The 57,671-nt window shown below is 72.6% G+C and carries 50 protein-coding genes (1 of these 50 running past the window's edge); 34 read left to right on the top strand and 16 right to left on the bottom strand.

The annotated features are described in order from the left end of the window. Positions 1-241 precede the first annotated feature (241 nt). The 6 genes from DEJ00_RS15905 (at position 242) to DEJ00_RS15930 (ending at position 9,027) form a co-directional block, all read left to right on the top strand. Positions 242-1,102 carry a sulfurtransferase gene (locus DEJ00_RS15905; protein ID WP_181440210.1) on the top strand — a complete coding sequence of 287 codons (861 nt, stop codon included), beginning with the start codon at positions 242-244 and terminating at the stop codon, positions 1,100-1,102. A gap of 119 nt (positions 1,103-1,221) precedes the next feature. After that, positions 1,222-2,289, top strand: a complete 1,068-nt coding sequence (locus tag DEJ00_RS15910; RefSeq protein WP_111058021.1) for an NAD(P)-dependent oxidoreductase — start codon at positions 1,222-1,224, stop codon at positions 2,287-2,289. Positions 2,290-2,293: 4 nt separating this feature from the next. Beyond that, the gene (locus DEJ00_RS15915; RefSeq protein WP_111058022.1) at positions 2,294-2,824 is read left to right on the top strand and encodes an ATPase; all 531 of its coding nucleotides are present in this window, start codon (positions 2,294-2,296) and stop codon (positions 2,822-2,824) included. A gap of 91 nt (positions 2,825-2,915) precedes the next feature. Beyond that, positions 2,916-4,748, top strand: coding sequence for a thioredoxin domain-containing protein (locus DEJ00_RS15920; RefSeq protein ID WP_111058023.1), 1,833 nt, complete (start codon positions 2,916-2,918; stop codon positions 4,746-4,748). A gap of 39 nt (positions 4,749-4,787) precedes the next feature. Then, complete coding sequence (gene hrpA, locus DEJ00_RS15925; RefSeq protein ID WP_111058024.1) at positions 4,788-8,639, top strand: ATP-dependent RNA helicase HrpA; 3,852 nt, start codon at positions 4,788-4,790, stop codon at positions 8,637-8,639. A gap of 19 nt (positions 8,640-8,658) precedes the next feature. Next, on the top strand, positions 8,659-9,027 hold the full coding sequence (locus DEJ00_RS15930) for a VOC family protein (RefSeq protein WP_181440211.1): 369 nt from the start codon (positions 8,659-8,661) through the stop codon (positions 9,025-9,027). Here DEJ00_RS15930 and DEJ00_RS15935 read toward each other — a convergent pair. Beyond that, positions 9,008-9,565, bottom strand: coding sequence for a YbaK/EbsC family protein (locus tag DEJ00_RS15935; protein ID WP_111058026.1), 558 nt, complete (start codon positions 9,563-9,565; stop codon positions 9,008-9,010). The genes DEJ00_RS15930 and DEJ00_RS15935 overlap by 20 nt on opposite strands. Before the next feature lie 41 nt (positions 9,566-9,606). Between DEJ00_RS15935 and DEJ00_RS15940 the strand changes: the two genes are divergently transcribed. From DEJ00_RS15940 to DEJ00_RS15960, 6 genes are all read left to right on the top strand, one after another. Beyond that, positions 9,607-10,260: a CatA-like O-acetyltransferase gene (locus tag DEJ00_RS15940; protein ID WP_111058027.1), complete on the top strand. Its 654-nt coding sequence runs from the start codon at positions 9,607-9,609 to the stop codon at positions 10,258-10,260. 39 nt (positions 10,261-10,299) lie between these two features. Further along, positions 10,300-11,322: a Gfo/Idh/MocA family protein gene (locus tag DEJ00_RS15945; protein ID WP_111058028.1), complete on the top strand. Its 1,023-nt coding sequence runs from the start codon at positions 10,300-10,302 to the stop codon at positions 11,320-11,322. Further along, positions 11,319-12,344, top strand: coding sequence for a Gfo/Idh/MocA family protein (locus tag DEJ00_RS15950; protein ID WP_111058029.1), 1,026 nt, complete (start codon positions 11,319-11,321; stop codon positions 12,342-12,344). Before DEJ00_RS15945 ends, DEJ00_RS15950 begins: the two co-directional genes overlap by 4 nt. A gap of 71 nt (positions 12,345-12,415) precedes the next feature. Beyond that, positions 12,416-12,559, top strand: a complete 144-nt coding sequence (locus DEJ00_RS18640) for a hypothetical protein (RefSeq protein WP_181440212.1) — start codon at positions 12,416-12,418, stop codon at positions 12,557-12,559. 15 nt (positions 12,560-12,574) lie between these two features. Then, entirely contained in the window at positions 12,575-14,770 is a 2,196-nt protein-coding gene (locus DEJ00_RS15955) for an acyltransferase family protein (RefSeq protein ID WP_111058030.1), read from the top strand. 105 nt (positions 14,771-14,875) lie between these two features. Further along, the gene (locus DEJ00_RS15960) at positions 14,876-15,889 is read left to right on the top strand and encodes a LacI family DNA-binding transcriptional regulator (RefSeq protein ID WP_111058031.1); all 1,014 of its coding nucleotides are present in this window, start codon (positions 14,876-14,878) and stop codon (positions 15,887-15,889) included. Between the two features lie 81 nt (positions 15,890-15,970). Here DEJ00_RS15960 and DEJ00_RS15965 read toward each other — a convergent pair whose 3' ends face one another. Both DEJ00_RS15965 and DEJ00_RS15970 read right to left on the bottom strand, forming a co-directional pair. Further along, the gene (locus DEJ00_RS15965) at positions 15,971-16,681 is read right to left on the bottom strand and encodes a triacylglycerol lipase (protein ID WP_111058032.1); all 711 of its coding nucleotides are present in this window, start codon (positions 16,679-16,681) and stop codon (positions 15,971-15,973) included. 71 nt (positions 16,682-16,752) lie between these two features. Beyond that, positions 16,753-17,526, bottom strand: coding sequence for an alpha/beta fold hydrolase (locus DEJ00_RS15970; protein WP_146247994.1), 774 nt, complete (start codon positions 17,524-17,526; stop codon positions 16,753-16,755). Between the two features lie 82 nt (positions 17,527-17,608). Here DEJ00_RS15970 and DEJ00_RS15975 point away from each other — a divergent pair, with 82 nt between their 5' ends. From DEJ00_RS15975 to DEJ00_RS15995, 5 genes are all read left to right on the top strand, one after another. After that, a complete protein-coding gene (locus DEJ00_RS15975; protein WP_111058034.1) occupies positions 17,609-18,139 on the top strand; it encodes a hypothetical protein in 531 nt (176 codons plus the stop codon). Positions 18,140-18,160: 21 nt separating this feature from the next. Continuing rightward, a complete protein-coding gene (locus DEJ00_RS15980) occupies positions 18,161-18,709 on the top strand; it encodes a dihydrofolate reductase family protein (protein WP_111038318.1) in 549 nt (182 codons plus the stop codon). 102 nt (positions 18,710-18,811) lie between these two features. Continuing rightward, positions 18,812-20,110: an NAD(P)/FAD-dependent oxidoreductase gene (locus DEJ00_RS15985; protein ID WP_071406544.1), complete on the top strand. Its 1,299-nt coding sequence runs from the start codon at positions 18,812-18,814 to the stop codon at positions 20,108-20,110. Positions 20,111-20,534: 424 nt separating this feature from the next. Then, complete coding sequence (locus DEJ00_RS15990) at positions 20,535-21,776, top strand: acyltransferase (protein WP_111058035.1); 1,242 nt, start codon at positions 20,535-20,537, stop codon at positions 21,774-21,776. An 85-nt stretch (positions 21,777-21,861) separates the two neighbouring features. After that, complete coding sequence (locus DEJ00_RS15995; protein WP_258373713.1) at positions 21,862-23,055, top strand: NAD(P)/FAD-dependent oxidoreductase; 1,194 nt, start codon at positions 21,862-21,864, stop codon at positions 23,053-23,055. Positions 23,056-23,122: 67 nt separating this feature from the next. Here the strand turns inward: DEJ00_RS15995 and DEJ00_RS16000 are convergent, their stop codons facing one another. The 3 genes from DEJ00_RS16000 to DEJ00_RS16010 form a co-directional block, all read right to left on the bottom strand. Further along, on the bottom strand, positions 23,123-23,992 hold the full coding sequence (locus DEJ00_RS16000) for a UbiA family prenyltransferase (RefSeq protein ID WP_111058036.1): 870 nt from the start codon (positions 23,990-23,992) through the stop codon (positions 23,123-23,125). A 42-nt stretch (positions 23,993-24,034) separates the two neighbouring features. Next, on the bottom strand, positions 24,035-25,621 hold the full coding sequence (locus DEJ00_RS16005; protein WP_111058066.1) for a long-chain fatty acid--CoA ligase: 1,587 nt from the start codon (positions 25,619-25,621) through the stop codon (positions 24,035-24,037). A gap of 98 nt (positions 25,622-25,719) precedes the next feature. Further along, positions 25,720-26,625, bottom strand: coding sequence for a DMT family transporter (locus tag DEJ00_RS16010; RefSeq protein ID WP_111058037.1), 906 nt, complete (start codon positions 26,623-26,625; stop codon positions 25,720-25,722). Between the two features lie 71 nt (positions 26,626-26,696). On the opposite strand from DEJ00_RS16010, the gene DEJ00_RS16015 reads away from it, so the two are divergent. From DEJ00_RS16015 to DEJ00_RS16055, 9 genes are all read left to right on the top strand, one after another. Continuing rightward, positions 26,697-27,545 carry a LysR family transcriptional regulator gene (locus DEJ00_RS16015; RefSeq protein ID WP_111058038.1) on the top strand — a complete coding sequence of 283 codons (849 nt, stop codon included), beginning with the start codon at positions 26,697-26,699 and terminating at the stop codon, positions 27,543-27,545. 85 nt (positions 27,546-27,630) lie between these two features. After that, a complete protein-coding gene (locus DEJ00_RS16020) occupies positions 27,631-28,845 on the top strand; it encodes a sensor histidine kinase (protein WP_111058039.1) in 1,215 nt (404 codons plus the stop codon). After that, positions 28,833-29,567, top strand: a complete 735-nt coding sequence (locus tag DEJ00_RS16025; RefSeq protein ID WP_111058040.1) for a response regulator transcription factor — start codon at positions 28,833-28,835, stop codon at positions 29,565-29,567. The genes DEJ00_RS16020 and DEJ00_RS16025 overlap by 13 nt, the downstream gene beginning before the upstream one ends. A 76-nt stretch (positions 29,568-29,643) precedes the next feature. Beyond that, positions 29,644-30,456: a fructosamine kinase family protein gene (locus DEJ00_RS16030; RefSeq protein WP_111058041.1), complete on the top strand. Its 813-nt coding sequence runs from the start codon at positions 29,644-29,646 to the stop codon at positions 30,454-30,456. Between the two features lie 204 nt (positions 30,457-30,660). Then, complete coding sequence (locus DEJ00_RS16035; protein WP_258373714.1) at positions 30,661-32,835, top strand: glycosyltransferase family 39 protein; 2,175 nt, start codon at positions 30,661-30,663, stop codon at positions 32,833-32,835. 35 nt (positions 32,836-32,870) lie between these two features. Then, positions 32,871-33,593, top strand: coding sequence for a response regulator transcription factor (locus DEJ00_RS16040; protein ID WP_111058042.1), 723 nt, complete (start codon positions 32,871-32,873; stop codon positions 33,591-33,593). Beyond that, on the top strand, positions 33,590-35,269 hold the full coding sequence (locus DEJ00_RS18910; RefSeq protein WP_181440214.1) for a cell wall metabolism sensor histidine kinase WalK: 1,680 nt from the start codon (positions 33,590-33,592) through the stop codon (positions 35,267-35,269). Before DEJ00_RS16040 ends, DEJ00_RS18910 begins: the two co-directional genes overlap by 4 nt. 109 nt (positions 35,270-35,378) lie before the next feature. Further along, positions 35,379-35,648, top strand: a complete 270-nt coding sequence (locus DEJ00_RS16050; protein WP_027466025.1) for a hypothetical protein — start codon at positions 35,379-35,381, stop codon at positions 35,646-35,648. A gap of 234 nt (positions 35,649-35,882) precedes the next feature. Then, on the top strand, positions 35,883-36,389 hold the full coding sequence (locus DEJ00_RS16055; RefSeq protein ID WP_231495687.1) for a hypothetical protein: 507 nt from the start codon (positions 35,883-35,885) through the stop codon (positions 36,387-36,389). 68 nt (positions 36,390-36,457) lie between these two features. Here the strand turns inward: DEJ00_RS16055 and DEJ00_RS16060 are convergent, their stop codons facing one another. Continuing rightward, positions 36,458-37,276 (bottom strand): helix-turn-helix transcriptional regulator, encoded by an 819-nt coding sequence (locus tag DEJ00_RS16060; protein WP_027466023.1) that lies wholly within the window; start codon positions 37,274-37,276, stop codon positions 36,458-36,460. A 113-nt stretch (positions 37,277-37,389) separates the two neighbouring features. On the opposite strand from DEJ00_RS16060, the gene DEJ00_RS16065 reads away from it, so the two are divergent. The 3 genes from DEJ00_RS16065 (at position 37,390) to DEJ00_RS16075 (ending at position 46,331) form a co-directional block, all read left to right on the top strand. Further along, a complete protein-coding gene (locus DEJ00_RS16065; RefSeq protein WP_111058044.1) occupies positions 37,390-38,682 on the top strand; it encodes a bifunctional glycosyltransferase family 2/GtrA family protein in 1,293 nt (430 codons plus the stop codon). Between the two features lie 291 nt (positions 38,683-38,973). Then, a complete protein-coding gene (locus DEJ00_RS16070; RefSeq protein ID WP_111058068.1) occupies positions 38,974-44,544 on the top strand; it encodes a glutamate synthase-related protein in 5,571 nt (1,856 codons plus the stop codon). Further along, complete coding sequence (locus DEJ00_RS16075; protein WP_111058045.1) at positions 44,541-46,331, top strand: sulfite reductase subunit alpha; 1,791 nt, start codon at positions 44,541-44,543, stop codon at positions 46,329-46,331. The genes DEJ00_RS16070 and DEJ00_RS16075 overlap by 4 nt, the downstream gene beginning before the upstream one ends. Positions 46,332-46,757: 426 nt before the next feature. Here the strand turns inward: DEJ00_RS16075 and DEJ00_RS16080 are convergent, their stop codons facing one another. The 4 genes from DEJ00_RS16080 to DEJ00_RS16095 are packed head-to-tail and all read right to left on the bottom strand — an operon-like array spanning position 46,758 to position 49,729. Then, on the bottom strand, positions 46,758-47,153 hold the full coding sequence (locus tag DEJ00_RS16080) for an ATP-dependent DNA ligase (protein ID WP_071247046.1): 396 nt from the start codon (positions 47,151-47,153) through the stop codon (positions 46,758-46,760). An 8-nt stretch (positions 47,154-47,161) separates the two neighbouring features. Then, positions 47,162-48,352: a S9 family peptidase gene (locus tag DEJ00_RS16085; RefSeq protein WP_111058046.1), complete on the bottom strand. Its 1,191-nt coding sequence runs from the start codon at positions 48,350-48,352 to the stop codon at positions 47,162-47,164. Positions 48,353-48,356: 4 nt separating this feature from the next. Next, positions 48,357-49,262 carry a hypothetical protein gene (locus DEJ00_RS16090; RefSeq protein ID WP_111058047.1) on the bottom strand — a complete coding sequence of 302 codons (906 nt, stop codon included), beginning with the start codon at positions 49,260-49,262 and terminating at the stop codon, positions 48,357-48,359. Then, on the bottom strand, positions 49,262-49,729 hold the full coding sequence (locus tag DEJ00_RS16095) for a hypothetical protein (RefSeq protein WP_111058048.1): 468 nt from the start codon (positions 49,727-49,729) through the stop codon (positions 49,262-49,264). The genes DEJ00_RS16090 and DEJ00_RS16095 overlap by 1 nt, the downstream gene beginning before the upstream one ends. 79 nt (positions 49,730-49,808) lie before the next feature. On the opposite strand from DEJ00_RS16095, the gene DEJ00_RS16100 reads away from it, so the two are divergent. After that, the gene (locus DEJ00_RS16100; RefSeq protein WP_111058049.1) at positions 49,809-50,192 is read left to right on the top strand and encodes a helix-turn-helix transcriptional regulator; all 384 of its coding nucleotides are present in this window, start codon (positions 49,809-49,811) and stop codon (positions 50,190-50,192) included. Further along, a complete protein-coding gene (locus DEJ00_RS16105; RefSeq protein ID WP_111058050.1) occupies positions 50,192-51,175 on the top strand; it encodes an SRPBCC family protein in 984 nt (327 codons plus the stop codon). Before DEJ00_RS16100 ends, DEJ00_RS16105 begins: the two co-directional genes overlap by 1 nt. An 85-nt stretch (positions 51,176-51,260) precedes the next feature. Here DEJ00_RS16105 and DEJ00_RS16110 read toward each other — a convergent pair whose 3' ends face one another. The 5 genes from DEJ00_RS16110 to mvk are packed head-to-tail and all read right to left on the bottom strand — an operon-like array spanning position 51,261 to position 56,523. Continuing rightward, positions 51,261-52,412, bottom strand: a complete 1,152-nt coding sequence (locus DEJ00_RS16110) for a hydroxymethylglutaryl-CoA synthase (RefSeq protein ID WP_111058051.1) — start codon at positions 52,410-52,412, stop codon at positions 51,261-51,263. Then, positions 52,409-53,473, bottom strand: a complete 1,065-nt coding sequence (locus DEJ00_RS16115) for a hydroxymethylglutaryl-CoA reductase (RefSeq protein ID WP_111058052.1) — start codon at positions 53,471-53,473, stop codon at positions 52,409-52,411. Before DEJ00_RS16115 ends, DEJ00_RS16110 begins: the two co-directional genes overlap by 4 nt. Beyond that, complete coding sequence (locus tag DEJ00_RS16120) at positions 53,466-54,548, bottom strand: phosphomevalonate kinase (RefSeq protein WP_071247060.1); 1,083 nt, start codon at positions 54,546-54,548, stop codon at positions 53,466-53,468. The genes DEJ00_RS16115 and DEJ00_RS16120 overlap by 8 nt, the downstream gene beginning before the upstream one ends. Beyond that, positions 54,545-55,546 (bottom strand): diphosphomevalonate decarboxylase, encoded by a 1,002-nt coding sequence (gene mvaD, locus DEJ00_RS16125; protein WP_071247062.1) that lies wholly within the window; start codon positions 55,544-55,546, stop codon positions 54,545-54,547. Before mvaD ends, DEJ00_RS16120 begins: the two co-directional genes overlap by 4 nt. After that, positions 55,540-56,523, bottom strand: coding sequence for a mevalonate kinase (mvk, locus tag DEJ00_RS16130; RefSeq protein WP_111058053.1), 984 nt, complete (start codon positions 56,521-56,523; stop codon positions 55,540-55,542). Before mvk ends, mvaD begins: the two co-directional genes overlap by 7 nt. A 104-nt stretch (positions 56,524-56,627) precedes the next feature. Between mvk and DEJ00_RS16135 the strand changes: the two genes are divergently transcribed. The 3 genes from DEJ00_RS16135 to DEJ00_RS16145 form a co-directional block, all read left to right on the top strand. Further along, positions 56,628-57,080, top strand: a complete 453-nt coding sequence (locus tag DEJ00_RS16135) for a MarR family winged helix-turn-helix transcriptional regulator (RefSeq protein ID WP_181440215.1) — start codon at positions 56,628-56,630, stop codon at positions 57,078-57,080. A gap of 101 nt (positions 57,081-57,181) precedes the next feature. After that, positions 57,182-57,604 carry an organic hydroperoxide resistance protein gene (locus tag DEJ00_RS16140; RefSeq protein ID WP_027466009.1) on the top strand — a complete coding sequence of 141 codons (423 nt, stop codon included), beginning with the start codon at positions 57,182-57,184 and terminating at the stop codon, positions 57,602-57,604. Positions 57,605-57,631: 27 nt separating this feature from the next. Beyond that, a protein-coding gene (locus tag DEJ00_RS16145; protein ID WP_071247110.1) for a zinc-binding dehydrogenase crosses the window boundary here: on the top strand, positions 57,632-57,671 show its 5' end (the start). Its footprint extends 935 nt past the window's final position; only the first 40 of its 975 coding nucleotides appear in the window; it begins with the start codon at positions 57,632-57,634; its stop codon lies beyond the right edge, outside the window.

Consider the following 57,671-nt stretch of genomic DNA (forward strand, 5'->3'; position numbering starts at 1 on the left):
GGCGTCGGCGGGGGTCCCGACGCCGAACGACATCGTCGACGTCGTACGACGACGACATAGTCGCTCCGTGCACGCGCCGACAGTTGCACACGCGCGGATGCGACGGAGTCGATGTCGTACGACGACGACATCGTCGTTCCGCGTCAGCAGCGCCACCCCGCCCGCCACCCCGCCCCACCCCGGTTGCGCCGTGTGTCCACGACTCTGGCCCACGTCAGGGGTGCGGATTATGGTGTGCGGCATGGCCCCCGTCCTGACCTCACCACTCGTGTCGACGCAGTGGCTCGCAGACCACCTCGGTGCTGACGAGCTCGTCGTGCTCGACGCCTCGGTGCACACGGTCGGGGCCGGGTTCGACACCAGCTGGCTCCCCGGGCGGGACGCCCACGAGCAGCGCGGCCACGTGCCCGGCGCCCGCTTCGCCGACCTGATCGACGACTTCTCCGACGCCGACGCCGACGTCCCGTTCACCCGCCCCGGCGCCGAGCGCTTCGAGGTCGCCGCGGCACAGCTCGGCGTGACGAACACCTCGACCGTCGTGGTCTACGACGACAGCGTCGGTGAGTGGTCGGCACGCCTGTGGTGGATCTTCCGTTCGTTCGGCTTCGACTCGGTCGCGGTGCTCGACGGTGGCTTCACGAAGTGGCGCGACGAGGGCCGCCCGGTCCGCGTGGGCGCACTCCACACGCCCGCGACGCCGTCCGACCCCGATGCCGGCGCGTTCCTGGCCGGCGAAGAACGTGCGCTCTGGGCCGACCACGACCGTGTCACCCGAGCGGTCTCCGGCGAAGAGCCGGCGTCCCTGGTGTTCGCCGCGCCCTGGGCCGCCCTCGGCGACGACCACCCGCCGATCGTGCCGGGCAGCACCCCGATCACGGCGGACACACTGGTGGACCCCGAGACGAACGCGTACCTGCGCGGTGCCGAACTCGAGCGGGCCTTCGCCGCGGTGATCGGTGCCGACGAGATCGTCACGTACTGCGGGGTGGGCAGCGCCGCGTGCGTCGACGCCCTCGCCCTGACAGTGCTCGGGCACGACCGGGTGAAGGTCTACGACGGTTCGCTCGCCGACTGGTGGCGGCACGAGCAGCTCGCCTCCTGACGGAACCGATCGCGGAACGACGGCCACGTCTGGCCGACGGCCGCGGACCGAGGCCCGAGGCCCGGCAGCCGAGGACCGACGGCAGCGGAACGACGGCCCCGCCGCACTACCGTTGCACCATGAGCACCAGACGCGCGGTCATCCTCGGCGGCACCGGCGGGATCGGCTCGGCCGTCGCACGTGCGCTCCTCGACGCCTCCGGCCGAGGCCGCGACGACTGGCAGGTGGACGTCCTCGCACGCCGAGGCGGCCCCGCAGCGGATGCGCTGACCGCTTCCGGCGCCACGTTCACGTCCGGCGACCGCCGCGACCGTTCCGTCCTGCGCGACCTGCTCCGCCCCGGAGCCGACCTGCTCGTCGACACCGTCGGTGCGACGCGCGACGACGCCCAGCAGCTCCTGCCGTTCCTCGACGACGTCGGCTCGACGGTCTTCGTCTCGTCGAAGGCCGTCTACGCAGACGAGCAGGGCCGGCACGCGAACTCGCTCGACAAGCCGGTGTTCGGCGGCGCGGTCACCGAGATCCAGCCCACGGTCGCCGCCGGGGACGGCGACCCGACGAGTCGTGACGGGTACGGCGCCGCGAAGGTGGCGGCCGAACAGGTCCTGCTCGACCACGGCGCCCCGGTCACCGTGCTCCGCCCGTCGAAGGTGTACGGCGTCGGCATCGGCCGCCCACGGGAGTGGTTCGTCGTCCGCCGTGTGCTCGACGGCCGGGAGCGCATCCTGCTCGCCGACCACGGCCGCGGCATCGACCACACGACGGCGGCGAGCGGCATCGGTTCGCTCGTCCGACTCGTGGCGGACGCACCGGACCGCCGGATCCTCAACGTCGCGGACGCCACTGCCCCGACCGTGCTCGAGATCGTCCGCACGATCGCCGGACACCTGGACCACCGGTTCGACGAGGTCCTGCTCGACGAGGACGCGCCCGCCTTCGTGGGCGGCACGCCCTGGTCGTCGCCGTCGCCGTTCGTCCTCGACACCACGGCAGCACGAGCCCTGGGTTGGGAACCTCCGGAGTTCCGGACCGCCGTCGCCCCGGAGCTGGCATGGCTCGTCGAGACCGCCCACGCCACCCCTGCCGACGGCGACGTCCCGTGGGCCGACGACCCGTTCTGGGAGCACCTGTTCGACTACGGCCCCGAGGACGCCGCACTCGCGCTCCTCTCCCTCAACCTGGGCTGACACGGTGCTCCGGTCCGAGGTCCTGTTCATCGGCGGACGTTCCGGCGTGGGCAAGTCCACGGCGGCCGAGGCACTGCACGACCTGCTCGTCGCGGCGGACGTCCGGCACGCGGTGATCGAGGGCGACGTGCTCGACCTCGCCCACCCGGCACCGCACGTCGAACACCCCGAGGCGCACCTGGCCGAACGGAACCTGGCCACGATCTGGGCCGGCTACCGGGCGATCGGTCACCACCGGCTCGTCTACACGAACACCGTGTCCGTGCTCGAGCACGAGCGCCTCGCTGCGGCGATGGGCGGCGATCCGCTGGTGCGCGTCGTCCTGCTCCGCGCATCCGACGACGCGACCGCCGACCGGCTCGCACGACGAGCGGGTGGTGCGGTCCCGCAGGCGCAGCTCGCGCACAGCACGCGGACGGCCGGGAGGCTCGACTCGGCCACCGCGGACACGGTCACCCGGGTGGACACCGACGGCCGGAGCCCCACCCAGGTGGCCGCACGGCTCGCGTCGATCACGGGGTGGCTCGAGCGCTGATCTCCCCGCTCGGCCTGTGCAGAGCGGGCGTCCCGTCCACAGATGTCCCCGGGCGGTGGTCCGCCCAGTCGCGGGCGGGCACGCTGGAGCCATGAACGACAACCGCCTCGGCACCTCGGTCAGCCCGTACCTGCGTCTGCACGCCGACAACCCCGTCGACTGGCGCGAGTGGGGTCCCGAGGCGTTCGCCGAAGCGCGCGAGCGCGGGGTCCCGGTGCTGGTGTCCGTGGGGTACGCCACGTGCCACTGGTGCCACGTCATGGCGCGCGAGAGCTTCGCCGACCCGGAGATCGGCGAGCTGCTCCGGCGGGACTTCGTGTCGGTGAAGGTCGACCGCGAAGAACGGCCGGACGTCGACGCGAGCCTGATGGCGTCGGCCAGTGCGTTCACGCAACAGCTCGGCTGGCCGCTGACGACGTTCCTGACGCCCGACGGCCACGTCTTCTTCGCGGGGACGTACTTCCCACCCACTCCGGTCGGGCAGGTCCCGGCGTTCCGGCAGATCCTGGCCGCGGTGCTCGACGCCTGGACCGAGCGTCGGCACGAGGTCGACGCGAACGCCTCGGCCATCGCGACGGCGATCCGGCAGGGCGCCGTGGCGGACGCAGCCACCCGCTCGGGCGAGGGCGGTGCCGGAGCCGACCCGGGCCTCCCGTCCGTCGACGCCATCCGGGCCGTCACGGACCAGTTGTCCCAGGCAGAGGACACCACCTACGGCGGTTTCGGCGGCGCGCCGAAGTTCCCGAGCACACCGCTGCTCGAGTTCCTCGCCGACGCGGCGGCCGACGGCGACGCCGAGGCCGACGGGATGCTCGACCGGTCGTTGCACGCGATCCGCGCGTCCGAGCTGACCGACGCCGACGGCGGCGTCTTCCGGTACGCCACCAAACGCGACTGGAGCGTGCCGCACTACGAACGGATGCTCTACGACAACGCGGGGCTGCTCGCCGTCGCGGGGGCCGAGCAGGCCCGCGGCATCGCGGACTTCCTCCGGGACACCCTGCGCCGTGCCGACGGGGCGTTCGTCGCCGCGCAGGACAGCGAGTCGACCATCGACGGCCGTCGGGTCGAGGGCGAGTGGTACCGCCGACCGGTCGCCGAGCGCGCCAAGCTCGACCCGCCACCGCTGGACGACCAGGTCCTCACGGGCTGGAACGGCCTGGCGATCCGGGGGCTGGCGATCGCCGGCGCACGGCACGGTGACCCGGAACTCGTCGCGCTCGCGCGGGGAGCGGCCGACGCGGTCCTCGCCGCCCACGTGCAGGACGGCCACGTGACGGTGCGGTCGAGCACACCGCGCGGGGCGTCCTCTGCTCCGGCCACCGTCGAGGACGTCGGACTGCTCGCCGAAGGGCTGCTCGAACTGGCCCTGGTGACGGGCGAGGTCTCCTACGCGACCGTCGCACGCTCGCTGGTCGACGACGGCCTGGCCGAGCGCTTCGACGTCGACCCGGTGCTCGCCGCCGCGGGGACGGCCACGGGCGAACAGCCGCAGACCGCGATGCGGTCCGGCACCGTGGCGCTGGCGTCGGCCGCCGCGACGCTCGGGGCGCTGACGGGCGACGGGGCACTGCGGGTCGCCGCGGCACGACTCGTCGCCGACCGCGCCCGCACCGGGACGGAGCGACCCCTCGGTCACGCTGACGCCCTCGGTGTCGCCCTCGCCCTGCAACGGCCGTCGCGCGAGATCGTCGTCGTCACGAGCGGCACCGACGACCCGATGCGAGCCGTGGCACACCGTGCTCGGCGCCCCGGCACGGTCGTCGCCACCACCACGCCGGAGCAGGCACGCGACTGGGCCGAGGCGGGGTTCTCGTTGTTCGAGGGTCGCGACGTGCTCGACCCTGCCGCGTACGTCTGCCACGACCGGGTGTGCGAACTGCCGTCCCGGTCGGCGGACGCCCTGGCCCAGCAGATCGCCTGACGCACCAGCCGCTCGGCGCGCCTGTATCCTGGAATGCTCATGTCTTCTCCGCTGCCCGTCATCACGTACCCGCCCGAACTGCCGGTCTCGCAGCGGCGGGACGACATCGCGGCTGCCATCCGTGACAACCAGGTGGTCATCGTCGCCGGGGCCACCGGTTCGGGCAAGACCACGCAGCTGCCGAAGATCTGCCTCGAGCTCGGGCGTGAGCACATCGGGCACACCCAGCCCCGCCGGATCGCGGCACGGACCATCGCCGAGCGCGTCGCGGAAGAACTGGGCGGCGGGGAGCTCGGCGGACTCGTCGGCTACCAGGTCCGGTTCACCGACAAGGTCAGCTCCGAGACCCGCGTGAAGCTGATGACCGACGGCATCCTGCTGAACGAGATCCACTTCGACCGCGACCTGAAGCGGTACGACACGATCATCATCGACGAGGCGCACGAGCGGTCCCTCACGATCGACTTCCTGCTCGGCTACCTGAAGCGGCTGCTCCCCCGTCGCCCCGACCTGAAGCTCATCATCACGAGTGCGACGATCGACCCGGAGTCGTTCTCGAAGCACTTCGACGACGCCCCCATCATCGAGGTGTCCGGCCGCACCTACCCGGTCGAGATCCGGTACCGCCCCCTCGTCGCCGAAGACCAGGACGACGACGCCGACGACGAGTCGGACTCCCGCACCGGTGACAGCGGCAACGCAGCCGACGACCGCGACACCCTGCAGGGCATCACCGACGCCCTCGACGAGCTGGCGCAGGAGGACCCGGGCGACGTGCTCGTGTTCCTGTCCGGCGAGAACGAGATCCGCGACGCGCAGGACGCGATCGAGGGCAAGCGGTACCCGGGCACCGAGGTCCTGCCGCTGTACGGCCGCCTGTCCGCGGCCGACCAGCACCGGGTCTTCGAGCGCCGGCACACCCCGGGCATCCGCCGTCGTGTCGTCCTCGCCACGAACGTCGCCGAGACCTCACTGACCGTGCCCGGCATCAAGTACGTGATCGACACCGGGACGGCGCGCATCTCGCGGTACTCCCCGCGGGCCAAGGTGCAGCGCCTGCCGATCGAGGCGATCTCGCAGGCCAGCGCCAGCCAGCGTTCCGGTCGAGCGGGCCGCACCAGTGCCGGCATCGCGATCCGGCTCTACTCCGAGGACGACTTCGGCCGACGCCCCGAGTACACCGACCCCGAGATCCTCCGCACGAACCTCGCCGCGGTGATCCTGCAGATGATCTCGCTCGGCTTCGGGGACATCGAGTCGTTCCCGTTCCTGCAGCCGCCGGACAGCCGGGGCGTGAAGGACGGCCTCGACCTGCTCCGCGAGCTCCGTGCCGTCGATAAGGACGGCCGCATCACGAAGTCCGGGCGACAGCTGACCCGGCTGCCGATCGATCCCCGGCTCGGTCGGATGGTGCTCGAGGCCGGACGGCAAGGCGTCGGACGCGAGGTCATCGCGATCGTCAGCGCCCTGAGCATCCAGGACCCCCGCGAGCGCCCGCTCGAGAAGCGCGCGCACGCCGACCAGCTGCACGCCCGCTTCGCCGATCCGACGAGCGACTTCCTGACCCTGCTGAGCCTCTGGAACCACATCGAGGACCAGCAGGAGGAACTCTCGTCGAGCGCGTTCCGCCGACTGTGCAAGGCCGAGTTCCTGAACTACCTGCGCATCCGCGAGTGGCAGGACCTGTACCGGCAGCTCTCCCGTGCCGCGAAGCAGGTCGACGTCCGAGTCGGACAGTCCCGCTCCGACGACGGTGACGCCGTGCACCGCGCACTGCTCGCCGGACTCCTCAGCCAGATCGGGCTGCGGGACCGCGAGAAGCGCGACTACCTCGGCTCCCGGAACACCCGGTTCGTGGTGTTCCCGGGCAGCGTGCTCGCGAAGAAGCAGCCCGACGCCGTGATGGCCGCCGAGCTCGTCGAGACGAGCCGGCTGTTCGCCCGGACCGTCGGCCGGATCGACCCCGCCTGGGTGGAGCCGCTCGCCGGCGACCTGCTCAAGCGCACCTACGGCGAACCACACTGGGAGAAGAAGCAGGGGGCGGTCGTCGCCTACGAGCGGGTGACCCTGTTCGGGGTCCCCATCGTGCAGCGCCGACGCGTGCAGTACTCGCGGATCGACCCGGAACACTCCCGTGAACTCTTCATCCGGCACGCCCTGGTCGAGGGCGAGTGGGAATCGCAGCAGGCCTTCGACCGCGCCAACCGGAAGCTCCGCAAGGAACTCGAGCAGCTCGAGGAACGTACCCGCCGCCGGGACATCCTGCTCGACGACGAGAACGTCTACGAGTTCTACGACGCCCGGATCCCGGCCGACGTCGCCACGACCCGCGACTTCGAGGGGTGGTGGCGCACCACCCGCCGTGAGCAGCCGGACCTGCTCACGATGCGCCGGTCCGACCTGCTGGACGAATCAGCGGCCGAGGCCGCCGAGGACGACGTCGAGTACCCGACCCAGTGGCGGAGCGGCGACCAGCGTCTCGCCATCCAGTACCGCTTCGAGCCCGGCGCACAGGACGACGGGGTCAGCGTGCAGGTCCCCCTCGCGCTCCTGCCGCGGATGCGTGAAGAGGGCTTCGACTGGCAGGTGCGCGGCCTCCGCAAAGAACTCGTCACCGCGCTCATCAAGTCGCTGCCGAAGCACATCCGCAAGAACGTCGTGCCCGCTGCCGACTGGGCCGAGAAGATCGTCGCCGAGCTGCCCGACGACGCCCCGACCGAGCCGACGGAGTCGTTCCGCGCCACCCTCGCCAAGGCGATCCAGCGCATGACCTACGCGCCGGTCTCCGAGTCCGACTTCGACCTGTCCCGTGTCCCCGCGCACCTGCTGCCGACGTGGGCCGTGGTCGACGAGCGTGGTCGCCGGGTCGAGACGGGCAAGGACCTGTCGGCCCTGCAGACCAAGCTCAAGGACCGGACCCAGCAGAGCGTCGCCTCCGCCACGGCGAAGGGCGCGGGACGGACAGGAGGCGCGGCTCGCGTCGCCTCCGCCGGCGCCGGTCGCCCGCTGGAACAGTCCGGACTCACCGCCTGGCCCGACCAGGACCTGCCGCAGACCCTCGACACCAAGCAGGCCGGCGGCGTCATCCGCGCGTACCCGTCCCTGGTCGAGGAAGGCACGGGTCCGAAGGCGACCGTCGGCGTGCAGCTGCTCGCCACCCCGTCCGACCGCGTCGTCCGGATGCCCGCCGGGGTCCGCCGTCTGGTGATGCACGCGGTGCCGTCGCCCGTGTCGTACATCCAGTCGCACCTGACCGCGCAGGAGAAGCTCGCCCTCGCCGCCAGCCCCTACCCGTCGACCGCCGCGCTGTTCGACGACGTGCTGGCCGCCGTGGTCGACGCCGGCATCCGTCGCGCCCACCCGGACGGCCTCGTCTTCACGAAGGCCGAGTTCGAAACGGTCCGTGATGCCGTGTCGGGCTCCGTCGTCGACACGATGTTCACCGCGGTGTCCGAGGTCGCGGCCGTCCTGGCCGCACAGCGCTCCGCCGAACGAGCACTCAAGCAGGCGAACTCGATGTCGCTGCTCGCCGCCCTCAGCGACATGCGGCAGCAGATGGAGCGCCTGGTGTTCCCGGGGTTCGTCGCCGTCGCGGGGCTCGACCGGCTGCGCCGCATCCGCGTGTACCTGCAGGGCATCGAGGCGCGCGTGCAGAAGCTGCTGCAGAACCCCGGACGCGACGCGACCTGGATGCGCGAGGTGACCGTGGCGACCGACCGCTACACCGATGCCGGCGGCACCTTCCCGCCCGCGGTCGGGGCGCACCCGGAACTCGTGCACGCTCGGTGGATGCTCGAGGAGTTCCGGCTCAGCCTGTTCGCGCAGGAACTCGGGACCGCCGAGACCGTCTCGTTGCAGCGGATCACGAAGGCGCTGACCGCCGCACGCTGATGGGTCTACCGTGTCGGCCATGATCGGCACACTCGACGTCGTCGTCCTGGACTGCCCGGACCCCCGCGCCCTCGCCCGCTTCTACGCCGAGTTGCTCGGCGGGGAGATCGTCGGCTTCGACGAGGACTGGGCGGAGCTCGCCCTCCCGTTCACCGACCACCGTCCGATCCTGGCGTTCCAGCAGGTCGACGACTACCGGGCGCCGGAGTGGCCAGGGCAGGCGGTGCCGCAGCAGAGCCACCTCGACGTGAAGGTCGACGACCTGGACGACGGCGAGGCCGCGGTGCTCGCGATCGGTGCGACGGCGACGGGGTCGGGCACGGAGACGTTCCGCGTCTACCTCGACCCCGCGGGGCACCCGTTCTGCCTCATCCGGCCGTCGGACTGACCGGTTCGGTCGCCAGACCCTCGACCACGGTCACGTTCGGCAGCGCGGTGAGTGCGGCGCCGGGCAGGAACAGCTTGGCGGCGCGACGACCGGCACCGATGACCACCTCGGGGGCGTCGAGGACGCGCGCGTCGATGTAGAGCGGCCACGACGACGGCAGCCCGATCGGGGTGATGCCGCCGTACTCCATGCCGGTCAGCTCGACCGCTTCGTCCATCGGGGCGAAGCTCGCCTTGCGGACGTCGAGCAGCTGCTTCACGACGCGGTTGACGTCGAGCTTGGTCGATGCGAGGACGACGCAGGCGGCGTAGCGGACCTCGTCGCCGCGCTTCCCCGCGACGACGATGCAGTTGGCGCCGCTGGCCAGCGGGTAGCCGTACGCCTCCGAGAACGCGGCGGTGTCGGCCAGGTCGGCGTCGATCGGGGCCCCCTCGATCTTCATGACGACCTCGGTCGGCAACGCGACCAGGGCTTCGGCGACGGGGATCGCGAGGAATCCGGTGGCGACCAGGGCGGGAACACGTTCGAGCGTCGGCATGGCTCCACCGTAGGGAAGCGATCCCGCACGAGGGTGGAGCCATGACCGAACTCCGGGCGATCGACGTCGACCAGTGGCCCCGCCGGGAGCACTTCGAGCACTACCGGCACCGCGTGCCGTGCGCGTACGAGGTGACCGTCGAACTCGACGTCACGGCCTTCGTCGAGCGCGTCCGAGCGACCGGCCGTCGGACCTACGCGTCACAGCTCTGGGCGATCGCGACCGTGGTGAACCGGCACGACGAGTTCCGGATGCAGCTGCTCGACGACGGCTCCCCCGCCGTGTGGGACCGTGTCCACCCGATGTTCACCGTGTTCCACCCGGACACCGAGACGTTCTCCGCCCTGGTCGTGCCGTACGACGAGGACTTCGGCACCTTCCACGACGCCGCGGTGTCGACGATGACGGAGTACCGGGACGACACCCGGATGTTCCCGCAGGACGACCGGCCCGGCAACGTCTTCGACGTCTCGACCCTGCCGGGAGCGTCGTTCACCGGCTTCTCGTTGCAGGTGCGCGACGGCTGGGACCACCTGCTGCCGATCATCACGCTCGGCGGGTACCGGACCACTGGTGACCGGACGCTGCTGCCGCTGGCGCTGCACGTCGACCACGCCGCTGCCGACGGCTTCCACACGACCCGACTGCTGCGTGAGCTCGAGGAGCTCTTCGCCGCCCCTGGCTGGCTCGGCTGACCGTGCCCCTCGTTCCACCGCATCTCCTACGCTGACCCCATGACGTCGCAGTCGGAGACCCCCGCCCGCAAACGCATCGGGCTCGTCGGCGCGGGCGGCATCTCCGTCGCCCACCTGCCCGGGCTGCTCCGCCTGGGCGACGTGGTGGTGCACGCTCGCGAGGGCGCCCACGAACTCGTCGCCGCGTCCACCGACACCGCCCGGGCCGAGGGCAGCACGATCACCGTCGCCGACAGCCTCGACGAGCTCCTCGCCGCGGTCGACGTCGTCGACGTGGTGGTCCCGACGCACGCCCACGCCGAGGTCGTCCGTGCGGCGATCGCGGCCGGCAAGGACATCGTCTCCGAGAAGCCGCTGGCCCGGACCGACGCGGACGCGGCGGACCTGGCGGCGCGCGCTGCGGACGCAGGCGTGCAGCTCTACCCGGCCCAGGTGGTGCGCTGGTTCCCCGCGTACGCGCGCCTGCACGAGGCCGCGACCACGGGCCTCCTGGGCGACCTGGCGGTGTTGCGGTTCTCGCGGTCCGGCGCCTTCCCCACCCACGTTCCCTGGTTCGGCGACCGCGCGCTGTCGGGCGGGATCGTGATGGACCAGATGATCCACGACCTCGACATCGCACGCTGGGTGGCGGGCGAGGTGACCCGGGTGTCGGCGGTGAGCGTCCGCGCGGGTTCCGAGGCGGAGCCGGTCGAGGCGGCGCACGTCCTGCTCACGCACGAGTCGGGTGCGATCAGCCACGTCGCCGGGCTGTGGGGGCCGCAGCACCTCGCCTTCACGACCGAGTACTCGGTGACGGGGACGCTCGGCAGCCTGTCGCACTCGTCCCGGGCCGAGGAGGACACCCGCAGTGACCTCGCGGCACCGGCCTCCGTGGACGGTTTCCTGCCGACGGTCGACCCGGCGGACGACCCGTACGCCCTGGAGCTCGCCGACTTCCTCGCCGCGTTCGACGGTGGTGCACCGCCCCGGGTGACCGTGGACGACGGCGTCGCTGCGGTGCGGATCGCGAACGCTGCGATCGCCTCGATCGAGTCCGGCCAGCCGGTGGAGGTGTCGCGGTGACGCTCCGGGTCGGGGTGCTCTCCTTCGCCCACACGCACGCCATCAGCTACCTCGGCGCCCTGGCGGCGATGCCCGACGTCGAGGTGCGCGGCACGGATCCGGACGGCACCTCGACGGGGACGGAACTCGGCGACCTGCGCGGGGCCGAACTGGCACGCGCGCTCGGCGTCGGGTACGCGGACTCCGTCGACGAGCTGCTCGCCTGGGGTCCGGACGCGGTGATCGTCACGAGCGAGAACGCCCGGCACCGCGAGCACGTCGAGCTCGCGGTGGCAGCGGGGGCACACGTGCTCTGCGAGAAGCCGCTCGCGACCTCGTGGCAGGACGGCCTCGCCATCCGCGATGCGGTGGACCGCGCCGGGGTGCTGCTCATGATGGCGTTCCCGGTGCGCTTCGCCTCGGCGTTCGACCGGCTGCGCGCGACGCGGGACTCGGGCGCATTCGGCACGGTGTTCTCGGTGCGCGGCGCGAACAACGGCATGCTGCCGCTCGCCCGGGACTGGTTCACCGACGTCCGGTCGAGCGGAGGCGGCGCCCTCGTCGACCACGTCGTGCACGTCGCCGACCTGATCGACGGGCTGACCGGCGCGGCGCCGGTGTCCGTCACCGCCGTCGCCAACCGGGTGCTGCACGCGGACCGAGCGAACGCCGAGACCGCGGGCCTGGTGACCATCACGTACGACGACGGCACGATCGCGGCGATCGACTGCTCGTGGAGCCGACCGGACACGTCACCGGTGTGGGGTGGACTGACGCTCGACGTCGCCGGGACCGGCGGCACGGTGTCGGTGGACTTCTTCGGGGCGGCTGCTCGCGGGCTCGACGCGGTCGGGGGCCGGCCGATCGAACTCCGGTACGGACCCGACCACGACCTGCCGATGCTCCGGACGTTCCTGGCGGCCGTGGCATCGGGCGAGCAGCCGCAGCCGGACGTCGGGGTCGGGCTGCGGACGCTGTCCATCGTGCTCGCGGCGCAGGAGTCGGTGCGGACAGGCAGGACGGTGGCGGTCACCCCGGCGTGATGCGGGAGCGCCGCAGCGCGAGTCCGATGTGACCGTCCAGGTCGACGTCGCGCAGCCGCGGCCTCGTCCGCGTGCTCGTCCGCGTCTTCGTCTTCGTCTTCGTCGTCGTCGTCGTCTTCGTCTTCGTCGTCGTCGTCTTCGGAGGCGAGGCGGATTCGCGTCGTGCCGTCCCCGGCGGTATGTTCGGGGCGCGCGGTAGGGACCGCGCATCGTGAGGCAAGGGGTAGCTCGTGACGGTCGCGCCGGCGCGCGCAGCGCGACACGCCCCTGTCGCGCGCCACCGTGCCCGTCACAACGCTCGCCGTCCGGGTGGTGCAGCGGACACCAGGACGCTGCGACTCGAGATCCAGGCCGTCCGTGCCATCGCCATCGGGGCGGTGGTGCTCTACCACCTGTTCCCCGAGGTGCTGCCCGGTGGCTACGTCGGCGTCGACGTCTTCTTCGTGATCTCGGGCTTCCTCATCACCGCGCACATCGCGAAACCGCTGGCCACCGGCCGGTTCAGCTTCCGGGCCTTCTACGCTCGACGTGCCTGGCGACTCCTGCCGGCGTCGATGGCGACGCTCTTCGTGACCGTGATCCTGACCGCGGTGTTCGTCCCCCGGACGCTCTGGAAGGACTTCACCGAGCAGATCATCGCCAGCGCGCTCTACGTCGAGAACTGGGCGCTCGCGGGCAACGCCGTCGACTACTCCGCCCTGGCGTCCGACGCGAGCATCGTGCAGCACTTCTGGTCGCTGTCGACCGAGGAGCAGTTCTACGCCGTCTGGCCGCTCGTCCTCTGGTTCTGTGCCTTCGTGCGGTACCGGCGCCGACGCCGGAACGGTGTGTCCCTCGCTCCGGCGATCGCCGTCGCGCTGGGCATCGTGTTCGTGCTGTCGTTGGCGTACTCGATCTGGGCGACGGCGCACACCCCGGCGTCCTACTTCCTCACCACGACCAGGGCGTGGGAGTTCGCCGCGGGCGGCCTCCTCTGGCTCGGCCTGCAGCGCGTCCGGATCCCCGCGGCGCTGGCGGCAGCGATGAGCTGGACCGGCCTCGTCCTGGTCGCGACGACCGCGCTCCGGTTCGACGCGTCGACGCCGTTCCCGAGCTGGACGGCGCTCATCCCCATCATCGGGGTCTCGCTCGTCATCGCGGGCGGGATGCCCGAGCCCGCGTGGAGCCCGGCGTTCCTGTACCGGCTGCGACCCGTGCAGTGGCTCGGGGATGTGTCGTACTCGCTCTACCTCTGGCACTGGCCGCTGCTGATCGTGATGCCCTTCGTGATCGGGACCCCCACGGGCGAAGCGACCCCGCTCTGGGCGAAGGGCATCGTGCTCGTCGTCGCGCTCGTCCTCGCCCACTTCTCGCGCCGGTTGATCGAGCAGCCCGTGATCGCGTTCTCCAGCGAGCGCATGCGTGCGCGGCACCCGCGGCACCGCGGCGTCCTGGTGCTCGCGATCGCCGGCATGCTCGTCGTCGCCGTGCCCGCCGCCAGCATGTACTGGTCGGTGGTGCGGGAGGAGACCGCGGGCGCCGCCACCGGGGTGACCGTCACCGCGGACGGCACGCTGACCAGCCGAGCCTGTCACGGTGCCGCAGCGATGCAGCCCGGGGCGGACTGCCCGAAGGTGGAAGCGGCCGACATCACGCCCAGCCCGGTGCAGGCGGGGTCCGACGCGTTCGCCGACCAGTCCGGCGCCGGGTGCCAGGTCGCGGGCGACGACACCACGGTCCGGGGCTGCGAGGTCGGCGACCCCGACGGCACCGTGCGGCTGGCGATCGTCGGCGACTCCCACGCCGCCAACTACGTGCCGTCCCTCGAGCTCATCGCGAAGGCGAAGCACTGGAGCCTCACCACCTACCTGCACTCCGGCTGCCCGATGACCCGGGCACTCGTGACCCCGTCGTGCAACACCTGGAAGGCCGACACCCTCGAGCGGCTGCAGCAGGAGCGGTACGACGTCGTGTTCGTCGCCGCGATGTCCCGCACGCCGTGGCCGCACGGCATCATCCGGCACGCCGACGAGATGACGCCCCAGGTCCGCGACGACGCGGCAGGCCAGTACGCGAAGACCTGGGTGCGCCTGCAGCAGGCCGGGTCGAGCATCGTGGCCCTGCGCGACAACCCCGACCCGGGCATCGGCGGCGTGTCCGACGTGCCGAGCTGCGTCGAACAGCACGGCGACGGCGCCGCCTGCGACGTCTCCGAGGCCGACGCGCTGATCGACGACCCGGTTGCGCAGGCCGCGCGGACCACTCCGGGCGTCACGCTGATCGACTCGACGGCGATGTTCTGCGCGGACGGCACCTGCCCCTCGGTCATCGGCGGCGTCGTCGTCTACCGACAGGTGCAACACGTCACTCAGACCTACGCACGATCCATGGCGCCGTTCCTGGAGCCGAAGGTGACCGCTGCGGTCGAGGCCGCCGTCGCCGGCTGAGGTAGCCGCAACGGCCGCAACGGCCGCGACGGCCTCAGCGGCCAGCCGGGTACCGCCGGATACCGCCGGGTACCGCCCGGGAACGCCCGCGCTACGCTCGTCCCGATGCGCGCAACCGTGCGGGACGTGGCCGCCCTCGCCGGGGTGTCCCCGAAGACCGTCTCCAACGTCGTCAACGGCGGCGTGGTCGTGCGCCCGGAAACCCGGGAACGCGTCGAGCGTGCGGTCGCCGAGCTCGACTACGTACCGAACCTGTCCGCGCGTGGCCTACGGAACGGCCGCTCCGGAGCGATCGCGCTGACACTGCCGGAGATGGGCAGCGCCTACTCCGCCGAACTCGCGCAGTCCTTCGTGGAACTCGCCCGCGAACGCGGCTGGGTCGTGCAGCTCGAGCAGACCGGCAACGACCCGGCCCGCGAACGCGAACTGGTCTCCCGTGCCCGCGCACACCTGGTGGACGGGCTGATCCTCAACCCGGTGTCGCTCAGCGCGAGCGTCCTGGCCTCGACCGAGGGACTGCCGCCGACCGTCGTCATCGGCGAGGTCGAGCCCGAGCACGTCGACCAGGTGCACGTCGACAGCCGTGCGGCGGCCGAGCAGGTCACCGAACACCTCATCGCCCACGGGCACCGGCGCATCGCGATCGTCGGGGCGTCACCCGAGGGTGCGGCGACGGCGACCAGCGAGCTCCGCGAACGCGGGTACGCCGCCGCGATCGCCGCCGCCGGCATCACGCCCGACCCGTCGCTCCGTGTCCCGCTGCCGGCGTGGACCACGAGTTCCGCGGCGACGACCTTCGCGGCCTGGCTCGACGAGCACCCCCTGCCCGACGCCGTCTTCGCGTTCACCGACTCGATCGCGTTCGGGGTGCTGCACGTGCTCGCCGCCCGCGGTGTCCGGGTGCCGGACCAGGTCAGCGTCATCGGGTTCGACGACGTCGACGGTGCCGCGTACGCGATCCCGTCGCTCAGCACGGTGTCGTTCGACCGTCGGGCGTTCGCAACGGCTGCGCTCGACCTGCTGACCCGTCGGATCGCGGACCGCGGTGCCGCGCCGGAGACCGTCGTCGTGCCGCACCGGATCGTCGAGCGCGCGAGCGTCGCCGACCGCCCGCGCTGACGCCGACACGGCCGCCGCCGTCGCCGCCGCCGTTTCGCGCTGACCGACACCTCACGCCGTCGCGCGCCCGTGACGTGTCGCTCAGCGCGAAAGACCGCCGGACCCGGAGCCGGAGACGGAGCCGCCCCCGCCCCCACCCGGGTCCGCCGCCGCCAGCACCGCCGACCGCGTCCGCGCATCGCCAAGGATCCGGAAGTGCCCACCCACCGGCAGCCGCACGTTCGTCGCCCCCTGAAGCTCGCTGCCCTCGGGGATGAGCGTGTCGAACACCCCGTACACCGAGGTGATCCGCGCGTTCGCGTCGAGTTCCCGTGCCAGCCCCGCCAGCACCGGATCGGCCGCCCGGAACGCCCGCAGGTGCGGCACCGGCGCGAGCCGCGCGTAGACCGAGCCCGCGAAGGGCGTCGACACCGCGACCATCCGGTCGATCCGCTCGTGCTGGTCGAGCTGCGTCATCGCGTACTTGCCGATCAGCCCGCCCTTGCTGTGTGCGAGCACGAGCACGTTCCGCAGGTCCTGTTCCTCCAGGGTCGCGATCACCTCGCGCGCGGAGTCGGGCACGGGCCGCAGGTTGTGCCGCAGGACGGGCAGCACGTGCACCGGGTGCCCCCGGTCGTGGAGCGCGTCCATCAGCGGCCGCATGAAGTGCCAGGTCTCGTAGACGCCGGGCACGACGACGACGGGCTGCCCGCCACCGGTCCGGTAGTCGTCCGCGGTGGTCGGGCCGAGGCTCCGGACCTGCCACCTGGCGGCGTACCCCCAGTCGAGTGCGGCCCACCACGCGCGTCGCACCAGCGGAACACGGCCTGGAGGCCCGGATCGCGCCGTCCGCGCCGCCTCCGTCCCCGACGTGGCCGGCCGGGTCATCGCAGCCCCTCCAGGCGCTCGGCGCTGCGGAACGTCTCGAGGAGGCGCGCGAAGGCGTCCGGCTGCCGTTCCTGCACGTGGTGCGGGCCGGCCAGTTCCACGAAGGTGCCGTTCGGCGCAGCGGCCGCGACCCGAGCCGACCAGTCGTGCCGCGCGATCGGGTCCTGGTCACCGCGGACGACGAGGACGGGCTGCGTCACCTCGGTGATCGTCTGCTCGGTCGGGTAGCGGAGCATCGGTCCGAGCTCTCGCGTGTACTGCCGCATGCTCCGCAGGTAGTCGGTGACCAGGACGCCGTTCATCCGGACCCCCTCGACGAACCCGTCGCGGCCCAGGTCGAGCGCCTGCAGCGGGAGCGATCGCCGCTCGGAGTCGATGACCGGACCGACGAGCACGATCGCCGCGACGGTCTCCGGGTAGCGCCGGGCGGCCTCGACCACGACCTGGGCACCCATCGACTGCCCGACGAGCACCAGGTCGCCGTCGACCAGGTGGCGGACGGCCCGCACGACGACGTCGCCGAGCTCCTCGATGGGCAGCCGACGACCGGCCGCGGGCAGCCAGCCGAACCCCGGCAGGTCGACGCTGATCGTGCGGTGCTCGGCGGCGACGGCGCGCTGCGACCGGGCGAAGGACCGGTGCGACATCCCGATGCCGTGGACGAACACGACGGTGGGGTCGGTGTCGTCGCGGACCGGTTGCCGCGACGCCATCGCGTGCAGGCGCACGGGCAACCCGTCGATCCGGACGGTCTCCACAGCAGCGCGCACGAGCCGAGGCTACGCGGCGGTTCGCAGCACCGGGTCAGCCTCGTCATCGGCTGCACACAGCCGCGCCGTGTGCACTCCTGGCATGAGCGACACCACTCCCACCAACGGCCACGAACCGGACGGCTCCGACCCGGCGAACCGGGCGACGACGCCGACCGGCTGGGGCGCCGCCCCGACCCCGACGTCGACCTCCACGCTCGACGCCCCCGCGCCGCAACAGCAGCAGCAGCCGTACCGCGCGGACGCCGGCGCCACGACGCCGGGCGCCTGGGACTTCACCGCCCCGAACGGCACCACCCCCTGGTACGGAGCCGCAGCCGGCGCCGCGAGCCCGACCAACCGCCGCAGCGCAGGCCCGAAGCCCCCGTGGTTCTGGCCGCTCCTCGCCGCGATCGTCGGGCTCGCCGCGCTGCTCGTCGGCGGAGGCGTCGGGTTCGCCATCGGCCACGCGATCGGTGCGGACCGGGCGCAGTCGACGACGCAGGTGCCCGGCACGAACCGGTTCCCGGGCAACGGCGCCGGCCAGGCCCCCGGGTACGGCTCCGGCAGCAGCGACGGGAGCAGCAGCGACGGCACGAGCGACGGCAGCAGCACCGACGGCACCGGGAGCTGAACGGCGGGTACGATCCGTCCCATGCGGAAGACCACTGCCGGTCTGTTCACGTCGGTCGACGGCGTCGTGCAGGACCCCTACGAGTTCCAGTACGACAGCTTCGACGACGAGCTCGGTGCAGCGATGGGTGCCTTCATGGCCCGGACCGACACCGTGCTGCTCGGCCGGAACAGCTACCTGGAGTGGTCCGAGTGGTGGCCAGCCCACCCGGAGGACCCCTTCGGGCAGTGGATCAACCCGATCGAGAAGCACGTGGCCTCCACCACGCTCGGCGACGACCTGACCTGGCAGAACAGCACGCGGATTCCGGGCGACGTCCCCGCGTTCGTGCGCGATCTGCAGCAGCGCGAGGGGGCGGACATCGCCGTGTGCGGCAGTGTCACGCTCGTCCGCAGCCTGCTGTTCGCCGGGGTCCTCGACGAACTGCAGCTCATGATCCACCCGGCGATCGCCGGCCGTGGCCGACGACTGTTCGAACCGACCGATCCACCCACGCGCCTGCGTCTGGTCGACAGCACCGTGACGAGCAAGGGGAACGTGCTGAACACCTACGGTCGGTTCGACGCCTGACGGACGCACCACGGGCCTCCCGGCCCCACCCGTCATGCGCCCCGGCAAACCGCGCGTACCCTCGATGGTGACCATCCGCACCCGAGGAACACCGGAGCAAGCATGACCCAGGACACCCGCCCGCACGTCGTCATCGTCGGCGGTGGATTCGCCGGTGTGGCCGCCATGCGCGAGCTCGCCGACGCGCCGGTCCGGGTGACCCTGGTCGACCGCCACGTCTACAACATGTTCCAGCCCCTGATGTACCAGGTGGCGACGGGCGGCCTGAACGCCGGCGACGTGACGTACTTCCTGCGCTCGCTCCGGGCCCGCCAGTCGAATGCCGAGTTCCGTCACGGCCTGCTCACCGGCATCCGCACCGACGAGCGCATCGCCGAGATGTCCGACGGCGAGCACCTGCACTACGACTACCTGATCCTCGCCAACGGCGTGAACACGAGCTACTTCGGCACCCCCGGTGCGTACGAGTACGCGTACTCGATGTACTCCCGCTCGCAGGCACTCCGCATCCGCGACGAGCTGTTCACCCGGCTGGAAGAAGCGGCGGCCAACCAGGGCCCCGACGAGATCCGCATCGTGATCGTCGGCGGCGGTGCGACGGGCGTGGAGATGGCCGGTGCGCTCGCCGAGCTCCGCGACCAGGCGCTCGTCGGCGCGTACCCGGAGATCGAACGCGGCAACATCTCGATCACCCTCGTGCACCGCAGCGGCGAGCTGCTCAAGCCGTTCGCCCCGCGCCTGCGCCGCTACGCCGCCAAGGTGCTGCGCAAGCGCGGTGTCGTGCTGCGGCTGAACACCGGCGTCTCCGAGGTCAAGCGCGACGGCGTGATGACCGCGGACGGCGAGTTCATCCCCGCGTCGCAGGTGATCTGGGCGACCGGTGTCGCCGCCCACAAGGAGGTCTCCGGCTGGGGCCTGCCGCAGACCCACGGTGGCCGCATCCAGGTGAACGACGACCTGAGCGTGAAGGGTGCCGAGCGGATCTTCTCCGCCGGCGACATCGCGGCGCAGGACGACGCCCTCGCCCAGCTCGCCCAGCCCGCGCTCCAGGGCGGCCGGCACTCGGCGCGGCAGATCGTGCGCCTGCTCGAGGGCAAGGCCACCGAGCGCTTCAAGTACTTCGACAAGGGCACCATGGCGACGATCGGCACGAACGCCGCGGTCGCCCAGCTGCGCGGCGGGATCACGATGGTCGGCCCGGTCGCCTGGCTGGCCTGGGTGTTCGTGCACATCACGAGCCTGCTCGGCGCCGGCAACCGGATGTCGACCCTGACGCACTTCTTCGTCCGCTACGTGTGGTTCATGCGGAAGCGCTCGATCCCGATCGTCGGCGACGTGCGCCCGGTGCGCCCGAACGGCGACCGCGAGCCGGACCCCTGGCAGCTGCAGAAGGCCGAGTAGCCGCGCGCGTTTCCACTTGGTGAGCAGGAACGGTCGGGTCCGCACGTCGGACCCGACCGTTCCTGCTCACGGTGTGCGTGCGGTGGACGCGGGGCGCGACGGCCTGGAGGCGCGGTGCGGGCCGGCCACGGGCCTCCCGGCCGGCGCATGGTGCGCGGGGCTGGCGCCGACGCGTGGCCGGGGCCGTGGGGCCGGCCGACGCGGAACGACGATGACGCTGTCGTACGACAGCGACATGGTCGCTGCGCGCGCTTCGCAACATTGCGCGCGTGCAACGAACGACGATGTCGCTGTCGTGCGACGTCCACACTGTCGTTCGACGTCGGCGCTGACGAGCCTGGCGCACCCCGCTCGTTGAGACTCCTCTTACCCGCGAGGAGGACCCTGGTCGGCGACACGCAACCGAGCAGCGCGGGGAGGGACCATGGCGACGACCACGCTGACCCACGCGCCGACGCAGGCGCAGCCACAGCACCGCACGGCCACCCCGGCGCACTCCGAGGCCGGGTCGCCGCAGGCTCCACCACCTCCGCTGACGCACCGCGCACCCGCGCTCGACGGGCTCCGGACCCTCGCCATCCTGGTCGTCGTCCTGTACCACCTGCACGTGCCGCAGTTCGAGGGCGGCTTCATCGGCGTGACGGTGTTCTTCGTGCTGTCCGGCTTCCTCATCACGACGCTGCTGCTCGGCGAACGGCGTCGCACCGGGCGGGTGCGCCTCGGCTCGTTCTGGGTGAAGCGGCTGCTCCGCCTCTACCCGGCACTGCTCGCGCTCGTCGTCGTCGGGCTGCTGCTCTGGAACTGGGTCGGTGACTACAAGGGCGCCTCGCTGTCGTCCGGCGAAGCGGCGTTCATCGCGCTGACCTACACGGGCAACCTGTTCCGCGCGTTCTGGGACACCTCGCAGGGCGTCTTCGCGCACACGTGGAGCCTGTCGATGGAGGAGCAGTTCTACCTGGTCTGGCCGCCGGTGCTGGTCCTGCTCGCCGCGCTCCGGGTCCGCCGTCGCTGGCTCCTGGCGGGGCTCGGGGTCCTGGTCGTCGGAGCGTCGGTGGCGTCGTGGGCGAGCTACCGCAGCCCGAGCGGCGGTGCCACGCCCGACGTCTACTTCTCGCCCGTGCTCGGGGTCGTGCCGCTCGCGATCGGCTGCGCACTCGCCCTGCTGCTCGACGACGAACGGGTGCGCGTGCGGGCCGCCGGGGTCCTCGGGCACATGGCGACCTGGCTCGGTCTCGTGCTGCTGGTCGGGGTGCTGCTCCGGATCGACGACGACTGGACGCAGCACGCGTCGACGTTCGGCATCGTGCTGCCGCTGACCGGGCTGATCGCGGCGGTGACGATCGGCGGGCTGGTCTCGGTCCGCTCCCCCGTGTCCGCCGCCCTGGCCTGGACGCCGGTGTCGTGGTTCGGCCGCCGGGTCTCGTACTCGGCGTACCTCTGGCACCCGCTGGTGATCGCGCTGCTCGGCACCTTCGCGATCGGCCCCTGGGGCACGGTCGGCCTGGTCGGCGCTGTGGTGATCGTGTCGATCGGCGCCGCCTACGCCGTCGAGGTGCCCGTCGAGCGCTTCCGCGCACGGGTCCGAGCGGGTCGCAGGGCGGCGGCCCACGCCGCACCGGCGATCACGCCCGCGCCCGCGCACGCGCCCGCGCAGCGCATCGAGTGAGCAGAAGACGTCGAGTACGGCCCCCTGACCCGACGCTTTCTGCTCACTGAACGCCGCGGCGAACGGTCACCGTAGGCTCGCGGACGTGCCCATCGAACGCGTCGACGTCCTCGTCGTCGGCGGCGGCCCCGTCGGACTGTTCCTGGCGGCACTCCTGGCTGCGCGGGACGTCGACGTCCGGGTGTGGGAACGCCGGGCCGAGCCGCCGACCGGTTCGCGGGCCATCGGCATCCACCCACCGTCCCTCGACGCGTTCGCCGCGATCGGCCTGGACACCGCGGTGCTCGCCGAGGCGTCGCTGGTGCACGCCGGCGTTGCCCGCAGCCGAGGCCGGACCCTCGGCACCCTGCGCTTCGACCGCGCGTCGCCGACCCACCCGTACGTGGCCACCCTCGACCAGCACCGCACCGAGTCCCTGCTCCGGGACCGGCTCCGGGCCAGCGCACCGAGCGCCCTGCGGACCGGTACCACCCTGACCGCCCTGTCCCGGCACACCGACCACGTCGACGCCACCGGGACCGGACCGGACGGCGACACCGTGACGGTCCGTGCGGCCTTCGTCGTCGGGGCCGACGGTGCCCGGAGCGCCGTCCGTGACCTGCTCGGCATCGGCACGACCGGCCGGGAGTACCCGGACCGCTACGTGATGGGTGACTTCGCCGATCCCGAGGCCCCGTCGGCTCGGTCCTCCGCGCTGGTCGACGTCGGCCCGGACGGCGTCGTCGAGTCCTTCCCGCTGCCGGGTGCGCGGCGCCGGTACGTCGCCCTGGTGCCGGACGACGAAGCGTTCGCCTCGGCCGAGGGCAGCTGGACGGGCACGCCGGACCCCGCGGTCGTCACACGCCTGGCCGCACTCGTCGCGGCGCGCACCGGCGTCGTGCCGGACCCCGCGACCTGCTCGATGACCAGCGGCTTCCGGGTGCGCCGCCGCGCCGCCGACCGGGTGGGCGTCGGCCGGGTCGTGCTCGTCGGCGATGCCGCCCACGAGATCAGTCCGATCGGCGGGCAGGGCATGAACCTCGGGTGGCTCGACGTCGCCGAACTGGCGCCCCTGCTGGTGGGTGCCGTCCGCACCGGCGTTCCCGGTCCGTGGCCGGGCTACGCCGCCCGCCGCCAGGCGGCCGCCCGACGCGCGGCACGGCAGGCCGAGGTGAACATGGCACTGGGCCGTCCGCTCGGCCCCGTCACGGCGACCGGCCGGGAGGCGCTGCTCCGGACCGCCCTGTCCCTGCCGACCGCGCACGGCCTGGCCCGGCTCTACGCGATGCGCTGGGCCTGACGGCTCGCGTCCGGCGCGCAGACGCGCAGACGCGTGTCTGCGCGGAGGCGCAGCGTGTTCCGCGTCGTCAGGCGACGAGTCGCGCGCCCGCGAAGCCGAGCTCGATCACGAGCACGAGGGAGGACGCGATGACCAGCCGGAACAGGGTGCGCGATGCCCGCCCCCCGAGCACCAACCGGACGCCGACGACGGCGAGCACGGCCACCACGACAGCACCGAGGACCGCGAGCACGACGCCGAAACCCCGGACGGGGTCGTCGCCGAGCACCTGTCCGCCGAGCACCAGCGCGGCCGCGACGACGAGCGAGGCGAACGCGACGATCCCCGCGCCACGGAGCCCGAGCCGGTGCGGGAAGCCCCGCACACCGGTCGCTGCGTCGTCGACCAGGTCGGGCAGCACGTTGGTGCAGTGGATCGCGATGCCGAAGACGGCCCCCGTGGCGATCGCCCACCACGCCGGCCACTGCCCCTCGGGCCCGGCCGCGACGGACACGACGGGCAGCAGCCCGAAGGCGACGACGAACGGCGCCACCGACCACACCGAACGCTTCAGCCCGGCGTCGTAGGCCCACCCGGCGGCGACCAGCACGAGGTGCGCCAGGGCGGCGACCGGCCCGAGGAACAGCGAGAGCACCACGGCGATCCCGGCGGTGACGTACGCGGCGGCACGGACGGTGCCGACGGCGATGAGGCCGCTGGCCACGGGCTTGTCACTCCGCCCGACGGCTCGGTCACGGTCCGCGTCGATCCAGTCGTTCGCGAGCCCGATGGACAGCTGCCCGGCGACGACCGTCAGCGCCACCAGCACCACGAGCCACACGGGGTGTCCGACGGCTGCGGCGATCACCGCGGCGAGGACGGTCACGGTGACCGTGGGGCCGGGGTGCGACGACGCGAACAGCAGGCGCGCGGTCGACGGGGTACGGCTGGCGGTCACCCGGTCAGCGTACGGATCGCGCCTGCGCGGTCGTGGCAGGGGTCACGGAACGGCCGTCACCTCGACGCCGAACCGGTCGACGAGCTCGCGCTTGAGCACCTTGCCGCTCGGACCGAGCGGCAGCGCCTCGAGGACGTGCACCACCCGCGGGTACTTGTACGCGGCGATCTCGGCGGCGACGAAGTCGACCAGGACCTGCGGCTCGACGGACGCGCCGGCGTGCAGGACCACCGCGGCCTCGACCTCCTGCCCGTGCACGGCGTGCGGCACGCCGAAGACCGCGGCCATCGCGACGTCGGGGTGGGTGGCGAGCACTTCCTCGACCTGCCGCGGGTACACGTTGTAGCCGTTGCGGATGATCATGTCCTTGGTGCGGTCGACGATCGTCAGGTACCCGTCGTCGTCCTTCGTGCCGAGGTCACCGGTGCGGAACCACCCGTCGACGATGGCCTCGGCGGTGTCCTCCGGCCGGTCGAGGTACCCGTTCATCAGGTTGTGGCCGCGGATCACGAGCTCGCCGATCTCGCCGTGGGGCAGCATGACGATCGCGTCGCGGACCTCGGGGTCGGCGATCTCGACGTCGATGCCCCACACCGCGGTGCCGATGGTGCCGGGTCGCGGCGGTTGCCCGACGTGGTTGAAGGTGGCGACCGGCGAGGTCTCGGTCAGCCCGTACCCCTCGTGGATCGGCGCGTCGAAGACCTGCTGGAACCGCTCGAGCACCGCGAGCGGCAGCGAGGCCCCGCCGGAGATCGCGTACCGGAGCGTCGGACGGGCCTCGGACCGTGTCGCGGCGTCGAGCAGTGCCATGTACATCGTCGGGACACCCATGAAGATGCCGCAGCCGTGCTCGACCATCGCGGCGAGCGCCGTGTCACCGTCGAACTTCGGCAGCATGACGAGCGTCGCGCCGGTCCGGAACCCGGTGTTCATCGTGCAGGTCTGCCCGAACGTGTGGAACAGCGGCAGGGCGCCGAGCAGGACGTCCCCGCGGTGCATGTCGAACGTCGTCATCAGGTTGGTGTTGACCTGTTCGAGCAGCGAGAAGTGTGACCCTTCGGCACCCTTCGGCTGGCCGGTGGTGCCGCTCGTGTACAGGATCGTGGCGGTGTCGAACGGGTGCCGCGGCACGTAGGTGTCGAGCGGTTCGCTCTGCGCGGCCAGGGCTTCGAGCCGGTCGGGGCCGGCCGCGGACCCGTCGTCGGTCGTCGCCGGTGCGAGCACGGTCACGACGTCGACCCCGGCGAGCTCGGCTCCGGCGGCGCCCTCACCGAGCAGCGGGGCGGCACAGACGAGCAGGGTGGCACCGCTGTCGCGCAGGACGTACTCGATCTCGCGGCGCTTCAGCAGCGCGTGCACGGGCACGGCCACCGCGCCGAGGGCCAGCGTGGCGTAGTAGACGCGGGGGAAGTCCGCGACGTTCGGTACGAGCATCGCCACCTTCGACCCCTCGGTCACGCCCCGCGCGCGGAGCGCCCCGGCGTAGGCCAGGGTCTGCGCCCACAGCTCGGCGTAGGTCGTGCGGACGTCGCCCACGATGACGGCGACGTCGTCCGGGTAGCGTGCCGCCGACTCGGCGAGGATGGCTGCGACCGACGCGGTCGCGCGGGTGGTGTGGGTGTCGTGCATGCCGGTCTCCGTCTTCGTCGACGACCTCGTCGTCGTCACCGCCGATCCTACGGCTCGACCCGGCGGACCGGTCAGGCAGGCTCGACCCGGCGGACCGGTCAGGCGGCGGACGCCGCGGGTTCCCGTCGACGGAGGAGCACCCCGGACGCCAGGGCGATCCCGAGCAGGACGACGAGTCCGCCGACGGGCTCGTTCCACCGCACCCGCTCCCCCAGCACGAGCACACCGAGCGCCACCCCGACCACCGGCGTCAGGTACGTGACGGTGGAGGCGCGGCCGGCGCCCCACGCCTGCACGAGCCGGGTGTTCCAGGCGTAGGCCAGCCCCGTGCCGACGCAACCGAGCGCGACCATCGCGGCCACGATCCTCCCGTCCAGCTGTACCGGACCGGTGGCGATGACGGGCGCGACCAGCAGGAGCATCCCGGAGGCCAGCGTCAGCTGGACCGTCGCCAGTGTGACCGGGTCGTACGCGCTCGCCACGGCCACCCGGCGCAGGTAGGCGAGCCCGATGCCGTAGGACGCCGTCATGCCGAGCAGCGCGACCTGCCCCGGCACGCTCGCCAGGACCTCCGGGTCGGTCAGGACGTCCCACGGGCCGACCAGCACGAGCACCCCGACGATGCCGAGCACGATCCCGAGCACCTGCCGTCCGCGCAGCCGTTCGGACGGCACGAGCACCGCGAGCGCGGCCAGCGTCATGATCGGCGTCGTCGCGTTGTAGATGCTCGCGAGCCCGGACGGCACGGTCTGCTCGGCCCACGCCATCAGTGACGACGGCACCGCGTTGAGGAACACCGCGACGACCGCCAGGTGCGCCCAGGTGCGTGGCTCCCGGGGCCACCGGCGACGGGTCGCCAGGAGCACCACGACGAGCGTCACCCCACCGAGCACGGTCCGCACGGTGGCGACCTGCTGCGGGGCGAGTCCGTCGAGTCCGATCTTCGCGAAGAGGAAGCTCGAGCCCCAGGTCAGTGCAACGAGGGCGTAGAGGAGGGCGTTCACGTGGCCTAGTGTCGGACCAGCGAGTGACATGCGGCAAACGCATGGGGCTCATGCCGACATGAGGAGGACGCATGACCGTCTCGGTCCAGCAACTGCGCGCGTTCGTCGCCACGCTCGACGCCGGGTCCTTCACCGCGGCGGCCGCCGCGCTGAGCGTCGGGCAGTCCGCGGTGTCCCACGCCGTCGCCGGGCTCGAACGCGAGGTCGGTGGACCCGTGGTGCGCCGCGGCACGGTCGCCGCCGCCACACCGCTGGGCGACCGCCTGCTGGCCCACGCCCGCAGCGTGCTCGCCTCGGTCGAAGCCCTGGAGGCGGTGGTCCGGCCCGCCACGGCGCGCGGCACCGTGCGCCTCGCCGCCGTCCCCACCGTCTGCCAGGGCCTGCTACCGCGGCTCCGCGAGCTGTGGGCCGTGACCCTGCCGGACGTCGACGTGCAGGTCTACGAGGGCGACGACGACGAGATGCCGGAGTGGCTCGAGGCCGGCACCGTCGACGCCGCCGTGCTCGTCGACCCGTCGCCGGCACCCGCGGGTGGCGTGGTCGTGGCGCGGGACGAGATGGCCGCCGTGATCCGCCGCGACCACCCCCTCGCCGAACTGCCTGCGCTCACCCTCGACGACCTGCACGAGGACGGCCTGGTGGCGGGCGGCGGCGGCTGCGAGTACCAGATCCAGAAGCTGCACGAGCTCGACGGCCGTCCGTTCCGCTACGCCCACCGGGTGCGGGAGATGAGCACGATGTTCGGGATGATCCAGCGGGGCGAGGGCGTGTCGATCGTGCCGACCCTGGGCCGCGGGATGCTGCCGCCCGACCTCGTGATGATCCCGATGGCCCGGCGGCTCGAACGGACCCTGGTGCTGAGCGGGCCGTCGTCCCGTGCGTGGCACCCGTTGGCGCGGGCCCTGGTCGACGCGGTCTGAGACGGACGGTCCCCTGGTCAGGCAGCTCCGGCAGCTCCGACCTTCGGCGGATCCGCTCGTCCCGACGGCTCCCTAGGCTCGGGGCATGACCTCGACCGCGCTCCCCGCCGTGCCGCTCGGGCAGCGTGTGTGGTCCCAGACCTGGCGTGTCGCCGTCGCGGCCCTGACCGGGCTGCTCACCGCGGGGCTCGTGTGGCCGTCGATGGACACCCGCGGCTGGAGCGACCTGCACGTCGGCGCACTGATCCTCGGCGACGTGGGTGCCGGTCTGGTGGCCATCGTCCTCCTGCCGTTCCGGCACCGGGCACCGCTGGTGATCACCGTCGTCATCGGTGCCCTCAGCTCGGTGTCGACCCTGGCCGTCGGCGCAGCCGGACTCTCCCTCGTGTCACTCGCCACCCGGCGTCGAGCCGTGGAACTCGCCGTCGCCGGCGCGGTGCTGCTCGGCGCCACACTGCTCTACGACGTCGTCCTGGCACCCCCCGTGGATGACATGCCGCTCTGGCAGATCATGCTCGTGGGCCTCGTCGGCATCGCCCTGCTCGTCGCGATCGGCATCGGGATCGGACAGCGCCGGGCCCTGCTGCTGTCCCTGCGCGAGCGCGCGGCCCTGCTCGAACGCGACCAGCAGCTGCGCGAGGACCGTGCCCGCGAGCAGGAGCGCGCCCACATCGCTCGCGAGATGCACGACGTCCTGGGCCACCGGCTGTCCCTGGTCGCGCTGCACGCCGGTGCGCTCGAGTACCGCGGTCCGGGGCTCACCCCCGACGAGACCGCCGCAGCGGCCGGGGTCGTGCGGGCCGAGGCGCACTCCGCGCTCACCGACCTGCGTGACGTCCTCGGGGTGTTGCGCGACCCCTCGGCGAACGGCGGCGACGAGGTGACCGGCACCGCGCCTCCGCAGCCGACGCTCGTCGACCTGCCCGGCCTGCTCGACCAGGCGCGTTCCGGCGGTGCGACCGTCCGGGCGCGCGTCGACACCGACGGCACGGCGGTACCGACGGCCGTGGGGCGGCACGCCTACCGGATCGTGCAGGAGTCGCTGACGAACGCCCGCAGGCACGCCCCCGGAGAGCTCGTCGACGTCGTCGTCGAGACCGTCCCCGGCCCGGCGATCCGGGTGGTGGTCTCGAACACGCTGGCCGCCGGACCTGCGCCCGCGGACGCCTCCGGGCACACCGCCGGGCACGGCCTGCGCGGGCTCGCCGAGCGCGCCCGTCTCGTCGGCGGGAGCTTCCGCGCCGGCAGCGACGACGGACGCGTGCACGTGGTCGAGGCGGTGCTGCCGTGGACCCCGTGACCGCTCCTGTCCGCGTCGTCCTGGTCGACGACGACCAGCTCGTGCGCGTCGGGCTCCGCATGCTGCTCAGCGGCGACGACGGGCTGGTGGTGGTGGGCGAAGCGGGCGACGGGCTCGAAGCCGAGGGCGTCATCGCGTCGACCGCGCCCGACGTCGTGCTCATGGACATCCGGATGCCCCGGTGCGACGGACTCGTCGCCACCGAACGCGAACTGCGCCGACGACCCGACCTGGCCGTCCTGGTGCTGACCACCTTCGAGGGCGACGACCTCGTGCTCGGAGCGCTGCAGGCCGGCGCCCGTGGGTTCCTGCTGAAGGACACCCCGCCGCACGAACTCGTGCAGGCCGTGCGGACCGTCGCCGCCGGACGCTCGATCCTGTCCCCGTCCGTGCTCGACCGGGTCATCGCGTTCGCGGCCGGGCCCCGCTCGGGCCAGACGGCCGATGGCCGGGGCGGCGGACCGGCCGGGCCTCGGGCCGGCACCGCTCCGGACGGAGCCGAGGAGCGCCGGCTGCTCGCCCTGCTGACCGAGCGGGAGCGGGAGGTCGCGCTCGCCGTGGCGAACGGGGCGTCCAACGCGCAGATCGCCGCCGACCTGTACGTGGGCCTGGCCACCGTGAAGACGCACGTCGGGCACGTCTACGAGAAGTTCGGCGTCGAGAACCGGGTGCAGCTCGCACTCGTCGTGCACGCGGCCCGGCGGGGAGAGCCGAGCGCGTGACCGGGCGCCGGGCGACCGGGGCGCCGGGTGACCGTCGGCTGAACGGTCGACGGTTCCCCCTCGGCAGGATGGGCCGATGGCCGAGACGCACGTGAAGACGTTCACCACCGCGGACGAAGCGGCAGCCGAAGCCGCCGGGCTCGCCTGGCTCGCCGAGGCCGAGGACACCGGGGGCACCCGCATCGCTCGCGTGCTCGGGCGCCCGACCCCGATCGTGCTCGACCTCGAGCTGATCTCCGACGGCTCCCCCACCGCCGCCCAGGCGGAGCGGTTCGGCCGCTCCCTCGCGCACACGCACGCCGCCGGTGCCGACCACTGGGGTGCGCCGCCCACCGGGTGGACCCGCGGTGCGGCGCTGCGGATGGGCCGCTCGCGCACGCCGTTCGTCGCGGCCGATCGGGCACCGGCGACCTGGGGCGAGTTCTTCGCCGAGTACCGCATCCGTGACTTCGTCCGCCGCATCGTCGACGCCGGCGGGTTCGACCACGCCGAGGCAGCCGTGTTCGAGCGGGTCGCCTCGCGCGTGCAGGACGGCACGCTCGGGTCGCCCCAGCCCGCGCTCGTCGGGGACGGACCCGCGCGGCTGCACGGCGACCTGTGGGCCGGCAACGTCCTCTGGCCGACGGACTCGTCCGAACCGACCGGCGCCGTGCTCATCGACCCGATCGCCCACGGCGGGCACGCGGAGACCGACCTGGCACTGCTCGGGCTGTTCGGGCTGCCCCGGCTCGAGACGGTGCTCGCCGCCTACGACCGGGAGTCACGGCTGGCCGACGGCTGGCAGGAGCGCGTCGAGCTCCACCAGCTCGCGCCGCTGCTGCTGCACGTGTTCCTGTTCGGCGGCTCGTACACCGGGGCCGCACTCCGGGCAGCGCAGCGGTACGCCTGACCCCTCGCACCGTGCGAGGGGCGCCGCACGAACGGTGCGAGGTTCCACACTCCGTGCGACCCCGCGTACCTCGCACCGAGTGCGGAACCTCGCACCACGGCAGACCGCCCCCTCGCACCGTGCGAGGGGGCGCACCGAGCGTCCTTAGCCCGCACATAGCCGGCGCAGTGCAGCAGTCGGGGAACGCCCCGGATGCTCATCGACATGACCACGTACCCGATACCCGTGACCGACCGACGCGACCCCGCGCGCAGTGCCGCCCGGGATCGGCGCCGCCTGCCCCTCGCCCGGCTGTTCCTCGGCGAGCGCGAGGACGCCCGCTGGCTCCGACCGGCGTTCTGGGCGCTCCTGGCCGTGACCGCCGTGGTGTACCTGTGGGACCTCAGCGTCTCCGGGTACGCCAACAGCTTCTACGCCGCCGCCGTGCAGGCCGGCACGAAGTCGTGGGAGGCGTTCTTCTTCGGCTCCCTCGACTCGTCGAACTTCATCACGGTCGACAAACCGCCCGCCTCGCTGTGGGTGATGGTGCTGTCGGCCCGACTGTTCGGCTTCTCGAGCTTCAGTCTGCTGCTCCCCCAGGCGCTGATGGCCGTCGGTTCCGTCGCCCTGGTCTGGGGCACGGTCCGCCGCACCTTGGCCCGACTCGGCGCCACCACCGCGAACGTCGGCGCCCTGCTCGCGGGCTTCGTCGTCGCAGCGACCCCGGCGGCGGCGCTGATGTTCCGCTTCGACAACCCGGACGCCCTGCTCGTCCTGCTGATGACCGCCGGGGCGTACTGCACGGTGCGGGCGCTGCCGAGGGGCAGCTGGAAGTGGATCGCGCTCGCCGGGGTCGCCCTCGGGTTCGCGTTCCTGACGAAGATGCTGCAGGGACTACTCGTCCTGCCTGCCTTCGGCCTCGTCTACCTGTTCGCCGCCCGCACCGGATGGGGCCGGCGTGTGGTCGGCCTGCTCATCGCCGCCGGTTCCCTCGTGGTGGCCGCCGGCTGGTGGGTCGTCGCCGTGTGGCTCTGGCCCGCCGAGTCCCGTCCGTACATCGGCGGCTCGACGAACAACACCGTCCTCGACCTGGTGTTCGGCTACAACGGCCTCGGCCGGATCTTCGGGGGCTCGGGCAACGGCGGCGGAGGCGGCGGCATGACCGGCGGCACCGCCGGAGGCTCGTTCGGCGGCTCGACGGGCCTGAACCGCCTGTTCTCGTCCGAGATGGGGCTCGAGATCTCGTGGCTCCTGCCCGCGGCGCTCATCGCCCTGGTCGTCGGTCTGGTCGTCGTCGGCCGTCGGCACCTGGCCGATCCCGCACGCGCCGGGCTGGTCCTGTGGGGCGGCTGGCTCCTGGTCACCGGCCTCGTGTTCTCGTACATGTCCGGCACGATCCACCCGTACTACACGGTCGCCCTCGCCCCGGCCATCGCCGGACTCGTCGGCACCGGTGGCGCCCTGCTCTGGCACGCACGAGCCCGGTTCGTCGGCCGCCTCGGCCTCGCTGCGATGATCGGCGTGACCGCGTTCTGGGGTTGGTGCCTCCTCAACGAGAACCCGACCTGGCTGCCGTGGCTGCGCTGGGTGATGCTCGCCGGTGGGCTGCTGTCGGCAGCACTGATCGTCATCGGCAGTGTGCCGTCGCTGCGCAGGCTCGTCACGGTCGGTGTCCTCGCCGGCACCCTGTTCGGGCTGTCCGGCACCACCGCCTACGCCCTCGCCACGACGACCGTCGCGCACTCCGGTTCGATCCCGAGCGTCGGTCCGGCGGGCAGCAGCTCCGGCGGGACGGGCGGCGGCGGCACCGGTGGCTTCCCGGGAGGCACGGGCGGACCGGGTGGGTCGGCCTCCGGCTCCGACGACGGCGGCTCCGACAGCACGTCGGACACCCAGCAGGGCCCCGGCGGGACCCCGCCGGAGGGGGCGTCCGGCGAGGCCCCGGAGATGCCGGACGGCACGTCCGGCACGGCACCGGGCAGTGACCAGGACGGCACGGACGACGCGACCTCCGAGGACGGGTCGGGGATGGGCCTCCAGGCCGGGGGTGGTGGCGAGGGCGCGTCGACCTCGTCCGCCCTGCAGGAGCTGCTCGAGGCATCCGACGCGAAGTGGGTGGCCGCGGTGAACGGATCGCAGTCGGCCGCCCAGCTCGAACTCGACACCGACACCGCCGTGATGGCGATCGGGGGATGGTCGAGCGACCCGGCACCGACGCTCGCGCAGTTCAAGGCGTACGTCGCCGACGGCGACATCGGGTACTACGTGTCGTCCGGCTCCGGCGGTGGCATGGGCGGCGGCTCGTCGACCGCGTCGGCGATCCAGGAGTGGGTCGCGGCGAACTACGAGTCGACGACCGTCGGCGGCCAGACCGTCTACGACCTGAGCAGCACGGAGTGACCGGCGACGAGGGCGCGGTGGATAGGCTCCGGGACATGCCCGGCACCCCGCTGCAGCGCACCGACGGCTCCCCCGTCCGCGCCCTCGTCGTCGACGACGAGCACGCCTTGGCCGAGGCCGTCGCCCTGGCGTTCGAGGGCGACGGCTGGGCCGTGCGGTCCGTGCACCGCGGGCGCGACGTGCTGTTCGCGGCCCGGGAGTTCCAGCCCGACGTGATCGTGCTCGACGTGATGCTGCCGGACATCGACGGGTTCGAGGTGCTCGAACGGCTCCGCGACGCCCGCGACGGCGTGCGGGTGCTGTTCCTCACCGCACGCGACGCCCCCGAGGACCGGCTCGCCGGGCTGACCGGCGGCGGCGACGACTACCTGACCAAGCCCTTCGGCATCGAGGAGCTGCTCGTCCGTGCCCGGATCCTGGCGCGCACCTCGACCCGGGTCGCCGCCGCCGGGGCGAGCGCCGAGGTCGTGGTCGGGGACCTCCGGCTCGACGAGGACGCCCGCTCGGTCAGCCGTGCCGGGGACCCGATCGAGCTCACGCCGACCGAGTACGAGCTGCTGCGGCACCTGGCCCGGAACGCCAACCGGGTGCTGTCCCGCGAGCAGCTGCTGGCGAGCGTCTGGGGCATGGACTTCGGCACGTCGTCGAACCTGGTGGACATGTACGTGTCGTACCTACGGAAGAAGCTCGACGCCGGACGTGAGCCGATGCTGCAGACCGTCCGGGGGGCGGGGTACGTGCTCCGGCCGGCGACGTGAGCCGCCCCGGGCGCACCGGGCGTGTGCCGTCGTTGCGCTGGCGGATCGTGGCGGCGATGGCCCTGCTGCTCGTGGCGACGAACGTCGTCGTGGGGGCGGTGACCGTCGTCGCGTTCCGGGGGTACCTGGTCGACCGGCTCGACGCGGAGCTGTCGACGGCGGCGATGCGGACCGTCGGCGGACGGGACGGGGCGGAACCGCCGCCGGGGGCTTCCGGGCCGCCGCCGGGGTCGTCGTCCTCGTCCTCGTCCTCGTCCTCGTCCTCGTCGGACGATCTGCCGGATCCCGACAACGCCTTCATCGGTGCGCCGGGGCAGTCTGCGGGCACGGTCATCGCCATCGTCCGCGACGGCGACGTGGTGCTCGGGGGCTACACCGACGGGGACGGTGACCAGCGCCGCCTGACCGCGGCGCAGCAGCGGACGCTCGCAGCGGTCCAGACCGGCCGTGACCCCGTGACGGTCGAACTCGGCGCACTCGGCGACTACCGGGTGCAGGCGGTCGGCGACGACGGCGACGTGTTCGTCACCGCGCTCCCCCTCGGTGACCTCGACGCCGCGATCGCCCGACTGCTGCTCGTCATCGGGGTCGTCACGGTGCTCGGGCTCGCCGTCGCCGCGTGGGCCCTCACGGTGCTCGTCCGCCGATCGCTCCGGCCGCTCGAACGGGTCGCCGCGGTGGCGTCCGGTGTGACCGCACTCGACCTGGAACGCGGCGACCCGGACATCCCCGTCCGCGTCTCCGACTCCGACCTGCGCGCCAACCGCGAGGTCGCGCAGGTCGGCAACGCGCTGAACCGGCTGCTCGGTCACGTCGCCCAGGCGCTCACCGTCCGTCGCGACGCCGAGGCCGGCATGCGGACGTTCGTCGCCGACGCCTCGCACGAGCTGCGGACCCCGATCGCCACCGTCCGGGCGTACGCCGAGCTGTCGGAGCGGACCTCCGACCTGGACGCCGTGCACCGCAACGTCGACCGGATCGGACGCGAGGCCGTCCGGATGGGCGACCTCGTCGACGAGCTGCTGCTGCTCGCACGGCTCGACGCCTCGGCCCTGGCGTCGGGGGCGCCGGCCGCGCAGGTCGTCCGCGAGCCGGTCGACCTGACGTCGCTGGTGGTCGAGGCCACCATGGACGTCCGCGCGACGGCGCCGGACCACCGGTGGACGCTGCAGATCGTGGACGACCAGCCGGTGCGCGTGGCCGGTGACGAGGTGCAGCTCCGACGGGTGGTCACGAACCTGTTGACCAACGCCCGGACGCACACGCCGCCCGGGACTGCCGTCGTGGTGTCGTTGCAGTCGGTGCCCGGGTCGAGGTCGGCGTCTGCGTCCGCGCCTGCGTCGGGGTCTGCGTCTGCGTCTGCGTCTGCGTCTGCGTCTGCGTCTGCGTCTGATGGTGCCGTTGTCCGCTTCGTCGTGGCGAACGACGGGCCGCCGATCCCCGCCGAGTCCCTGCCGACGCTCTTCGACCGGTTCACCCGAGGCGAGGCCTCGCGCTCACGGGAGCACGGCACGAGCGGACTCGGGCTGGCGATCGTGCGGGCCGTGGTCGTGGCGCACGGCGGCGCGGTGCGGGTCGCGTCCGAGCCCGGGCGGACCGCGTTCACCGTGGACCTGCCGGCCTCGGCTGACGGCGGGTCGACGGAGGTCACTGCGGACGCTGGGGAAGCTTCGTGAGCAGACGACGTCGGGTGCCGCGACCGCGCTCGACATCTCCTGCTCACCGAGTGCCGCCCGGGTCGCCCGGGTCGCATACTGGTCGGAGAACGCCGGACGAGGAGGCCCCGTGACGAACGCGTACGACAAGCTCCCGGGCCGCCCGGACCCCACCGACCTGGTGGTCGAGGTCCCGGCGTTCGAGGACGACCGCCCCCAGCCCGAACCCGCTCCGCCCGCCGCGGCGCCGGAGCTCGTGGCCGCGACCGAGTTCGCGCGGTCCTCGCACGCACCGCCCACGATCCGCCGGACGCAGATGCGGGCGGGAGCCTGGATCGCGGGTGTCCCGATCGCGGCGCTCGTGGTCGTCGCGATCGTGCAGATCCTGCTGCCCCGCTGACCGAGAGCGTCACGGAGCGGGGCGGAGCGGGGCGCTCGGACGCGTTCTCACGCGCTGTGCGACACCTCACGCACAGCCGACCGCGTGAGGTGTCGCTGAGCACGAAACCCGGGCGTCGTCCGGATCGTCAGACGATCGACCAACGTCGAGCCCCATCGCGTGCATCCGCATCGCAGCGCACGCAGGCTGGGTCCTGTCCGAGCAAGACGACCCGAACGGGTCACCACTGCAGAGATGGGAAACACGATCATGAACTCGTTCAAGCGCAAGTCCGTGAAGCTCCTCGCCGGCACCGCCCTCGGTGGCGCCGTCATCGCCGGGGCGTTCGTCGCAGCCCCCGCGCAGGCCGCCGAGCCCGCGCCGCCCAGCACCTCGTCGTCCGTCGGCGGCAACGTCAACGTCAACCTCGACCCGGTGGCGATCGTCAACGCGATCAAGGACGCCGTCAACGACCAGAGCGATCGTGGCGGTGCCGTGCAGGCGGCGCTCGACGTCGGCTACTGGAACGCCGGCAACCCCGACCGCCTCACCGTCGCGGTGGTCAACAAGAACCAGGACATCACCGTCGAGGGCGACGTCGCGGACGCCCAGTCGATCGACATCAAGGGTGGCAACTACGTCATCTACTGGTTCAAGGGCCCCGGCAAGGTCACCAACAACGGTGACGGCGGCTGGCTGAACTGGGGTGTGTTCGGCAACATCGAGCGCATCGACAACGTCATCCACGTCAACGGCGGCTGACTTCCCCGTTCATCGGCGACGCCCCCTGGGACCTCGGTCTCCGGGGGCGTCGCCGTGTGCTGTCGGACTCAGGGAGCGTCGTCGTCCGCGCGCGCCGCTTCGATCGCCGACGGCCGGTTGCGTGCAGCCAGCCTGAAGTCCCTCCGAGACCGGATCCAGCCCCGGACGAAGGCGACCGACACCAGCGCCGTCCGGTTCGGCGCGTTCCAGGACTTCATCAGCCGGCCGAGGTGCCAGGCGACGGCCTGTCGGCTGTAGGCGGTCTCCTTGGCGATGGCGTCGTTCGAGAGCCCGCGGGCGGCGAGCGCCAGCATCCGTTCCTCGGTCTCGTCCAGGCCGGGCGCCGATGCCACCAGGTCGATGTCGTCGGTGCCGAGTGCGGTCGTCGGGTCCGCCGATGCCCCTCCGCGGTGCTGTGCCCAGGCTTCCGCCCAGCACGAGCCGAGTTCGTGCGCCACGAGTGATGCCCGGCTCATCGCGAGCATCGTCCGGCCGGCGTGGTCGATCGTCGTCGCGTGCTCGCGGGTGGCCGTGTGCATGACGAGGGCGAAGACACGGATCGCGGGCAGGGCGCCGCGGAGCACGACCGAGACGTCGACCTGCGGGTCGTCGGCGCTGGCGGCTGCGACCTCGCGGAGCCGGACCAGGCACTCCGGGTCGAGTGGTTCCCCACGTTCGACCGCGCGCAGTGCCGCGGGGAGCACGAGCGGGACGATCTGCTCGTACCGACGCCGGAGCCAGTCGTGCCCGTCGGGTCGGATGCCGTGCAACGGTGGCGCGAGCAGCAGCTCCGTGAACTCCGGACACCGCTCGTCGAGCGCCAGCCCCAGCCGCTCCCCGGGGAGCAGCACGGCCGTCCGTCGTGCGTCGTCGCGCTCGGTCGTCATCGTGCGTCGAACGTATCCGGACAACAGGTGTCGTGTCCGCTGCGTTCACGTGGTGTTCGTTCTTACCCGGGCCACAGCGCCCTGCCTCGGCCCCCGTAGCCCCGCTGCCGAGCATGAGCGGCATGACGGAGACGAACCAGCCCCTCGACATCGACATCGTCGTCCCCTGCTACAACGAGCAGGACACACTCGCCGCCCACGTCCGACGGCTCCACACCTTCTGCCGGACGTCGTTGCACCACTCGTGGCGGATCACGATCGCGGACAACGCCTCGACCGACGACACCGCCCGGATCGCCGACGACCTCGCAGCGATGCTCCCGGGCGTGCACGCGGTGCACCTGCCCGAGAAGGGCCGGGGCCGGGCACTCAAGGAGGTCTGGGCGGCATCGCCGGCGACCGTGCTCGTCTACGTGGACGAGGACCTGTCCACCGACCTCGCCGCGCTCGAACCCCTCGTGGCACCCCTGCTGTCGGGGCACTCGGACCTGGCGATCGGCACCCGGCTGGCAGGTTCGTCCCGCGTGGTGCGCGGCAGCAAGCGGGAGTTCATCTCGCGCTCGTACAACCTGCTGCTCCGGACGACGATGGGGGTGTCGTTCTCGGATGCGCAGTGCGGGTTCAAGGCGGTCACGAAGGCCGCCTCCGACCACCTGCTGCCGTTGTGCGAGGACGACGCCTGGTTCTTCGACACCGAGCTGCTCGTGCTGGCCGAGCACGCGGGACTCCGCATCCACGAGGTCCCCGTCGACTGGGTCGACGACGTCAACTCCTCGGTGCACATCGCGTCGACCGCGACCGAGGACCTGAAGGGCATGTGGCGGGTGTCGAGGAACATCGCCACCGGGCGGGTGCCGATCAGCACGGTCTACGCGGCGATCGGTCGGCGGCCGTTCACCCCACCGAGCGTGGGGTTCCTGCGGCAGGTCCTGCGGTTCGGGGCGATCGGGGTGCTCTCGACCCTGGCGTTCGCTGCCCTGTACGCCCTGTTCCGGCCGGCGATCGGCGCCCAGACCGCGGACTTCCTCGCGCTGCTGGTCACGGCGATCGGCAACACCGCACTGAACCGGCGGTTCACGTTCGGGGTGCGGGGCCGTGCGGGAGCGGGTCGGCACCACGTGCAGGGCCTGGTCGTGTTCGGCATCGCCTGGGCGATCACGTCGGGATCGCTGGTGGTGCTGCACGCGTCGGTACCGGGCGCTTCGCACGGTGCGGAGATCGCGGTGCTCACGGCGGCCAACCTGGTGGCGACGGGCGTGCGGTTCGTGTTGTTCAAGGCGTGGGTGTTCCGTGGTCGCCGACGCCCGGAGCTCATCCGCCCCGGCACCACCCCGGCCGCCGACGCCAGCACGGCGGTCACCGAACCGATCGCGACCCCCGAGCGCACCGGCGACCGCGCTGCCTGACACCGCGAGCAGCACGGCAGCTGCCCGCCGCGTCGCCCATCCGGTGCGAGGTCGTCCGCTCCGTGCGGCGCTGCGACCTCGCGCCGAGGGATCGACCCCGCACCAGCCGGAGAGCCCCGCGCCGCGCCCCGCACCACCCGTGTTGCACGGTCGGTATACCAAGCCGTAGCATCGCCCTACCGCACCACCACCCCACAGGGCCCGACTGCCACCATCGGTCTGCCCGCGGCGAGCGCTCCATCGATGCAGCCCGCGCCGTCCGCTGCCGGCAACGCCCCACTGGACCCGCACGTGAACCCCACCTCTTTCGGTCTCTACGACCCTGCCCGCGAATCGAGCGATTGCGGCGTCGGTTTCATCACCCGTCTCGACGGGACGCCGAGCCACGACGTCATCCGCAAGGGCGACGAAGCGCTGTGCTCCATCCCGCACCGCGGCGGCAAGTCCGCCGAGGGTGTCGGTGACGGCGCCGGCGTCAGCATCGACCTGTCGGTGGAGTTCTTCAGCGCCATCACCGGCGAGCAGCTGCGCGCCGGGCACTTCGGCGTCGCGAACTGCTTCGTGCCGAGCAGCGACCGAGCCGACGGCACCGACGAGCGCGCCCGCGCCGAGCAGACCGTCACGGACGCCATCACGGCCGAGGGCTTCGAACTGCTGCTGGTCCGTGACGTCCCGGTGGACCACTCCGTCGCGCGCCCCGAGGCCGAGCAGTACCAGCTGCCGATCGTGCAGTGGGTCTTCCGTGCTCCGTCCGACTGGGACCGCACCGAGGTCGACGCCGCCGCGAACCGCGCCCTGCTCGCCATCGAGGCGGTCTCCTACGCCCAGGCCGCCGCCGAGCGCGCCGAGCACGCCGCCCTGTACCCGCTGTCGCTCAGTGCCCGGACCCAGATCCTGAAGGGCCGGCTGAACTCCGGCGAGGTGATCGGGTACTTCACCGACCTGCGCGACCCCCGGCACTCGGTGCGGACGCTGTACTTCCACACCCGGTTCTCGACGAACACCGAGCCGCACCCGACGATGGCGCAGCCGTTCCGCCTGATGGCGCACAACGGCGAGCTGAACACCGACCGCAAGAACCGGTTGTCGGACGAGGCGCTCGCGCGGGCCCGCACCCGGAGCATCGTGCGTCCGCCCGGGCAGTCGGACTCGAGCCGACTCGACCAGACCCTGCAGAGCCGCGTGTTCGACGACGGGCTCGAGATCATCGAGGCCGTGGTCTCGCTCATGCCGCCGGCGTGGGAGAACGACCGCACCCTGACCCCGGACGTCCGGGACATGCTCGAGTACTTCTCGCTGTACGAGGAGAAGAACGACGGTCCCGCCGCCGTGATCTTCAGCGACGGCGACGTCGTCGGCGCCCGCCTGGACCGCCTGGGCCTGCGCCCGCTGCGCACCGTCGAGACGGCCGAGTACCTGATGGTGTCGTCCGAGGCCGGCCAGGTCGAGTTCGACGCCGACGAGGTCGTGCACCGCGGCCGCATCGAGGCCGGCGGCATGCTCGTCGTCGACCACCGCACCGGCACCCGCATGCGCACGGGCGAGGTGCTGCACATGCTCGCGGCCCGCCGTGACTACGGCACCCTGCTCGACGCCGCCCGCGTGAACCTGGACGACGTGCCCGCTCCGGACTACGAGCGCACGACGTCCACCCTGGGCTACGACGGCGACCTGTCGCTCGCGGGCCGGTACGTGGCGTACTCGCTGAACCAGGAGAGCTTCCGGTTCATGCTCGACCCGATGCTGCAGAACGGGTCGGAGCGCATCTCGGCGATGGGCTACGGCAACGCGATCAACGCCCTGAGCGACACCGAGGGCGGCATGGCGAAGTACTTCTCGCAGCGCTTCGCCCAGGTGACGAACCCGCCGCTCGACTCGATCCGCGAGGCCGACGGGATGTCGATGCGCGTGGCACTCGGCGCGAAGCCGGACGGCACGGGCACCACGGGGCGTCAGCTGGTCGTGCAGTCGCCGATCCTCGGGCACCTCGACATGGTGCGGCTGCGCGAGCAGGACATCGTGCCGCTCGAGCGCTTCGACATGCTCTACGTGCCGGTGCCCGCCGACGAGCAGGCCAACGCCGACGCGATGCGCGGCGCGCTGGACGCGCTGTGCGACGCGATCGAGGCGTTCGCGGCGCGCGGTGGCGGGATCGCGGTCGTGACCGACCGCGAGGTGTCGTCGACCCATGCGCCCCTCCCCGTGATCCTGGCCGTGGCCGCCGTCAACCAGCGGCTCATCGAGACCGGTCTGCGCCTGCGGGTGTCCGTCGTCGCGGAGAGCGGTCAGCTGCCATCGTCACACCACGTCGCGACCGCGCTGGGCTTCGGTGCCGCCGCTGTGTACAGCTTGAGCGCTCGGCTGCGCGCGGAGGAGAAGTACCCCGCCGCACCCGCACCCGCCGGCGAGCTGACCGCGACCGACCTGGCGCTCAAGCAGTTCCGCAAGGCCGCCGAGAAGGCCCTGGCGAAGACCATGGGCCGCGTCGGCCTGTGCACCGCCGAGAGCTACATCGGTGGCGAGTTCTTCGAGCCGAACTACCTCGACACCGGCGACGACGTGCTCGCGCGGATCTTCCCGCACATGCAGGCACCGGTCGGCGGGGTCGGCTTCGCGCGCATCGCCCAGGCGGCGACGGACTGGCACGAGCGTGCCCGCTCGGTGGCGTCCGAGGGCCAGGTCCCGCTGCTCGGCCTGTTCAAGGAACGCTCCGACGGCGCCGGCCACTCGTTCGGCGTCGCGAGCGTCCGCGGGTTCGGCGGCATGACCGAGGAGCGCCCGGCCTTCGAACGCTCCGGCGACTCCGACGCGCTGCGCCTGCTCACGCTCGGCCAGCTCGACGACTCGTTCGGCATCACCGACGCCGCGTACCGGAACACCGGGTACGACCGGCTGAGCGACGCCGAGATCGACGCGCACCGCATCACGCCGGGCTACGTCACGTTCCTGCAGACGACCCACGACGAGCGGTCCCGCCGCCCCGCCGCGCTCCGCGACGTGCTCGCGCTGCCCGCGGACGTCACCGGGATCGACACGGCCGAGGACTTCGCGCGCGAGCTCGGCCGCTTCTCGACGAGCGGCAACGCCAGCGTCACCGTGCGCGGGCTCTCCGGCTCGCGTCCGTCGGACGACCAGGACCTGCCGGGAGGCACGGAGCGGTTCCGCCTGGAGCTCACGTCGACGGGGACCACGGGTGCACTGCGCCACGCGGCCCTGGCGGACGGCCTCGCGCTGCTCCACCCCGGACAGATCGACGTCGACGCCGTCGACGACACCGGGGTGACGCTCCGCGCCACCGGTGCGGCCGTCGCCCTGCTCGCACTGCTGCAGAGCGCCCCGGCGAGCGTCGAGCTCGACGAGGTGCAGCCGGCCCACGAGATCACCCGGACCCTGGCGTCCGGCGCGATGAGCCACGGCGCGCTCGTCGCCACCGCCCACGAGGCCGTCGCGCACGGCACGAACATGGTCGGCGGCATGTCGAACAGCGGTGAGGGCGGCGAGCACCACTCCCGTTACGGCACCATCCGCGGCTCGCGCATCAAGCAGTTCGCCTCGGGCCGGTTCGGCATCTGGGCCGGCTACCTCGCCGACCCCATGCTCGAGGAGCTCGAGATCAAGATCGGCCAGGGTGCGAAGCCCGGCGAGGGTGGCCAGCTGCCCGCACCGAAGGTCACGGTGGACATCGCTGCGGCCCGGGGTGGCACGCCCGGCGTCGAGCTGATCTCGCCGCCGCCGCACCACGACACGTACTCGATCGAGGACCTCGCGCAGCTCATCCACGACTGCAAGGCCGCCCGCGTCCGGGTGATCGTGAAGCTCGTCTCGTCCGAGGGCATCGGCACCATCGCGGTCGGCGTCGCGAAGGCCGGCGCCGACGTGATCAACGTCGCGGGCAACACCGGCGGCACCGGCGCCGCGGCCGTCACCAGCCTGAAGTACGCCGGCCGCTCCGCGGAGATCGGCGTCGCCGAGGTGCACCAGGCCCTGGTCGCGAACGGCCTGCGCCAGAAGGTCACGCTCCGCTGCTCGGGTGCGCACCAGACCGGCAGCGACGTCGTCACGAGCGCCCTGCTCGGCGGCGACAGCTTCGAGTTCGGCACGACCGCGCTCATGATGCTCGGCTGCGTGATGGCGAAGAACTGCAACGTGAAGTGCCCGGCGGGCCTGACCACGAACGCCGAGGCGTTCGAGGGCGACCCCCGCGCGCTCGCCCAGTACCTGCTCAACATCGCCCACGACGTGCGGCAGATCCTGGCCCGTCTCGGCCTGCGCTCCCTGCGCGAGGCCCGCGGCCGGACCGACCTGCTGCAGCTCCTGGACCACCCGGCGAGCGTCGGCCGGCTCGACGCCCGAGCCCTGCTCGCCCAGGTGCCCGAGAAGGTCGTCGCGGACCCGGAGTACCTGGAGAAGGACTTCCACACCGACGACGCCCTGCTCGAGCGCGTCCGCACCGCCCTCGTCGACCACGCGCAGGAGCACGTGCTCGTGCACGGCGTGCTGCTCGGCAACGCCGACAAGTCGGTCGGTGGCCAGCTCGGCATCGACCTCGAGCGTCTGCTCAACCACGAGCTCGGCGCCGAGGACGTGCGGGGCCTGCCCGCCGTGACGACGGACGACCGCGGACGCCGCCGGCTGGTGGACGGCGCGGTCACGATCCGCACGCAGGGATCGGCCGGGCAGTCCTACGGCGTCTTCAACAACGACGGCGTCGTGCTCGAGCACACCGGCACCGCGAACGACGGTGTCGGGAAGAGCCAGAGCGGCGGACGGATCATCGTCCGCGCCCCCGGCGGCGGCAGCGCCGCACAGGGCGGCAACGTGCTGGTCGGCAACTTCGCGCTGTTCGGGGCCACCGGTGGGCGCACCTTCGTCGAGGGCGAGGCCGGCGACCGGTTCGCCGTCCGCAACTCCGGCGCGACCGCCGTGGTCGAGGGCCTCGGCGACTTCGGCTGCGAGTACATGACCGGCGGCGCCGTGTTCAACCTCGGCGCGTTCGGCAAGGGCCTCGGCAACGGCATGTCCGGCGGGTTCCTGTACCAGTACGACCCCTCCGGCCAGGTCGCCGAGCGTGCCAGCACGGACTCGCTCCTGGTGTTCCCGGTCACCGACACGGAGCGCGGTGCGTTCCACGAGGCCGCCGCCCGCCTGCTGCTCGAGTGGCACCTCGAGGCGACGGGTTCGGCCCTGGCCGAGCGGCTGCTCGCCGAGTGGGACACCGCCCGCGCGCACGTGTACGTCGGCATGCCGCGTGCCCTGCTGCTCACGCAGGACGCCGGCGAGATCCTCGCGGCGGCGACCCGGCCCGAGCTCCTCGACGAGCTCGCGACCTCGATCGCCACCGACAAGCTCCGCGCGTTCAAGCTCGACTACCGCGACCAGCGCACGGTGCTCGGTGGCCGTGCCCCGGCGCTCGGCGACCAGGGCGAGGACATGTTCTCGCTGCTGTCGTCGTACACGGTGCTCGGGGTCGCCCAGGACGTCGCCCTCGAGCGCGTCCCGGGTGCGCTCGGCGCCGCCGACCCGCGGGTCGCCGAGGCCGTCAAGAACCTCGTGCTCACCGAGGACTTCTCCGTCAAGCAGCGCGTCGTGAAGTACCTGCGCGGCACGCTCGACCGGTTCGCCGACGACCAGCTCGCCACGCTCATCGCGATCAAGCGGCTCGACGACTACAAGCGCGCGCTCACGCAGCGGAACAACCGCAGCATGGACGCGCCGGGCACCACGGGGTGGATCATGCACCAGAACGCCAAGAACGACGGCCGCGTCCGCGAGGCCCGCTTCGACGAGCTGCTCGCCACCGCGGCGCTCGAGGACATCGCCCGCCGGGCACCGCAGGCGCCGACCGAGGCGATGACCGCGTGAGCCTGCTCCCCCCGACCGGGTCGCTGATCCCCGTCGACGCACCGTTCTCGGCCGCCCAGGAGTCCTGGCTCGCCGGGTTCATCGCGGGCATCGCCGCCGCCGGCAAGAAGGTCGCAGCCAGCGCGCCCACGACCACGATCGACGTGCTCTTCGGCACCCAGACCGGCAACGCCGAGTTCCTGGCCGACGAGCTCGTCGCCGGCGCGAAGGCCCGCGGACTCGGCGGTCGCGCCAGTGCGCTCGACGCCGTCACCCCCGAGCAGCTCGCCGAGATGTCGCACGTGCTCGTCGTCACCTCGACCTACGGCGAGGGCGAGATGCCCGACAACGCCGGGCTGTTCTGGGACGCGATCCAGGCGAGCACCGTGCCGCGGCTCGAGGGGCTGCAGTACGCCGTCCTGGGCCTCGGCGACACGAGCTACGACGAGTTCTGCCAGGCCGGGAAGCTCCTCGACACCCGGTTCGAGCAGCTCGGCGCGACCAGGATCCACGACCGCGTCGACTGCGACGTCGACTTCGAGGACCCGGCCGCGCTGTGGACCGCGGCGGTCCTCGACCGCCTCGCCGCCGAGGCCGGCGCGACGGCCGCATCCGGCGCGACCACGGGCGGTGGCGCCGGCGACGGTGCCGGCGCGACCGGCGGGGCGGGCGCGAGCCGTGCCTCCCGGCCGGGGTCGCAGTGGAACAAGCGCAACCCGTACCCGTCGCGCCTGGTCGAGAACCGGCTGCTCTCCTCGCCGCGCAGCGCGAAGGAGATCCGGCACTACGAGTTCGACCTCGGCGGCTCGGGCATCGAGTACGCGGCCGGCGACGCCCTGGCGGTCGTGCCGGTCAACGACGAGGTCTTCGTGGCGGACCTGCTCGAGCAGGTCGGCGCGAACGGCGGCGAGGCGTTCGACGGCCGGCCGATCACCGAGGTCCTGCGGACCGACCGTGAGATCCGGACGCCCTCGAAGGACCTCATCGCCGACCTGGTGCAGCGCGCGCCGTCGAGCGAGCTCGCGGCCGTCGTGGCGCACGGCGACAAGCACGAGCTGGACCGTTGGCTCTGGGGACGCGACGTCCTCGACCTGCTCCGCGACGCCGGCCCGGCCGCCCCGGGACTCGACGAGCTGCTGCCGAACCTGCGGCCGCTGCAGGCGCGGCAGTACTCGATCTCGTCGAGCCCGCTGGCCCACCCGGACCGCATCCACCTGACCATCGCGTCGGTGCGCTACGGCGATCCGCACCGGATGTACGCAGGTGTGGCGTCGACGTTCCTGGCCGACCGGGTCGACCCGGACGGCACCGTCGACGTCTACCTGCAGCCGAACGCGTCGTTCGGGGTTCCGGCGGACGAGTCGGCCCCGATGATCATGATCGGCCCGGGCACCGGTGTCGCGCCGTTCCGCGGGTTCCTGCACGAGCGCGCGGTGTCCGGGGCGACCGGACGCAACTGGCTGTTCTTTGGGGACCAGCACCGGGACACCGACTTCGTGTACCGGGACGAGCTCACCGAGCTGCAGGAACAGGGCGTGCTCGACCGCCTCGACCTGGCGTTCTCGCGCGACCAGGCCGAGAAGGTCTACGTGCAGACGCGGATGCTCGAGCGCTCGGCGGAGCTCTTCGACTGGCTCGAGGACGGCGGCCACGTGTACGTCTGCGGCGACGCCTCACGCATGGCAAAGGACGTCGAAGCAGCGCTGCTCCAGGTCATCCGGACCGGACGCGGGCGCGGCGAGGACGACGCGCAGGCGTACCTGGCCGACATGCGTCGCGCGAAGCGGTACGTGCGCGACGTGTACTGAGCCGCACACGGACGTGACGGCGGATCCGCGTCCAGACGTGATGAGTCCGCCCCGGCCACGGAACCCGAATCCGATGGCCGGGGCGGTCCCGGAGGAGCGCCGGTCGATGGGGGCGGACCGGCGAGCCCTGCAGCGTGACGCACGCATCACCGACGCGTGGCGTCGGTGACCCCGAGCAGGGAGTCCCCTGATCCGGGACTCACGTCCCTCGCTCGTCTCGGTCACCGGTGGTTGGTCGGCACCGGACTCGCTGTGCGTCACGGGCTGTTCGGGTTCCCCTCCTGCCGCGGACACTGCCTGCACCGGCGCCTTAGCAGGCCGGTGCGGGGGGACGACAGCGAACCGCGGTACGGAAACCGTACGAGGTGCGGAGTTCGAGCGGAACCCGTTGACCCGGATCAACCCGCTGTGCTATTGCTGACGGGATCAGCGCGCGGTGCTCCCGCTCGGTGTCCCCGAGGCGTCGTCCGCGTCGCCCGGTGCCACCGCCCGCGACCACGCCGAGTCGGCCGCCGTGCTGGTGTCCGCCGGCTCCGGCGTCAGCACGAGCCCCGACCCCGAGGTGGCCGAGGCGTAGAGGTCCTCGAGCCAGCTGCGGTTGATCGACGGCACCCGGCTGCCGGTGAACTTGAAGTGCAGGCTCACGTTGGGGTGCAGCCAGATCGTGCTGCGACCGTTGCCGTGGACGACGTCGTCCTTCCACGAGAACGCGAAGCGGTGGTCACGCCGGAGCATGTTGACGATGACGATCTGCAGGTGCGTGAGCGCGCGGTCGTCGATCCGCAGGTCGAGCGGTCGGCCGTCGTAGATGAGCTGCCCCATGGCTCCTTCTACTCCTGCGCTCCGGTGTGCGCGAGACCAGACGCCCAGGTGGTGATGGTGCGGTCGAACCAGACGGCGTCGACGTTGCGCTCCCAGGCGTGCTCGGCCGGCTCGCTGACCGCCAGGGTCACCGTGCCGGGGTGGGCGTCGGCGAACTCCTGACTGGCCGAGAACGGCACCGTGGTGTCGCCGGTGGAGTGGATGAGCAGGGTCGGTGGCAGCTGTCGGGGTGCGCGCAACCAGGACAGCGCGCGCACGTCGACCGGCGAGCGCAGCCCCACCGTCCGGCAGAGGACCGGGGTCGCCATCGCCCCGAGGGCAGCGCCCACCACAGGGCCGGGCAGCCCCGCGCGACGGGCCTGGGACCGGACGGTGACGGCCCAGTCCAGTGCCGGGGCGACGAGCACGATCCCGGCCAGGCGGTCACGGTGCGCCGAACGGGCGAGGAGTTCGTGCGTGATCGTCGCGCCCATCGACCACCCCACGATGACGAGCCGTTCGGCGCCGTTCGCGACGGCGTGGTCGAGCGCCGCTTCGACGTCGGCCCACTCGCGCGCGCCGAGGTGCGAGGCCCGGCCCTCCCACGGTGCTTCGCCGTCCCCGCGGAACGACGGGACGATCGAGGTCCAGCCGAGCTCGACCGCGGCGGGGACGGTCCGGAGCGCGGTGACCCGGGTCGTCCGGATCCCGTGCACGTGGACGGCCCAGGTCCGGGCGGCCGCGGGGTCGGCACCCTGCGCAGCCGCGCGGTCCGGGCGTGCAGCACCGTCCGGCCCGGGCCGCACCACCCACGCGGGTGCCGGCCCCACCGGCGTCGGCAGCGACACCTCGGACCAGTCGACGTCCATCGCCGCCGGGTCCGGGTGCACGTGTCCGCTCCACCGCACCCGCGACGACACCGCGCCGGTCGTCCGCACCACGGCCCGGCGGACGAACCCGGCGGCTTCGTCGACCTCGAGCACCGGCCCGACGGTGGTGTGCCCGGGGCCGTCGTGCCACAACCCGTACTCCCCCGGCCGCACGGTGTCGTCGGTGATCGGCAGCCGGACGGAGTCCGCGTCGGACTCGAGCACGGGCGTCCACCGATCGCCACCGGGCAGCACGATCCTGCCGACGACCTTCCGCAGGACGACCAGGACCGCCAGGGACACCGCCGCCAGCACCACGAGCGCTCCGAGCACCCACCACACGATCGTCACGCCGTCATCCTCCGAGGCTCCGGGTCAGGGTCCGTTCCGCCGACCGTACCTGCGCGAGTTCGGCGTCGTCGAGGGTCCGTCCCTGCACCTCGGCGTCGCGGATCGCGATGACCAGGTCGTAGGTCCGGGCCTGCGGGTCCCCCGGCCGCTCGACCGCCCGCACCGCGTGCCGACGGGCGATGCGGCGCAGGCGTCGGTGGTGCCCGCGGTGGCGCAGGTCACGGCCCCACCGCCGGAACGTCAGCGAGGCCATCGCCACGACGATGAGCACGATGCCGAGGTAGAACGGCGGGTCGAAGGCCAGGCGCAGGCCGTCCCGCACCCCGGCCGGGAAGAGCCCGAAGTGGTCGGCGGTGAGCGAGGCGACCTCGTCGACGCTCGCCACGACGACCAGCGCGAGCCCGACGCGGAACACCACGAGCGCCACCGGGTTCTGCAGCACGCCGCGGCGCAGTGTCGTCGCGGCGATCAGTCCCACGCCCACCATGTACACGGTCGCGTAGAGCCACATCGGGGTCTGCTCGATCTCGCGCACGATGAAGTGGAAGTCGGTCCCGCCGCGCTCCTCGACCAGCAGGAACGGCACCGTGAAGGCCACGACCACGACGAGCAGCGCCACCGGCCTGGCGAGCACCGGGCGCTCCGGCAGGTCGTCCGTGCTCGCGCGCAGCATCAGCCAGAACGCGACGGTCGCGCAGACGTTCTGCACCAGGTTGATGAGGTTCGAGCCGCCCAGGGCACCGTCGAGCACCGGCTGCGGCACGACGCTGCCGAGGGTCAGGAGCCCGAGCGCCCCGACGCCGGTGGCACCCCAGGCCGCCCGACCACGGGGGTTCCGCAGCACGTACGGCGTGCGGGCGAGGAAGATCAGCGCCGCGAACCAGAAGGCCGCGGCGTGCAGGACGGCCATCAGCCGTAGGCCCGCTCGTCCGCGCCCGTGGCCCCGGCGAGCAGGACCGTCGCGAGCTCGTAGGCGAACCGTTCGGCGAAGTGCTCGTCGTCGTCGGAGATGCTCACGAGCCCGGAGTCGGCGTCGAGCGCTCGACGGCAGACGTGGCCCCCGGCGGCGAACTCGGCGACGGACGACTGGGTGGGTGTGCCGACGTCGCCGTGCACCAGGTGCCCGAGCTCGTGCAGCACGCAGTGCATGCGGTAGAGCGGTGGCGCGTCGGCCGGTACGAGCACCAGGTTCTCGTGCTCGAACTGCGACACGAGCGCGGTGAGCGGACCCCAGCTCGGGCCGTCGACGTCGACGACGCGCGTGGGCTTGCCGACCATCCGACCGACGCCGGTCACCACGTCGGACAGCTGCGGCGCACGGGGCAGGGTGGCGACGAGGGCACGGACGGCACCGGACGCACCCAGCTGCTCCGCCATCGCCCCTCCGATCTCCGCGGCAAGACTACCGGCAGGTCCCCCTTGTGGACGAGACCGGCCGGACGTAACCTACAACCAAATGGTTGTACGAATCGAACTGTCCGACGCCGAGGTCGACCGGGTGTTCCACGCGCTGGCCGACGCGACCCGTCGTGACATCGTCCGGCGCACGCTCGTCGGGTCGTCGTCCGTGAGCGAGCTCGCGGACGCCTACTCGATGTCGTTCGCCGCCGTCCAGAAGCACGTCGCCGTCCTCGAAGGAGCCGGACTCGTGAGCAAGGAAGCCCGCGGCCGCACCCGCATCGTGCGCGCCGAGCCGGAGCAGCTCGACCGGGTCCGTGATCTCCTCGACGCCTACGGCCGCCTCTGGCACAGCCGGATGGACCGCCTGGGCGACCTGCTCGACGGCGACGCGTCCGGACACCCCACACCAGACGACACCCGACGACACCAGGAGCGATGATGCCCACCACGTCCGTCCACACCGATCCCGACACCCTCTCGATGACCCTCGTCGCCGAGTTCCCCGTCCCCGTCGAACGCCTCTGGGCCGCCTTCGCCGACCCACGCCAGCTCGAGCGGTTCTGGGGACCGCCCGGGTTCCCCGCGACGTTCACGACGTTCGACCTGCGCCCCGGCGGCCGTGCCGACTACCGGATGACGTCCCCGCAGGGCGAGCGGTTCCACGCCGTCTGGCAGGTCACCGAGGTCGAGGAGCCCCGCCGCATCGTCTTCCGTGACCTGTTCACCGACCCCCAGGGCACCGTCGACGAGTCACTCCCCGCGGGCGAGACCGTGTTGTCGTTCGGCCCGGCCGACGACGGCTCGCGGGTCATCGTGGTGTCCTCGTTCGCCTCGGCCGCCGACCTCGACGCGATGCTCCAGATGGGCATGCTCGAGGGCTACCAGCAGGCGTTCGGCCAGCTCGACCGGGTGCTCGCCGACCTGCGCGAGTGGGCCTTCGGCGCGGGCACCGAGACCGAGGTCCTCGACGACACCCACGTCCGGATCACCCGGGCGTTCGCGGCACCGCGGCACCTGCTCTGGCGGGCGCACACCGAGCCCGACCTGGTGCGCCGGTGGCTGCTCGGCCCCGACGGGTGGGAGATGACGGTGTACGAGAACGACCTGACCCCGGGCGGCGCGTTCCGGCAGGCCTGGGCGCCGACCGGTGACACCGAGGGCGAGGCCTTCGGGTTCGAGGGCGAGAACCTCGTCGTCGAACCCGAACGCCGGATGGTGTCGACCGAACGCATGACCGGGGCGCCCTTCCCACCGAACACGAACGACCTGCAGTTCGACGAGGACGACGGCGTCACGCTCATGACGCTGCTCGTCACCTACCCGGACCGGGAACAGCGGGACATGATCCTCGCGACCGGCATGACGGAGGGCATGGAGGCCAGCTACCAGCGGCTGGAGCGCGAGGTCCTGTCCGCAGCGTGACCAGCAGACGGACGGGAGGCCCGTGGCGGCGCCGCCACGGGCCTCCCGTCCGTCCGGTGTCCGGTCTAGGACGCCTCGTGCCGGTCTAGGACTCCTCGTAGTGCCGCGCGCCACCGCGCACGCCCGCGAAGCGGAACGGCGCGGTCGTGACGCGCGGACGCTCGACGTCCTCGCTGGTGGCGGCACCCGCTGCGTGCAGCGCGCGGTACGCGTCGACCGTCAGCGGGACCCGTGCCTCGAGCAGCGACCGCACACGACCCGCACGTCGGTGCTCGCGGTAGTCGGGCCGGACGGTGCCGGTGATGAGCTCGCCGACGCTGCCCGAGCCGTAGCTGAACAGGCCGAGTCGCTCCCCCGCCAGGTCGTCGTCCAGGTCGAGCAGCGCTGCGAGCCCGATCCAGAGCGACGCCGTGTAGGTGTTGCCGGTCTGCCGGTTGTAGGTGAACCCGATCGCCAGGTCGGCCTCGTCGAACGGTGCGCCGACGTGCTGCGTGAGCTTGCGGTGCGCCTTGATCGCCATCTTGGTGAAGGGCTGGTGGTGCACGAACCGGGCGATGTCGTCGTACGCCGGGCCGCCCTGTTCCGCCAGGTCGTCCCAGGCGCCGACGAACGCGTTGACGTACGCGCTCACCGAGAGCCGACCGTCGACCAGGGCGGTGGAGCGGTCGTTCGGCCGCCAGAAGTCGTCGACGTCCGCCGTGTAGACGCCCGCCGCCGGCTCGATCTCGATCAGGTCGGGGTCGGCGGACACCAGGATCGCTGCGGCACCGGCACCCTGGGTCGGCTCGGCCGGGGTGTCGACGTCGTACCGGGCGACGTCGGCGGCGATGACGAGCACCCGCTCGTGCGGGGCACGGGCGACGATGCCGAGTGCGAGCTGCACCGCGGCCATCCCGCCGTAGCAGGCCTGCTTCAGCTCGACCACGCGGACGGCCTTCGGCAGCCCGAGCAGGCCGTGCACGTACACGCCGGCGGCCTTCGACTGGTCGACGCCGGACTCGGTGGCGAACAGCACCGTGCGGATGCCGTCGACGCCGTGCCGGTCGATGAGCTCCTTCGCCGCCGCGGCGCCCATCGTGACGATGTCCTCGTCGGGCGCGGGCACGCTGAAGGCGTCCTGCCCGATGCCGACGTGGTACTTCGCCGGGTCGACGCCGAGCCGCTCGGCCAGGTCGTCGAGCTCGAGCACGTGGTGCCCGGTCGCGATCGCGATGTCGTGGATGCCGACGCCGGTCATGCCGCACCCCCTGCGGGCTTCGCGCCGCGGCGTTCCATGGCGACGTGGGCGGCCATCAGCTCACCCGGGTTGGTCTGTGCGGCGAGGAGCGAGAGCTCCCCGCACAGGACGGTCGCGGCGCACAGGGCGGCGAGGCGGCGGGCGTTCCCGCCCGGCTCGCGGTCCTCGCGGCAGCCGAGGCGCACCAGGGCGTCCTCGACGACGGGCAGGTCCCCGCCCTTGCCGTTGCCGACCGTGCCGACGATCAGGTGCGGCAGCGAGGTCGCGAAGTACAGGTCGCCGTCGCGGTCCTCGGCGCTCGTGATGCCCTGCGAACCCTCGACGATGTTGGCGGCGTCCTGCCCGGTGGCCAGGTAGAAGCCGAGCAGCATGTTCGCGTAGTGCGCGTTCGCCGAGCGGATGGCCCCGGCGATCGTCGACCCGATCAGGTTCTTCGCGATGTTCAGCTCGACGATGCGCGCGGTGCTCGACCGCAGGCGCTTCTCGACGATCTCGCCCGGGATCACGATCTCGGCGATGGTGTTGCGGCCGCGGCCACGGATACCGTTCACCGCGGTGGCCTTCTTGTCGGTGCAGAAGTTGCCCGACACCGAGACGTACCGCAGGCCCGGCTGCCAGTCCAGGATCGCCGGCAGCAGCTTGTCCGCCGCCTGCGTGACCATGTTGTGGCCGGAGGCGTCGCCGGTGGTGAACGCGAAGCGCAGGAACAGCAGGTCCCCGACGATCTCCGGGTGCACCTCGATGAGCTTGGCGAACCGGCTCTGTCCGGACACGATCGCGGCGAGCTCGTCCTGGCGCGCGAGGATCTGGCCCGCGGCGACGTGGGCTGCGGCGGCGCTGTCGGCACGGACCACGACGGAGCGGGTCATGCGCTCGTCGACGACGGTCGCGACGATGCCGTCCTCGACCATGCGCGAGATGCGGGCACCCCGGCCGACGGACGGCCAGAGCGGCGACTCGTAGGTGGCGAGGGGGACCTCGTGCTCCCCCTGCACGGCGTTGCCGCTGACGCGGATCGGGCCGACCCACTTGGTGGGGATCGGTGTGAGCAGGTCACTCATCGAGGGCTCCTTCTGGTGCTCGCACCGCGACGCTGAGGTGTCTGATGTCGTGCGCCTCCCAGGCGCGGTGGATGCCGGCGGGGTCGGTGTCCGCCGGGACGAGCGCGATGCCGCAGTCGCCGCCGCCGGCCCCGGACGGTTTCGCCGCCCCGCCCGCGGCCTCGACGACGTCGCACAGGGTCGCGAGACGCTCGGTCTCGATCTGCGACCCGACGGACGCACCGAGGCGCTGCAGCAGCCCGCGGGCGCGTCGGAGGGCACCGAGCGTGCGCTCGGCGTCGCCGGTCTGGAGGCCCGTGGTCAGGTCGTCGACGGCGCTGCGGCTCTCGTCGAGGAACGCCTGGTACCCGCCGTTGCGGTGCCGACGCACCACGTCGACGAGCTTCGTGGTGGACGCGGGCGAGCCGGTCCAGCCGACGAGCAGCTGCAGGTTCTCGGGGGCGGGCAGCCGCTGGACGTCGAAGCCGTCCCAGGCGTCGGCGTCGGTCAGGATCGCGGACACGGCGTGGTCGCCGAGCATCGCGGCGAGCCGCTCGCGGTCGGGGGCGCTGTAGCGCAGCCAACCGCCGAACGTGCTCGCGGCGAGGTCGCCACCGGAGGCCCGGGGGTTCACCCGGATGGTGGCGAGCAGGGCGACCTGGAAACGCTGACGCTGCGTCAGGCCGATGCCGTAGAAGCGGTCGAGGGCGCCGACCGTGGCGACGGTGACGGCGGCCGAGGACCCGAGCCCGAACTTCCGCCCGCTGGCGTCGTCCAGTTGGCTCTCGATGCGCAGGTCGTGGAACCGCGGGGCGATGCCGTGCTCGGCGCGGAGCTTCTCGACCAGGTCGATCGTGGCCATCACGTAGTCGTACGGGTGGTGCTCTCGGTCGAGCGCCAGGCCGTCCTCGGCACGGGTCCACGTGAGCGGCAGGTGTCCGTACTCCTCGGAGTGCACGCTGCCCGCGCCGTGGCCCTCGCGCACCTTCGCCGTGATGGCGCGGTCGAGGGCGATCAGGACGGACGGCTGGCCCGGCTCGACGACGGCGTACTCGCCGGCGACGAACAGCTTGCCGTGTGCACGGAACTCGATCACTGCGCGGACTCCTTCTGGTCGGGATTGCTCCCGATCTCTTCGGAGCGGAGCACCCGCGCGGCAGGTCCGGTGCCGGACTCGATGACGTCCCCCAGCGACGCGAGCGCCCCGGCGACCGCCGCCCGGTCCTGCGGCTTCGTGAGCACGACGACGTTCGGGCCCGCGTCGGCCGTGGCGTAGGCCTCGGTGCCGCCGGCGCGCAGCTCGGCGACGGCGTCGAACACGGCGACGCTGCGGGCGTTGAGGTAGCGGATCGGCGGGAACGCGCCCTCGATCGTCGCGTGCATGCGGAGCGCGTTGCTCTCGGTGATCTCGCCGATGCGGGTGAAGTCGCCGGCCGCGCAGGCCGTGAGCATGTCGCCGACGGTCTCGGTCGTCGAGGTCACCCAGGCCGGGTAGAACGGCGACGTCGCGATGGTGCGGCGCATGGCCTCGCGCGACCCGATCGGCTTCGGGCCGGCGTCGATCGTGACCACGACCATCGCCATCGGCGGGGCCGGGATCGGCTCGGCGAAGGAGCCCTGGTCGTCGCCCGCGTGCCAGACGGCGACACCGCCGGGGATCGAGCGCGTGGCCGAGCCGGAACCGCGACGTGCCAGACGCGACAGGTCGCGCGGCGACAGGTCGAGGCCGTAGGCCGCGGCGGCGGCGGTCGCCAGTGCGGCGAAGCCGGACGCGCTCGAGGCCAGCCCGGCACCGGTCGGGACCGTGTTCTCGGACACCACCGACGCCCGCTCGGACGACCCCGCGAGCTCGCGCACCAGGTCGAGGAACTGCTGCACGCGCACCAGCGCACCGTCGTCGACGACGTGACCGTTCAGCGTGAACGCGTCACGCGCCTCCCGTCCGCCGTCCACCGTGACGGTGGTCGTCGTCGGGAACACGTCGAGCCCCATCGAGACGCTGCCCGTGGCGGGCAGCGCGAGCTGCGCGTCCGCCTTCCCCCAGTACTTGACGAGGGCGATGTTGGGGTGCGCGACGGCGGTGGCTGTCAGCAAGCGCGGGCTCCGATCGTGGTGGTCCAGGTGGCTGCGGCCCCTGCGCCGCGGAGTGCGGCCGCGATGCGGTCCGCGTGGTCGTCGTCCGTGGCGAGCGCGAGGACGCACCCGCCCCGCCCGCCGCCGGTGAGCTTCGCGCCGAGGGCATCCGCAGCGCGTGCGGCGTCGACGAGCCGGTCCAGGTCGTCACTCGACACGTCGAGTGTGCTGAGCAGGTCGTGCGCGGCGTCCATGGTGGCACCCAGACCCTGGGCATCGCCGTCCTCGAGTGTCCCCCGTGCCCGCCGGGCGAGCGCGCCGATCCGGTCGATCACGGCGCCGACACCGACCGGGTCCTGGTCGTGGCGGGCGCGGACGGCCGAGACGGCCTCGCGGGTGTGCCCGGGGACGCCGGTGTCCGCGACGACGAAGGTGAACCGGTCGCCGAGCGTGACGGGTTCGATCCGGCCGCCCTCGAACCAGACCGGCGCGGACGCGACGACGCCCCGGGCGTCGAGGCCGGACGGTCGGCCGTGGGCGACGCGCTCGCACTCCTGGATGAGCTCGTGGTGGGTCTCGACGTCGAGGGTCTCGCCCAGGGCATCGGCGACGGCGGCGGTCACGGCGGCGGCGACCGCGGCGCTCGAGCCCATTCCGCGGGCGGTCGGGACCTCGCTGTCGACCCGGACGTGGAAGTGGCGGTCGGTGACCCCGAAGTGGCGCAGGGTCGCGGTGACGGCGGTGACGGTCGGCATCACGGCCGCGGGTGCGAGGTCGAGGGGGCCGGTGTGGACGGTCGACTGCAGGCTGTGACCGGCCTGCTCGGCGTCGGCGGCGACCGGCGTGACCGTCGCCACGACCCGCGCGTCGAGCACCGGCAGAACGAGAGCGGGTGCGCCGTAGACCACGGCGTGCTCACCGATCAGGATCGTCTTGCCGTGGGACGACGCCGATCCGTTGCCGGGGGTCGTGGTGTTGTCGAGGTCGCTGCTGGTCATCGTGGGTCACGTCAGCCTAACCGTCCGGGCCGTCGGCGTGTTCGTCAGCTGGGCATCCGCTGCATCGAGTTGTGCACAACTGGGTTGCGTGACAGTGTGGACGCATGCCCGTGACCGACGAGATGGTGTGCTTCTCCCTCTACGCGGCGTCCCGCGCCACCACGCAGGCGTACCGCACGATGCTCGAACCCTGGGGCCTGACGTACCCGCAGTACCTGGTGCTCGTGACCCTCTGGGTCGAGGGCGACCAGACCGTCTCGGGCCTCGGCGAACACCTGCAGCTCGACTCCGGCACGCTCTCGCCGCTGCTCCGCCGCATGGAGCAGAGCGACCTGGTCCGCCGCGAGCGCCGCAGCACCGACGAGCGCGTCGTCACGGTGACCGTCGGTGACCGCGGCCGCGAACTGCGGTCCGAGCTGAGCGGCATCCCCGCGCGGATCGCCGCAGGCATGGGCCTGGCCGACGAACGCGCGGCCGCCGAGCTCATCGCGACGCTGCACCGGCTGACCGAGACGATGCACGCGGCGGCCGACCCCGCTGGCGCCGTTTCGCGCTGAGCGACACCGCACGCCCCCGTGCGCCCGTGAACTGTCGCTGAGCGCGAGAGCACGCCGCACACCCCCGAACTTCACGATCCGCCCCACAAGGAAGGAACACCATGGAAGCCCTCTACACCGCCGAGGCCCTGGCCACCGGCGAAGGCCGCAACGGCCACGTCGCCACGAGCGACGGCACGGTCGAGTTCGACCTCGCCATCCCCAAGGAGATGGGTGGCTCCGGCAACGGCGCCAACCCCGAGCAGCTCTTCGCCGCCGGCTACGCCGCCTGCTTCCACTCCGCACTGCAGGGCGTCGCCCGCAGCCAGAAGGTGAAGATCACCGACTCGTCCGTCGGCGGTCGCGTGTCGATCGGCCCGAACGGCAACGGTGGCTACCAGCTCGCCGTCATGCTCGAGGTCGTCATCCCCGGCCTGGAGCACGACCAGGCCCAGGCCCTCGCCGACGCGGCCCACCAGGTCTGCCCGTACTCGAACGCGACCCGCGGCAACATCGACGTCACCATCGTCGTCTCGGAGGACTGACCCATGAGCACCACCACCCCCACCACCATGCGCGCCGTCGTCCACGAGACGTTCGCCGAGCCCGCCG

Origin of the sequence: Curtobacterium sp. MCLR17_039 (assembly GCF_003234745.1) — a bacterium.
Lineage (GTDB): Bacteria > Actinomycetota > Actinomycetes > Actinomycetales > Microbacteriaceae > Curtobacterium > Curtobacterium flaccumfaciens.

Excerpts from the sequence above, each read along its gene's own strand:
- DEJ00_RS16090 (WP_111058047.1), bottom strand. The coding sequence starts at position 49,262 with ATGGCCGTCCTGCACGCCGCGGCCTTCTGGTTCGCGGCGCTGATCTTC.
- DEJ00_RS16040 (WP_111058042.1), top strand. The coding sequence starts at position 32,871 with ATGCCCGGCACCCCGCTGCAGCGCACCGACGGCTCCCCCGTCCGCGCC.
- DEJ00_RS16105 (WP_111058050.1), top strand. The coding sequence starts at position 50,192 with ATGCCCACCACGTCCGTCCACACCGATCCCGACACCCTCTCGATGACC.
- DEJ00_RS15975 (WP_111058034.1), top strand. The coding sequence starts at position 17,609 with ATGAGCGACACCACTCCCACCAACGGCCACGAACCGGACGGCTCCGAC.
- DEJ00_RS15920 (WP_111058023.1), top strand. The coding sequence starts at position 2,916 with ATGAACGACAACCGCCTCGGCACCTCGGTCAGCCCGTACCTGCGTCTG.
- DEJ00_RS15940 (WP_111058027.1), top strand. The coding sequence starts at position 9,607 with ATGACCGAACTCCGGGCGATCGACGTCGACCAGTGGCCCCGCCGGGAG.
- DEJ00_RS16060 (WP_027466023.1), bottom strand. The coding sequence starts at position 37,276 with ATGACGACCGAGCGCGACGACGCACGACGGACGGCCGTGCTGCTCCCC.
- DEJ00_RS15985 (WP_071406544.1), top strand. The coding sequence starts at position 18,812 with ATGACCCAGGACACCCGCCCGCACGTCGTCATCGTCGGCGGTGGATTC.
- hrpA (WP_111058024.1), top strand. The coding sequence starts at position 4,788 with ATGTCTTCTCCGCTGCCCGTCATCACGTACCCGCCCGAACTGCCGGTC.
- DEJ00_RS15990 (WP_111058035.1), top strand. The coding sequence starts at position 20,535 with ATGGCGACGACCACGCTGACCCACGCGCCGACGCAGGCGCAGCCACAG.
- DEJ00_RS16030 (WP_111058041.1), top strand. The coding sequence starts at position 29,644 with ATGGCCGAGACGCACGTGAAGACGTTCACCACCGCGGACGAAGCGGCA.
- DEJ00_RS16020 (WP_111058039.1), top strand. The coding sequence starts at position 27,631 with ATGACCTCGACCGCGCTCCCCGCCGTGCCGCTCGGGCAGCGTGTGTGG.
- DEJ00_RS16005 (WP_111058066.1), bottom strand. The coding sequence starts at position 25,621 with ATGCACGACACCCACACCACCCGCGCGACCGCGTCGGTCGCAGCCATC.
- DEJ00_RS15960 (WP_111058031.1), top strand. The coding sequence starts at position 14,876 with ATGCGCGCAACCGTGCGGGACGTGGCCGCCCTCGCCGGGGTGTCCCCG.
- DEJ00_RS16035 (WP_258373714.1), top strand. The coding sequence starts at position 30,661 with ATGACCACGTACCCGATACCCGTGACCGACCGACGCGACCCCGCGCGC.
- DEJ00_RS16080 (WP_071247046.1), bottom strand. The coding sequence starts at position 47,153 with ATGGGGCAGCTCATCTACGACGGCCGACCGCTCGACCTGCGGATCGAC.
- DEJ00_RS16095 (WP_111058048.1), bottom strand. The coding sequence starts at position 49,729 with ATGGCGGAGCAGCTGGGTGCGTCCGGTGCCGTCCGTGCCCTCGTCGCC.
- DEJ00_RS15935 (WP_111058026.1), bottom strand. The coding sequence starts at position 9,565 with ATGCCGACGCTCGAACGTGTTCCCGCCCTGGTCGCCACCGGATTCCTC.
- DEJ00_RS16065 (WP_111058044.1), top strand. The coding sequence starts at position 37,390 with ATGAGCGGCATGACGGAGACGAACCAGCCCCTCGACATCGACATCGTC.
- DEJ00_RS15910 (WP_111058021.1), top strand. The coding sequence starts at position 1,222 with ATGAGCACCAGACGCGCGGTCATCCTCGGCGGCACCGGCGGGATCGGC.
- DEJ00_RS15945 (WP_111058028.1), top strand. The coding sequence starts at position 10,300 with ATGACGTCGCAGTCGGAGACCCCCGCCCGCAAACGCATCGGGCTCGTC.
- DEJ00_RS16055 (WP_231495687.1), top strand. The coding sequence starts at position 35,883 with ATGGGAAACACGATCATGAACTCGTTCAAGCGCAAGTCCGTGAAGCTC.
- DEJ00_RS16110 (WP_111058051.1), bottom strand. The coding sequence starts at position 52,412 with ATGACCGGCGTCGGCATCCACGACATCGCGATCGCGACCGGGCACCAC.
- DEJ00_RS15930 (WP_181440211.1), top strand. The coding sequence starts at position 8,659 with ATGATCGGCACACTCGACGTCGTCGTCCTGGACTGCCCGGACCCCCGC.
- mvk (WP_111058053.1), bottom strand. The coding sequence starts at position 56,523 with ATGACCAGCAGCGACCTCGACAACACCACGACCCCCGGCAACGGATCG.
- DEJ00_RS16135 (WP_181440215.1), top strand. The coding sequence starts at position 56,628 with ATGCCCGTGACCGACGAGATGGTGTGCTTCTCCCTCTACGCGGCGTCC.
- DEJ00_RS16100 (WP_111058049.1), top strand. The coding sequence starts at position 49,809 with ATGGTTGTACGAATCGAACTGTCCGACGCCGAGGTCGACCGGGTGTTC.
- DEJ00_RS15980 (WP_111038318.1), top strand. The coding sequence starts at position 18,161 with ATGCGGAAGACCACTGCCGGTCTGTTCACGTCGGTCGACGGCGTCGTG.
- DEJ00_RS16140 (WP_027466009.1), top strand. The coding sequence starts at position 57,182 with ATGGAAGCCCTCTACACCGCCGAGGCCCTGGCCACCGGCGAAGGCCGC.
- DEJ00_RS15905 (WP_181440210.1), top strand. The coding sequence starts at position 242 with ATGGCCCCCGTCCTGACCTCACCACTCGTGTCGACGCAGTGGCTCGCA.
- DEJ00_RS16015 (WP_111058038.1), top strand. The coding sequence starts at position 26,697 with ATGACCGTCTCGGTCCAGCAACTGCGCGCGTTCGTCGCCACGCTCGAC.
- DEJ00_RS16115 (WP_111058052.1), bottom strand. The coding sequence starts at position 53,473 with ATGAGTGACCTGCTCACACCGATCCCCACCAAGTGGGTCGGCCCGATC.